Origin of the sequence: Streptomyces sp. NPDC050509 (assembly GCF_044457965.1) — a bacterium.
In the GTDB taxonomy this organism is placed as follows: Bacteria; Actinomycetota; Actinomycetes; order Streptomycetales; family Streptomycetaceae; genus Streptomyces.
In genome coordinates this window covers 229516-286538 of sequence record NZ_JBITHL010000010.1, presented here as the reverse complement: position 1 = coordinate 286538, position 57023 = coordinate 229516, and the positions used below count along the sequence as shown (strand labels likewise).

Genomic DNA, 57023 nt, shown 5'->3' with positions numbered 1-57023 from the left:
CTCTGGACTTGCTCAAGTCGGCTTTGGGCGGTGGACGCCCGGGGGACAACCGATGCACGCACGTCAGTGCGGGGCCCGCCGCCCGAGGTGGTGCGGCCTCGCTTCGGGGGAACAGCCGGGGGAACAGTAAGGACGGTGAGGCCCATGTTCGGCATGGGAGTGGTGGTGGTTCTGGTCGCGGTCGCGGTGGTCGGGGTCGTGTCGAGTGTGAGCAGCCGGGACAAGCGGCGGCGGGGGCAGGCTCGTAGCGCGGCGAAGGCGCGGAGCGCGGCGCGGAACCGTCGTACGGGGAGGCCCTCGGCTTCGCCGTCGCTGTCGAAGAAGGGTGCGAGGGGTTCGAAGGGCTCGAAGCGTCGTTCGTCCGACGGAAGTTGGTGGGCCGGGGGCGCCGGTGGCGGTGCGGCCGGCGGGTCGGCGTCGTGCGGCACCGGCGGCGGGCACTCGTCGTGCGGGGGCGGCAGCCACTCGTCCTGCGGCGGAGGCGGGTCCTCCTGCGGGGGCGGCGGTGGCGGTGGTGGCGGGGGATGCGGCGGAGGTAGCTGACACGGGGCAGCTAGTTCGTCGCTGAAAGACAGGTCCCGCGGAGGGTTCGCCTCCGCGGGACCTTTTGCGTTCGGCCCGGCGGGGGCGGTGGTGCCGGGATTGGTTGAACAGTTGAACCCCTGGGCCCCCTAGGGGATGGAAACCCCGTCAAGTTGGGTAAAAACGCTGTGAGCGTCGCGTACTTCGTGATTCCCTCCCTCTTGAGAGCTTCCAGCCCTCGGACCTGATATGGCGCCGAGCGGGCGATCTCCTCCACGAGTTCCGTAGCTCTCCGTCCGGGACATCCCCGGTCCACCCGTCAAGCGTGTTTGCGGAGCCGACCCATGCTCACCACCCTCAATACCGCCTACACCGACACCCGCGCGGCCGATCTGGCCTGGGAGTTGGGCCGGGAGCCGGTTCCCGCCCTGGCCGTCCTGGATCTCGATCTCGCCGGTGCCGGGCTCCAGTTGAGGCTGCTCGGCGCCTCCCACCAAGTGATTCTCGAAGAGCGGGGCGGTGCCTGCTCCGAGACCGTCGCCTGTATGCCGGGCAGCAGCACACCGCTGCCGCTCGGTGTGTCCAAGCGCCTCGGGGATTGGGAGTACGAATTCGCCGCGCGCGTCGAGACCCTGTCGCGCAATTCGTTCTCCGGCCGCGCGCAGGAACTGCTCGCCCTGGTCTCCGATCATCCGAACGGCCTAGCGGGGACGTTCCCCGGGGCCCCGAACGCCTTCACCGCGATGCTCGCGCAGCGCGACGAGAGCCATGTCCGGTGGCGCACCTGGCACGCGTACCCCCAAGAGGGGCGCCTGGTGGTAACCCGGACACGTATCAGGGTCCGTATGCCTGCGGTGCGGGAAATTCAGCCGTGTGGGTGACAAACCGCAATGAATTCGTGACGTAGCGTTACGGACATGATCGAGCAGTCCGTGTCCTCGCCGCCCCAGGGTGAGACACGGCTGCCCGTGCGCGCGGGGGCGGGGCGGTTCATGATCCTCGCCGTCGTCTTCGTCTGCGCCGCGTGCGGACTGGTGTACGAGCTGGAGCTGGTGGCGCTGGCCTCGTATCTCATCGGGGACTCCGTCACCCAGGCGTCCGTCGTCCTCTCGGTGATGGTCTTCGCGATGGGCGTCGGCTCGCTCCTCGCGAAGCGGCTGCGCTGCCGGGCGGCCTTCGGCTTCGGGCTGCTGGAGGCGGCGCTGGCGCTGCTGGGCGGCTGTTCGGCGCTGGTGCTGTACATGAGCTTCGTGTGGGTGGGCGAGTCGCGGTACGCGCTGGTGGGCTTCTCGCTGGCCATCGGCGTGCTCATCGGCGCCGAGATCCCGCTGCTGATGACGCTCATCCAGCGGTTCTCCCGGCAGGACGCGGAGGGGACGGTCGCGGATCTGTTCGCCGCGGATTACGTGGGGGCGCTCGTCGGCGGTCTCGCCTTCCCGTTCCTGCTGCTGCCCTGGCTCGGACAGCTCACGGGCGCGCTGGTCACGGGCGCGGTCAACGCGGTGGCGGGCGCCGCGCTCGTCCTGTGGCTCTTCGGGCGCGATCTGACGCGGCGGTCGCGCCGGCTGCTGCTGGCGGTCAATGTGCTGGTGCTCGCCGTGCTGGCCACGGCGGCCGTCGAGGTCGACGACTTCGAACGGGCGGCGCGGCGCGCGCTCTACGGCGACGGGGTGCGGGTCGCCCTGCACACCGACATCCAGGAAGTGGTGCTCACGGGAGAGGGGGAGGGCGCGGGAGGGGACGGGGCGGGCGAGCCGCTGGAGCTGTATCTGGACGGGCGGCTGCGGGTCAGCGGGCGCGACGAGTTTCGTTACCACGAGGCGCTGGTGCACCCCGCGATGCGCGGGCCCCATGCGCGCGTGCTGATCCTCGGCGGGGGCGACGGGCTGGCCGCGCGCGAGGTCCTGCGCTACCAGGACGTGCACACGGTCACCCTGGTCGAGCTGGACCCGGGCGTCGTCCGCCTCGCGCGTACGGACCCGGCGCTGGCGGAGCTGAACGGGCACGCGTACGAGGATCCGCGGCTGCGGGAGGTGTCGGCGGACGCGTTCACCTGGCTGCGGGGGGCGGATCGGGCCGGGGCGGGCGGGTACGACGTGGTCATCTCGGACCTTCCCAACCCCGGCATCACCGCCAGTACGAAGCTCTACTCCGAGGAGTTCTACGGGCTGGCCTCGCGCGTCCTCGCGAAGGGCGGGCGGCTGGCGGTGCACGCCGGGTCGCCCGCGACCGACCCGCGTACGTACTGGACGGTGGACGCGACGCTGCGCGCCGCCGGGTTCGGTACGACGCCCTACCGCGCCACGGGAGGCCCCTCCGGCTTCGCGGCGGGGCCCGACCGGGTGAAGGACGGCAGACCGGAGGTGAGCGACTGGGGGTTCGAGCTGGCGGGGCTGGGTGCGCGGCCCGCGCTCGGGCTGGCGGAGGACGCGCCGAGGCTGCGGTCGCCGACACCGGCTCTGCTGGCGGCGGGCCGGCGGGGCGTGGAGCGTACGAGGGTGCCGGGGCTGCCGCCGTCGACACTGGTGCATCCCCGGTACGGCGGGTAGGGGGAAAGGGAGGAGAGAGGGAGGGAAGAGGGTGCTGGGGAGAGTGTGAGGGAAGGGGTGGGTGCTGTGGTGTGGGGGCGTTGTGCGTGGTGTGGGGCAAAGGGGCTGCCTCGGCGGCGACCTCTGAGTAGGCTCGGCTTCCATGGAGCATGAGGTGTTCGTTCCGGTTTCGGCAGAGACCCTTCGGCAGACGCTGCGGGACCCCGCCCGGGTCGCGCGGTGCGTTCCAGGGCTTCAGCAGGACGCCGACGCGTCGGCCGGGCCGCTCTCCGGGCGGCTCAAGGTCCGTATCGGCGGCCACACGATCACCTACCGCGGCGCGCTGACGCTCGCCGAACGGGACGGGCGGTTCGAGATCGAGGCGGTGGGCACGGAGGTCCGGGGCACCGGCTCCGCCAAGCTCACGCTCATGATCGGGCTGACGGACGCCCCCGGCGGTACGACCGTCACGTTCACCGGCGGCGCGCGCGCGGACGGCCGGCTGGCCGAGCTGGACGCCGGGGCGGTGACGGCGGCGGGCCAGCGGCTGCTGGACCGGTTCGTCGCGCGGCTGGGGGACGAGTCGGCTCCGGAGGAGCCCGCCCCCGGGGAAGGCCCCGACGCGGATGCCGACTCGGAGGCCGTATTGGACGCGGAGGCCGGTTCGGACCCGGAGGCCGGTTCGGAACCGGACGCGGGCTCGGACGCGGATGCCGTATCCGACGCGGACGCGGCATCGACCCCGGATGCCGATGACGCCGCCTCCGTCTTCGACGTCGAGGTGGAGCCGCCCTCGCTCGACGGTGCGACCACCTCCGGTGAGGGTGACTTCCGTATCCCCGACGTCCCCTTCGAGGAGCCGCCCGCCGAGGCCGCGCACGCCAGGCGGACGATGATCGGGCGCAGCGCCGAGGAGGTCGACCACGCGCCGCCGCGCGGCCGGTACGCGCCGGTGCCCGCGCCCGACGCCGCCGAGGGCGGTGGCGCGCTCCGCTGGATCGCGCCCGCCGCCGCACTCGCGCTCGCCTCCGCCGTGGTGGTCGGCCGCGCGCTGCGGCGGCGCAAGTAGTGTCGGCGTGTGAGTAGCAGCGAAGAGAGCATCCGACTGGCGGCGGGCGACGCCGAGTTGACCATCACTCCGGCGAACGGCTGCCGGATCAGCAGTCTGCGCATCGGCGGGACGGAACTGCTGCGCCAAGGGGAGCGGTACGGCTGCTTCCCGATGGTGCCGTGGTGCGGCCGGATCGAGCACGGACAGTTCCGCAACGGCGGCGTGATTCACCAGATGCCCCTGAACTCCCCGCCGCACGCCATCCACGGCACCGGCAGGGACACGGCCTGGCGTACCGCGCGGGCGGGCGAGAGCGAGGCGGCGTTCACCTACGACCTGGCCGAGCCGTGGCCGTACAGCGGGCTGGTGACGCAGGTCGTGGAACTGGCCCCGGACTCGCTGACCCTCCGGCTCGGGGTGGAGACGTACGAGACGTCCTTCCCCGCGCAGGCGGGCTGGCACCCGTGGTTCCTCCGCACCCTCGGGGACGGGGACGGGGACGGAGACAGGGACGGGGACGGCGGACCGGGTGACGGCACGGCGGCGGCGGAGGGCGGCGTGCGGCTCGACTTCGCCGCCGACTGGCAGGAGGAGCGCGGCCAGGACCACCTCCCCACCGGCCACCGGATCCCGCCGCGCCCCGGCCCCTGGGACGACTGCTTCGGGATGCCGGACGGGGTCGCCGCCACGCTGACCTGGCCCGGTCAGCTCGAACTCAAGGTCACGAGCCCCGCCGAGTGGGCCGTGATCTACGACGAGCAGGCCGAGGCGGTCTGTGTCGAGCCGCAGTCGGGACCGCCGAACGGGCTGAATTCCGCGCCCCGGCTGGTCACCCCCCTGGAGCCGCTGGAGATCGTCACCACCTGGCAGTGGCGACGCCTCTGAGGACCGGGCGGAGGACGGCTTAAGCTCATGGGCATGACTGACGTACGGGCTGAGCTGCTCCAACTGATCAAGGACAAGGCCGTGGTCCACGGCAAGGTGACCCTCTCCTCGGGGATCGAGGCCGACTGGTACATCGACCTGCGCCGGATCACGCTGGACGGGCACGCCGCACCGCTGGTCGGTCAGGTCATGCTGGACGCCACCGCCGAGCTGGACTTCGACTGCGTGGGCGGGCTGACGCTGGGTGCCGACCCGGTGGCGACATCGATGCTGCACGCCTCCGCAGCGCGCGGGCAGCGGCTCGACGCCTTCGTCGTCCGCAAGGCGCAGAAGGCGCACGGCCTCCAGCGCCGTATCGAGGGCACGGACGTCAAGGGCCGGCGCTGCCTGGTGGTCGAGGACACCTCGACCACCGGCGGCTCCCCGCTGACGGCCGTCGAGGCGGTACGGGAGGCGGGCGGCGAGGTCGTCGCCGTCGCCGTCATCGTGGAGCGCGGTGCGGCCCCGGCCGTCGCGGCGGCCGGGCTGCCCTACCTCAACGTCTACGCACTCGACGAGCTGGGGCTCTGACCTGGAGTTTCCCGTCGACTCCGGTGGCTGTCGGCCGTTTCACGTGAAACGGCCGACAGAGGCCCGTGCCGTACTCGCCGCCGTACCCACCGCGGTACCCACCGCGGTACTCACCGTGGACCTCACGGGAGAGTCTGGAAAGATGGGGCCGACGACGATGTCGCCCCCAGGTCAGGGACAAGCACCTCACACCCGCACATCACAAGGAGCGGCCCGATGCCCATCGCAACCCCCGAGGTCTACGCCGAGATGCTGGACCGGGCGAAGGCAGGCAAGTTCGCCTACCCGGCCATCAATGTGACCTCGTCCCAGACCCTGCACGCCGCGCTGCGCGGCTTCGCGGAGGCCGAGAGCGACGGCATCATCCAGATGTCGACCGGTGGCGCTGAGTTCCTGGGCGGCCAGTACAACAAGGACATGGTGACCGGTGCGGTCGCCCTCGCCGAGTTCGCGCACATCGTCGCCGCCAAGTACGACATCACCGTCGCGCTCCACACCGACCACTGTCCCAAGGACAAGCTCGACGCCTATGTCCGTCCGCTGCTCGACGTCTCCGCCGAGCGCGTGAAGGCCGGTCGTAACCCGCTCTTCCAGTCGCACATGTGGGACGGTTCCGCCGAGACGCTGGCGGACAACCTGGCCATCGGTGAGGAACTGCTCGCCCAGGCCGCCGCCGCCAAGATCATCCTTGAGGTCGAGATCACCCCGACCGGCGGCGAGGAGGACGGCGTCACCCACGAGATCAACGACGAGCTGTACACGACCGTCGACGACGCGCTGCGTACGGCCGAGGCCCTGGGCCTGGGCGAGAAGGGCCGCTACCTGCTGGCCGCGTCCTTCGGCAACGTCCACGGCGTCTACAAGCCGGGCAACGTCGTGCTCCGTCCCGAGCTGCTCAAGGACCTCCAGGACGGCGTCGGCGCCAAGTACGGCAAGGCCGCCGGCAGCCAGCCGTTCGACTTCGTCTTCCACGGCGGCTCCGGCTCCACGGCCGAGGAGATCGCCACGGCGCTGGAGAACGGCGTCGTGAAGATGAACCTCGACACCGACACGCAGTACGCCTTCACGCGGCCGGTCGCGGACCACGTGCTGCGCAACTACGACGGCGTGCTGAAGGTCGACGGCGAGGTCGGCTCGAAGAAGACGTACGACCCGCGCACCTGGGGCAAGCTGGCCGAGGCCGGCATGGCCAAGCGCGTCACCGAGGCGTGCGCCGCGCTGCGCTCCACGGGCACCAAGCTCAAGTAACTTCCTGTGGGTCGGGCCCGGCACCGTTCCTACGGTGCCGGGCCCGACGCGTGTACGGAACGCGGCGCAGCCGCCGTCGCCGGGTCGCTTTCCGGGGGCGGTGCGGGGATGATCCCCGTATGGACATCAGGCTGTCCTCGACCCGGGGACGCTGGGTCATTCTGACGACGGTGCTCGGTTCGAGCATGGCTCTGCTCGACTCCACCGTCGTCAATGTCGCGCTGCCGCACATCGGGGACTCGCTCGACGCGGACCTCGCGGCGCTCCAGTGGACCGTCAACGCCTACATGGTCACGCTGGCCGGGCTGATCCTGCTCGGCGGCTCGCTCGGCGACCGGTACGGGCGGCGGCGCGTCTTCGTCATCGGGGTGGTGTGGTTCGCGCTCGGGTCGCTGCTGTGCGGGATCGCGCCGAACGTGGCCATCCTGATCATGGCGCGCGCCCTCCAGGGCGTGGGCGGCGCGCTGCTCGTACCCGGCTCGCTCGCGATCATCCAGGCGAGTTTCCACCCGGACGACCGGGCGCGGGCCGTCGGCCTGTGGTCGGGGCTCGGCGGCGTGGGGGCGGCGATCGGGCCGTTCCTGGGCGGCTGGCTGGTGGACGGGCCCGGCTGGCGCTGGGTGTTCCTGATCAATGTGCCGCTGGCCGCCGTGTGCGTACCGGTGGCCCTGCGCCACGTACCGGAGACCCGCGACCCGGCGGCGCACGGGAAGTTCGACGTGCTGGGCGCGGTGCTCGGCGCGGCGGCGCTGGCGCTGGTCACGTACGCGCTCATCGCCAGGACGGTCTGGCCGGGGGTGGCGGGGGTGCTGGTCGCGGTGGCCTTCGTACGGGTCGAGCGGCGCCGGGCCGAGCCGATGCTGCCGCTGTCGATCTTCCGGTCCCGGCTGTTCACCTCGGTGAACGTGGTGACGCTGTGCGTGTACGCGGCGTTCGGCGGCTTCTTCTTCCTCGCCGCGCTCCAGCTCCAGGTCGTCTCCGGGTACTCGGCGCTGCGCGCGGGCGCGGCCCTGCTGCCGACGACGGTGCTGATGCTGCTGCTCTCCGCGCGCTCCGGCGCGCTGGCGCAGCGGATCGGGCCCCGGCTGCCGCTCACGGTGGGGCCGCTGCTGTGCGCGGCGGGCATGGGGCTGATGCTGCGCGTGGGCCCGCACGCCGACTATCTGACGGATGTGCTGCCGGCCCTGGTGGTGCTGGGGATGGGCATGGTGACGCTGGTCGCGCCGCTGACGTCGACGGTCCTCGCCTCGGTCGACATCGCGCGGGCCGGGCTGGCCAGCGGCATCAACAACGCGGCGGCCCGCGCGGCGGGCCTGATCGCGGTGGCGGCGCTGCCGCTGCTGGCGGGCATGGGGCCGGAGGTGTACCGCTCGGCGACGCAGTTCGACGCCTCGTTCCGGCGGGCGATGCCGATGCTCGCGGGGGTGCTGGTGGTGGGCGCGCTGATCGCCTGGGCGACGGTACGGTCGCCGGGGCGCGAGGCGGCCGGGCGACCGGAGCCCGAGTGCCGGGTCAACTGCGGGCTGACCCCGCCGGTGGAGACGGACCGGCCCGGGGAGAGGGGCGGGGTGGGTTGAGCGGGGTGGGTTGAGCGGGACGGGTTGAGCGGGGTCGGCTGAGCGGGACGGGCCGAGGGGGACAGGCCCCGATGGGGATGGGGCGAGGGGCCCGGTTCCGGTGGCCGGAGGCCGGGTGCGGCAAGGCAGACTGTAGGCATGGGTATCCACGAAAACCTTCTGGGGGGACCGCCCCCCACCGAACTGCCCGACGATCCCGAGCCGCGTGAGCTGCTCGCGAACGGCACGCCGCCCGCCGACGTCGCCGCGAAGTACCCGACCTCGTCGCTGGCCTGGGCGCAGCTCGCCGACGGTGCGTACGAGAACGGGCGGGTCGTCGAGTCGTACGCGTACGCCAGGACCGGCTACCACCGCGGGCTCGACGCCCTGCGGCGCAGCGGCTGGAAGGGCCACGGCCCGGTGCCGTGGGAGCACGAGCCGAACCGCGGCTTCCTGCGCGCCCTGCACGCGCTCGCGCGCGCCGCGCAGTCGATCGGCGAGGAGGCGGAGTACGAGCGCTGCGCGACGTTCCTGCGCGACTCCTCACCGCTCGCCGCGGACACCCTCGGCTGAAAACGTACGGGGTCCGGCCGCTCCTGGAGCGGGTCGGAGGCTCCCGGACTGAGTCGGAGCAGGTCGTGGTGCGTATCTCAGGGTGTCTCAGGGTGCCGGTCTCACCCTGATGGTGCCTTTTGAGCCACCTCGTGTCCTGAACCCCGCGATGAGTGTCTTGTGAAGGAACCCTTCGAAGGCCCCGCCCGTCTCTCAGGGCGTGGCCTTCGCATAGGTGAGCGAATGTCGCTACCGGTATCAACTGCGACCGGGTTCGATCAGGGAGACATTCGTTTTGGGCAAGCGCGCCGCCATCCGTCCGGGACGCCATAGGACGTCCGCCTCCGGTGGCGGTGGCGGTGACGGCGGGGGCACGGGCCGTTACGGTCGCGTGCGCCGGCCGATCCGCCCGCTGGTGGCGGCGGGGATCGCCCTCGCCGCCGTGATCATCGGTGCCGCCGCCGTCGCCTCCTGGCCGGGCACCGAGGCGGAGGCGGACGCGCAGGGGGACGGCGCCAAGGGCGGCGCCTCGCAAGCGGCCTCCCCGGCGACCGGGACGGAGCCGGAACCGCAGACGACGCGGAGCCCCGAGGCACCGGAGACGAAGCCCACCCCCAAGCCCACGCCGACGCCCACGACCTCGGCCGACGTCCCGGTCTCCGGCCCCGGCACCTTCACCACCGCCCAGTCGCAGGGCGACCCCGTCGGCTCGGGACCGCTGCGCCGCTACAGCGTGCAGGTCGAGAACGGGGTCGACGTCTCCGCCGCGGGCGCCGCCGGCGAGATCGAGAAGATCCTCGCCCACCCGCAGGGCTGGGCCGCGCACGGCCGGGGCAGTTTCCAGCTGGTCTCCTCGGGCGCCGACTTCGTCATCCGTATCGCCACCCCGGCCACCGCCGACAAGCTCTGCCTCGCCCAGGGGCTGAACACGCGCGGCGAACTGAACTGCGAGACCGTCGACGGTGTCGTGGTCAACCTGCGCCGCTGGGTGCTGGGCTCGCCGCAGTTCGACGGGGAGCCGTCCGAGTACCGGCATCTCATCATCAACCACGAGGTCGGCCATGAGATCGGCCTCCAGCAGCACCTCGGCTGCGGCGGGCCCGGCAAGCTCGCCCCGGTGATGATGCAGCAGATCAAGGGGCTCGACGGCTGCCGTTCCAACGCCTGGCCGTACGACAAGGACGGAACGTACGTCGACGGCCCCGGCCTCTGACCGCGAGGGCCCTGGCCTCCGAAAGAGAGGGGCCGGGGCCCCGGCGGGCGGGGCATGCGGGGCGGGCGCGGTGGCGGGGGCCCGGATTATGATGCCGGGAGGGGACCGGAGCTCCGTAGCCACAGACGGAAAGGGGCGGACCGCTACCCGGCACATGTCGAGGAGACAGAGATGTCGTACACCCCCGATGTCCCCGGAGCCGGTTCGGACGCCCCGAATCTGGATTTCGCCGGGACGACCCCGTACGAGGACTACGTCCAGGCGGACGTTCTCACCCACTTGCAGCATCCGCGCTCCGACGACCCCGGCGAGATGGTCTTCCTCGTCACCACCCAGGTCATGGAGTTGTGGTTCACCGTCATCGTCCACGAGTGGGAGACGGCCTCCCGCGCGCTGCGCGAGGACCGTCCGCAGGTCGCGATCGACGCGCTCCGGCGCTCCGCGCGCGAGCTGGAGGCGCTCAACGCCTCCTGGCAGCCGCTCGCCCGCCTGACACCCGCGCAGTTCAACGCGTACCGGAGCGCGCTCGGCGAGGGCTCCGGCTTCCAGTCCGCGATGTACCGGCGCATGGAGTTCCTGCTCGGCGAGAAGTCCGCGTCGATGCTCGTCCCGCACCGGGGCGCGCCGCGTGTCCACGCCGAGCTGGAGAAGGCGCTCCAGGAGCCGAGCCTGTACGACGAGGTGCTGCGGCTGCTCGCCCGGCGCGGGCTGCCGGTGCCGGACGCGGTGCTCGGCCGTGACCTCGCGCGGCGGTACGAGCCGGTGCCCGAGGTCGAGGAGGCGTGGACCGGGATCTACGGTGACCCGGACGGGAACGCCGAACTCGTCGTCCTCGGCGAGGCGTTGACCGATGTCGCCGAGCTGGTGTGGCGCTGGCGCAACGACCATCTGGTGGCGACCCGGCGCGCGATGGGCTCCAAGACCGGTACGGGCGGTTCCGCGGGCGTCGCCTGGCTGGAGAAGCGGGCCGCCAAGAACGTGTTCCCCGAGCTGTGGACAGCGCGCAGCCATGTCTGAGCCCGTGCGGATGTCCGAGCCGGCCGAGCAGGCCGGACCGGCGGACCCGGCCGGACCGGTGGCGCGGGCCGCGGCGCTGGACGCCGCCGATGAACTCGCCCCGCTGCGCGACCTGTTCGCCCTCAACGAGGGATCCGTCTATCTCGACGGGAACTCGCTGGGCGCGCTGCCGCGCCATGTCCCGGAGCGGATGCGGGAGGTGATGACCCGTCAGTGGGGCGAGCTGGGTATCCGCTCCTGGACCGAGGAGGGTTGGTGGACCGCGCCCGAGCGCACAGGCGACCGGATCGCCCCGCTCGTGGGTGCCGGCCCCGGGCAGATCGTGGTCGGGGACTCGACCAGTGTGAATGTCTTCAAGGCGGTGGTGGCCGCCGTACGCCTCGCCGACCAGGACCGTACGACTGACGAGAACCGTACGTCCGACCAGGACCGTACGGCTGACGAGAACCGTACGGACGTGCTGGTCGACGCCACGACCTTCCCCACGGACGGCTACATCGCGCGGTCCGCCGCCCGGATGACCGGCAGGCGAATCGTTCCTCTCGACCCGGCCGAGCTGCCCGCAGCGCTGGGCCCGCGCACCGCCGCCGTACTCGTCAACCACGTCGACTTCCGTACGGGACGCCTCCACGACCTCCCCGGGATCACCGCCGCCGCGCACGCGGTCGGGGCGCTCGCCGTCTGGGACCTGTGCCACAGCGCGGGCGCGCTGCCGGTCGGCCTGGACGCGCACGGGGTGGACCTCGCGGTGGGCTGCACGTACAAGTACCTGAACGGCGGGCCCGGTTCGCCCGCCTTCCTGTACGTCGCCGAGCGCCATCAGGCCCGCTTCGACTCCCCGCTGCCGGGGTGGAACGGGCACGCCGACCCGTTCGCGATGGCCCCCGGCTTCGCGGCGGCGGACGGCGCGGTACGCGGCCGGGTCGGCACCCCCGACATCCTCTCCATGCTGGCGCTGGACGCCGCGCTCGATGTCTGGGCGGACGTGCGGATGGCGGACGTACGGGCGAAGAGCCTGGCGCTGACCGACTTCTTCCTGGAGTGCGTGGCGGCGTACGCCCCACCGGGCCGGGTGAGTTCGCTGACCCCCGCCGCGCACGCCGAGCGCGGCAGCCAGGTCGCCCTGCGGTGTGCGGAGGCGCCCGCGGTGATGGCGGAGCTGATCGCCCGCGGGGTGGTCGGGGACCTGCGCAGGCCGGACGTGCTGCGCTTCGGTTTCACGCCGCTGTACGTGGGCTTCGCGGACGCGGAGCGGGCGGCGCGGGTGCTCGGCGAGGTGCTGGCCGAGGTGCCGGGGGAGGCGCCTGGGGCGGGGTGGGCGGAGGGGTAGGCGGGTGTGGCCGCCGGGGCCGAGGGCGGGCGCCGTCCGGCCAGCGGTGACAGCGACGCCCGCCGGGCTGATAGCGTCCCCGCTGATCAGGTCAATTCGGCCCCCGTACCGAAAGGTTGGAGCAAGATGCCGGACCCCGCCGCGCACGACGCCATCGCTCGTGACGCCGCAGAGACCGAATCGGTCCTCGCCCGTCCGGTCGTCCGGCCCGATGCCACCGCCGCGTACGGCGAACACCCTGATCAGGTGATCGACTTCTACGCTCCCCGGGGCAATCAGGAGCGGGTGCCGCTCGTCGTCGTCCTGCACGGCGGCGCGTGGCGCGCGCCGTACGACCGGTGGCACCTCACCCCGTTCGCGGACTTCCTGGCCCGGCGCGGCTTCGCCGTCGCCAACGTCGAGTACCGGCGCGGGCCCGGCTCTCCCGAGGACGGCGGCGACCCGGTGGCGGGGCGCTGGCCCGAGACGTTCGACGACGTGGCCGCCGCCCTGGACGCCCTGCCCGCGCTCGCCGCCGCCGCGCTGCCGCAGGCCGACGTACGGCGCACGGTGGTGACGGGGCACTCCGCGGGCGGCCACCTCGCCCTCTGGGCGGCGGCCCGCCATGTGCTGCCCGAGGGCTCGCCCTGGCGGCTGCCGCAGCCGCCGCCGCTGCGCGGGGTCGTCGCACTGGCGCCGATCGCGGACCTCGCACGCGCCGTCGAGCTGGCGGTGTGCGGCGGGGCGGTGCTCCAACTCCTCGGCGGTGAGGCCGAGTTCAAGCAGCGCAGGGAGAGCGCTGACCCGGCCGCGCTGCTGCCGACGGGGATCGCCACGGCGGTGGTGCAGGGGCGTAAGGACCTCACCGTGCCGTACGAGGTCTCCGAGGCGTTCGTGGAGGCGGCGGGCCTGGCGGGCGAGCTGGTCGGGCTGACGCTGCTGGAGGACGTCGGGCACTTCCCGCTCGTGGACCCGTCGGCGGACGCGTGCGCGGTGGTGGCGGAGGAGATCGCCCAGCTCGCGTGGTGAGCGCGCGGCGGTGCCCGGCGGCCTGGGGGGCGTGTGGCGGCCCGGTGCCGTAACGACCACATCGAGCCGCCGGCCCCGGGCAGTTCGGGCGACTGGTGGGCAAGGCGGGAGGCATCTGCGGCCCGGGGTGGCACCCAGGGCTCCGGGCTCTGACCGGAAAAACATGGTGGAAGGCAGTGCTGCCCGGGACGCTGAAGGTTCCGGGCAGCATGCGTGAGCAGCAGTGGCGAAGCTGGTGGGAATACCGCAGGCCCCAGCCGCCTCAGGACGCGGCTGTTGGATTCGCCGATTCGGCGGGGCGGTGGTGTTCGGCGTTGATGCGCTGGGCTTCCTCAAGCTGGTCTTCGAGGATGATGATGCGGCACGCGGCCTCGATGGGGGTGCCCTGGTCGACGAGCTCCCGGGCCCGGGCAGCGATGCGCAACTGGTAGCGGGAGTAGCGGCGGTGGCCGCCCTCGGAGCGCAGCGGGGTGATCAGGCGGGCTTCGCCAAGGGCGCGGAGGAAGCCCTGGGTGGTGCCGAGCGTCTCGGCGGCCCGGCCCATCGTGTAGGCGGGGTAGTCGTCGTCATCAATGCGGTTGAACGAGTCGTCTGCGGTCATTGCACCTCTCTGTGAACCATGCTGGAGGGGCCCTGGTGCCGTACGGCACCAGGGCCCCGAAGGAACTGCTACACCATCTGCCGGCCCTGTTCCTGCGCCGGCCTTCTGTGTCCGCACGACCGTCCGGGAGAGGACGGGGAATGCGGGGATCGCGGTTGCTTGACCGGAGACCACCTCACTATCGATGTCCTGCGGTACCCGGGCTCGATTCGTCCGCCCGGGCGATCCTGATGGCGCTCGGCTCCTCCGTTCTTCCCTCTTGATCAACTACTTACCAAACGGGGAACTGCACACTGCTTTGTACTGCTGGTGAAGCGAACTGCTGGTGATGCGAACTGCTGGTGACCTGAGTAAGCGCCACTCTTCGGCAGCCAGCCCCGTCGCCCGTCCTGCGTCTGCTCTGGCTTGGAACCCCACTGCCGAACCTCCCGGCACGCGCGCCCGCAGCCGACGCCTTTACCGAGGAACCACTGACAATCACACTGCTGGTACTGCGAACTGCACTTGCGTGTACTGACACCGCGTCAACCGCGGTTGTGCTGTCGGCGGCCCCTGATCACTGCGGGCCACCCGGTCCGGTCGTCAGTCCCGTCGCCGTCCTGCAACAAACCTGGCTTCGGAACTCCACCACCGCACCGTCCTGCGCACTGCGACTGCGTGTACTGCTGCCCGCCAGTTCGTTTCTGCCGGGCCGTGTTGATCTCGGCTACGAGAGAAACCATAACCACACCACCGCCCAATGTCTACTCCGGCCGCCACAGATTTCCGGGTGTTCGACAGAGAGGTAATCGGGCCCGTCCGGATGAGGGGGTCTCGGGGCGGGGCACGAGGGGCGGGTAGGCAGGAGCGGGCATTGGCGAGCCGGAGACCAGGGCGAACCTGATGGACACGATGTGCGTCGACGCCACGACCATCCGTTCCGCGACCGCCGTCGCCGATGCGCGCGAAACCGCCCGGGCCTTCGAGGGCATCCGGCCCGACCTCCTCACCCCCACCGGCCGCCGCAAGGGACCCAGCCCCAGCCTCTCCAGCATCTACCGGGCGCTCGCCGAGCGCGTGAAGACCCAGACATGTCCGCTCGCCGTAGCTAGTACGAGAACAGGGCCTCTAGTACCTGGGACGGACGGCGAAGGATCCGCTTTGCTGGTGACGCCCGGGCCCGGTCCGCCCCCCTACCTTGGGGAAGTGACCGAAACCGAATCCGGGAAGCCCCAGGACAACGAGCTCCGCATGGCCAAGGGTGCCTACGGCAGCCTTCGCCTGGACCTCTTCGACAGCGCGTTCGACTACCGCCCGCTGCCGCCCATGCGGCTGGACGGCCGCTTCACCCGCCGGGTGCCCGCGCGGATACGTGAGTTCGCGGGGTGGGCCCCGCACGCCTTCATCGTCGCCGTGGCGCTGATGATGTTCACCATCTCCATCGACGGCGGCGGCGCCGGTGCGCTCGGACTCCTGCCGGTGTTCCCCCTCCTGCTGACCCTGATCAGGCCCGTTCTCGCCTGGTGGGCCGCGCTGGGGGTCAGCCTGGTCACCAATGTCCTCAGCAATCACGACTGGCCCTGGACGCCCACCTCCTTCGTCGGCTACCTCCTCGTGATCACGGTGGTGGCCCTCCGCACCACCCCGCGCACCGCCGCCTGGATGTGGGCGATGACCGCCGCGTACGCCGCGTTCTCCGAGGTCTTCTTCAACCGCGGGTACAGCTACGGCGGCTCCACCTCCGCCATGATGCTCTTCACCTCCGCGCTCGTCCTGCTGGCCGTGAGCATGCTCCAGGTCCGTCGCAAGGCGGACCAGGAGGTCGCCGCGCAGCAGAGCGTCACGGCCGTCGAGCGGGGCCGGCGCACGCTGCTGGAGGAGCGCACCACCATCGCCCGCGAGCTGCACGACGTGGTCGCCCACCACATGTCGGTGGTCGCCATCCAGGCCGAGGCCGCCCCGTACCGCGTGGAGAACCCGCCGCCCGAGCTGGAGCAGGCGTTCCTCACCATCCGCGAGAACGCGGTCGCCGCCCTGACCGAGCTGCGCCGCATCCTCGGTGTCGTACGGGCGGACGACTACGAGGCGCCCGACGCCCCGCAGCCCACGCTCGCCGACCTCGACGGCCTGATCGACAACGTCCGTGACGCCGGGCTCACCGTGGAGAAGACGATCACCGGCGCGGTACGGGAGCTGCCGCAGGGCGTGGAGCTGTCGGCGTACCGCATCGTCCAGGAGGGGCTGAGCAACGCGCTGCGCCACGCGCCCGGGTCGACGGCGCGCGTCGAGGTGGCGTACGTACTCGGCGGTCTGGGCCTGCGCATCGTCAACACGCCGCCGCGCGGCCTGGTCAAGCCGTCGCCGGGGGCGGGGCACGGGGTCACGGGCATGCGGGAGCGTGTCACGATGCTGAACGGCGAGATGACCGCGGACCTCACGGAGGACGGCGGCTACGAGGTCGCGGCCTTCATTCCGGTGGCCGCCGTGCGGGACGGGGACGCGTCATGAGCATCAGGGTGCTGATCGTCGACGATCAGGTGATGGTCCGCGAGGGCTTCTCGGTGCTGCTGAACGCGATGCCGGACATCGAGGTGATCGGCGAGGCGGTGAACGGCCGCGAGGCGGTCCGGCAGGTCGCGGTGCTCCACCCCGACGTCGTCCTGATGGACATCCGGATGCCCGAGATGAACGGCATCGAGGCGACCCGCGAGATCGTCGCGGCCGACTCCGCCGCGAAGGTGCTGGTCCTGACCACGTTCGACCTGGACGAGTACGTCTACCAGGCGCTGCGCGCCGGCGCCTCCGGCTTCCTCCTGAAGGACGCCTCGGCACGGCAGCTCGCGGACGGCGTACGGGTGGTGGCCTCCGGCGAGGCCCTGCTGGCCCCGACGGTCACCCGCCGCCTGATCACGGAGTTCTCCAAACTCTCGGACGCCCCGCGCGGCCCGGCGCTGGCCCGGATAGGGGATCTCACGGAGCGCGAGACGGAGGTCCTGGTGCTGATCGCACAGGGCCTGTCGAACGCGGAGATCGCCGAACACCTGGTGGTCGCGGAGTCCACGATCAAGACACATGTGAGCCGGATCCTGGTGAAGCTGGGGCTGCGCGACCGGACACAGGCGGCGGTGTTCGCGTACGAGGCGCGGCTGGTGACGCCGGGGTAACGGGGTGACGGGGTGACGGGGCGAGGTGAGGCCGGGGGCTCGGAGCGGCCTTGGAGGTCGTGCGGGGTGGCGAGTACTCGTCATGTGATCACTCGCACGGGTGATCGTATCGGGGAGGACCGTTTCGGCTGAGCGTCGGCCGGTCACGCTGGTGTCCGCCTGACAGGAGGTGCACCATGACAGTTATGGCAGAGCGCGCGGTCCAGATGTCCGTCGAGGAGTTCGAAAGGATTGCCAAGCTCGTCGAGCGGGAGTCCGACGCCGTCAGGTTGGAGTTCATCAACGGACGGATCGGAATCAAGGGCATGACGGACGGCGATCACGCCGAGATCATCCGGTGGCTGCAGAAACGCTGTATCCAGGCCCGACCGGACCTGTGGCTGTACGCGGGTGGTGAGATCGGGCTTCTGGTCGAGGCATACCGCCAGGGGCGGGCCAAACCGGACGCGGTTCTCGCGCCGGAGAAGACGTTCGTGGGGCAGGGGGACTGGGCGGATCCGGCACGCGTACTGATGGTGGTCGAGGTGACTTCGTACGACTGGGACACCCATCGACGGGACCGCAAGGAGAAACCGGCCGCGTACGCGGCCAAGGGGATCCCGATCTACTTGCTGGTCGATCGCGACCGCTGCACGGTCACGGTGCACAGCGATCCGGCAGCGGAAGGCTATGGCTACCGCCAGGTGGCGGACTTCGGTAAGAAGATCGTGATTCCCGGTCCCGTCTCCATCGAGCTGGACACCGAGGAGCTGACGGAGTTCGTCCGCTGATGCGCCACGACTGATGCGCCACGACGGCATGTGACACGGCGGCCCGCTTCATCCCCAGCCTGTGGACGAAGCGGGCCGTTCGCATGGCTGCGCATCGGGTTCAGCTCAGCACATCCCGGCGCCGCAGTCCCGCCAGTCCCGCCGCCACCAGCGCCGCCGCCAGCCCCGTCAGGACGAGCACCGGCGTCCATGCCATCTCCGCGCCCGGCAGTTTCGGGAGGTGGCCGAAGGGCGACAGGTCCATCAGCGCCTGGGGGAGGCCGAGGGCCGGGCCGAGCCAGCCGAGGGCCAGGGCCAGTCCGCTCGCCGCCCACGCCGCCACGGCCGCCCTCGGGAACGCCCCGTACAGCAGGACCGCCACCGCGCCCAGCAGCCAGATCGCGGGCAGGTGGACGAGTGCGGCGCCGAGGATTCCGGGCAGGTCGTGGCCGTAGCCCAGGAAGAGGCCCACCGCGCCCAGCAGCATGATCAGTACGGCGCCGCCGAAGGCGATCAGCAGATGGCCGGCGGCCCAGCGCAGCCGGCCGACCGCGCCCGCGAGGACCGGTTCGGCCCGGCCGCCGGTCTCCTCGCCGTACAGTCGCAGGACGGAGGCGACCACGTACAGCGCGGCCACCATGCCGAGCAGGCTCACCATCGTGGCGAGGAACGCGTCCGTCAGCCCCTGTTCGCCGCCCATCCGCTGGATGATCTCGCGGGTCCGCTCGTTGTCGCCGACCAGCTCGGCCGCGCCGTCCGTGATCCCGCCGAACATGATCCCGCTGAGCAGGAACCCGGCCCCCCAGCCGAACACGCTGCCCCGCTGGAGCCGCCACGCCAGCCCGCCCGCCGTGGTGAGTCGGCCCACCGCGGGGCCCGGCCGCGCCGGCAGGAAGCTCATGCCGACGTCGCGCCGGCCGGCGAGGGCGTACGCGAGGACCGCCTGGACGACGACCGCGGCCACCACCAGGAGCAGCACCCACCGGCGTTCGTCGGCGAAGGCCCGTACGTTCTGGGCCCAGCCCAGCGGGGAGAGCCAGGTCAGGACGGAGGAGCCGTCGGTGGTCGCGGCGTCGCCCGCCGCCTTGAGGACGAACGCGACGCCGATGACCGCCGCCGTGAGCCCCTTCGCGAGCCGCGCGTTCTCGGTGATCTGCGCGGCGATCGCGGCGGTGCACGCGAAGAGCATGCCGACCCCGCCCACCGCGAGGCCGAGCGCCGCCGAACCCGCGGTGTCGCCGGTCGCCCCGGCGATCCCGGCCGTGATCACCAGCGCCAGCGCGGCCTGCGCGATCAGGGCCGTGAGCAGCGCGGCGGTCAGCGGCGCCCGGCGCCCGACCATCGCGGCGGAGAGCATGTCCTGACGCCCGGTCTCCTCTTCCTCCCGCGTGTGCCGTACGACGAGGGTGAGGCTGAGCACGGCGGCGAGCGCCGTGCCGAACGCCGTCATCCGTACGGCGGTGAGCCCGCCGATCGAGTCGCTGAAGACGGGTCCGTACAGGGAGCGCAGCGATCCGTTGGAGGCGAGGGAGCGCGCGAGTTCGGCGCGTTCGGCGGCCGTTCCCGCGATCGAGGTGAGGGAGCGGGCGACGGAGAGGAAGGAGCCGCCGAGGACCAGCACCCAGACCGGGAGCATGATCCGGTCGCGGCGCAGCGCGAGGCGCAGCAGCGGGCCGGTGCCGGCGAACGGGCGGGAGCCGCCGGTACGGGCCACGGGTGGGACGCGTGCGGGGCTGGTGTCGGTGGCGGTGTCGGCGGTCATGACGCCACCCGCTCCTCGATCGTCCCGTCAGTTCCGTCGGTTCCGCCGGACGGGACGGCTCCGTCCGCCGCGTAATGGCGGAGGAACAGCTCCTCCAGCGTCGGCGGCGTACTGCTCAGCGAGCGGACCCCCGCCCCGGACAGGCACCGCAGCACGCCGTCCAGCTTGTCGGTGTCGACCTGGAGCCGTACCCGGGGCCCCTGGACGTCGAGGTCGTGCACCCCGGGCAGCCGGTCGAGGCCGGCGGGCGGCCCCGCCAGCTCCGCGCTCACGCTCGTCCGGGTGAGGTGGCGCAGTTCGGCCAGCGAACCCGACTCGACGGTCGCGCCCTTGCGGATGATGCTCACGCGGTCGCAGAGCGCCTCGACCTCGCTCAGCACATGGCTGGAGAGGAGGACGGTCCTGCCCCGGTCGCGCTCCTCGGTGACACAGCTCTGGAAGACCTCCTCCATCAGCGGGTCGAGCCCGGAGGTCGGTTCGTCGAGGATCAGCACGTCCACGTCCGAGGCGAACGCCGCGACCAGGGCGACCTTCTGGCGGTTGCCCTTGGAGTACGTACGGCCCTTCTTGGTCGGGTCGAGTTCGAACCGCTCGATCAGCGAGGCCCGCCGCGCCGCGTCCATCCGGCCGCGCAGCCGCCCGTACAGGTCGATGACCTCACCGCCGGAGAGGTTGCGCCACAGCGTCACGTCACCGGGTACGTACGCCACACGCCGGTGCAGTTCGACGGCGTCCCGCCACGGGTTCCGGCCGAGGAGCTGGGCCGCGCCGGAGTCGGCGCGCAGGAGTCCGAGGAGGACCCGGATGGTGGTGGACTTCCCGGCTCCGTTGGGGCCGAGGAAGCCGTGGACCTCACCGGTCTCGACGGTGAGATCGAGGCCGTCCAGCGCGTGCGTCCGGCCGAACGACTTGTGCAGTCCTGCGACGCTGATTGCCTTCGTCATGCTTCGGAACGTACGCTACGTTCACAAAGTTGTGAAGTTAAGGAAGCGTAAAAAGCGTCCGTTAAGATCGGGACGTGGGGCCCGGGACCCGGGGCGCCGACGTGGGACGTCGCGCGGGAGCAGCGGGAGCAGCAGAGGGCCGGCAGGGAGACGATCAGGCGATGGGTGATCAGGCGACGAACGAGAATGCTCCGTCGCGGAATCCGGCGGCGGTGAGCCGCTTCGTCGAGCGGTTCGCGGCCGTGATGACCGAGGCCGGCATGCAGCGGACGGCCTCCCGGGTCTTCGCCGCCCTCATCGCCTCGGACGACGCGTCCCTGACCTCGGCGGAGCTGAGCGAACAGCTCGGCATCAGCCCCGCCGCCGTATCGGGCGCGATCCGCTACCTCACCCAGGTCGGGATGGCCGGCCGGGAGCGCGACCCGGGCTCCCGGCGGGACCGTTACCGGATACACAACGAGGTCTGGTACACGACGTTCGCGCACCGTGACACCGTGCTCACCCGCTGGGAGAGCGCGCTGCGCGAGGGCACGGAGTCGCTGGGCCGGGACACCCCGGCGGGGGCGCGGATCGCGGAGACGGCCGAGTTCTTCGAGTTCCTGCAGGAGGAGCTGATGGCGATGATGGAACGCTGGCAGGCGCTCCAGGAGAAGCGCAGGGCGGAGGCGACCGAGGGGCCTCGGACCCCCTAGGTCTCCTGAGCCGTCGAGGCGGCCGGCGCGCTCGCGTTCGGCGCCAGCAGCTCCAGATAGGCGCGGGTCCCGGCGTCGTTCGGGTTGATCTCCTCGTACGGGTGCCGGGGCCACAGCGCCCGGCCCTCGATCCAGGGCACGACGGCCGGGGACGGGTCCAGCCAGCCGCGCAGCTCCACCTCCCCCGTGGGGGCGGGCATCCCGAGCCACGGCCGGCGCCCCGTGCCGGGCGGCAGTACGCCGAGCAGCGCCTCCGGCAGGTCGTCGTCCCGGCCGTGGGCGGGGAAGAACAGCAGCACGGGCCCGGCGCCGTACGGATCGTTCAGCAGGACGTACCGCTTGGGTACGGGTACGGGGGCGAGCGCCGCCCGTACGAGCGTGCGCACCGTGGGCACGCCCCGCCGGACCAGCCGGCTCAGCGCCGTCAGCCCCGTAGCCGTGCAGATGCCGCCCATCAGCAGGGTCAGCCACGGCGTCTCGTCGCCCGGGATCAGCCACAGCACCCCGATCCCGGCCGCCACGCCGAGGCTCTGGAACACGGCGGTCAGCGAGGTCAGCTCGCGCAGCGTCCGCACCCGCCACCAGGGCACCGCGCGGATGTCGAGGTCGGGACGGTACCGGTACGGGTACCGCCGGCGCCCGGTCCTGGGGGCGTGCGCGTGGTGCGCCTCGGCGGCGAGGACCGCGTACGTGAAGGTGAGCGGGGCGTGGCGGCCCGTACGGGCCGGGCGATCGGTGGCCTTGGCGAGACTGACGGGCCGGCGGGCGGAGGCGGTGGGCGAAAGAACGGCCGAATCCGTGAGGGGCGATGCGAGTGTGACAGGCGGTGCGGAAGGGCCGGATGTGGCCATGACGGAGGCAGAGGCGGAGGCAGAGGCAGAGACGCAGGCCGATGCAGACGCGGAGGCCGACGCAGTCGCGGACGCGGCCGTCGCCTGGGGCTGGGACTGGTCCTGGGGCTGGGGCTGGCGCGGTGCCGGCCGTTCCAGCAGCCCGCGCTCCACGGCCTCCCGTACGTTCCGCTGCCGCGCCCGTTCCCCCCGTACCGCACGCGTCCAGACGAGCTCCGCACCGCCCGGCGGCGCGATCACCCCGCCGGTCCTGGGGTCGCCGCACCACCACAGCACCCCGCCGGGGCCCGGTTCGACGAGCTGGTAGCGCTGCTGTACGGCGACCACGGCCAGCGGCCACAGATCACCGGTGACCGGGTCGCGCAGGACCACCGTCCCGCCGCGCAGCCCGCGCGGTACGGAGACGGCGGCGCAGGCCCGCCACGGCGCCTCCGCCAGGCGGTCCCTCATCCGGCGGGCGAGCCGCCGGGCGCCCAGGCCGAGCCCGAGCGCGAAGAGGGCCAGTCCGCACAGGGACGGCAGCAGCTCCTCGGGCCAGGTCAGTCCACGGCCCCGGGCGGCCAGCGCGATGACCGCGGCGCCGGCCAGCAGCGCCGCCCCGCCGCGCGCCCAGGTCCCGGCGCGGGTCCGGTAGCGGGTCAGGGCCTCCGCCGTGTCGGGGAGGTCGAGGGCGACGTCCGCCCCCACCGCACCGTCCGGGCCCCCGCCGCCGCCCGGTCTGGACCCGTCTCCCGGTCCGGGCCCCTTCGCCGGTCTGGATCCGTCTCCCGATCCGGGTCTCTCTCCCGGTCCGGGCCCCTCTGCCGCCGTGTCGTGCGTGCCGTGCATGTGTTCCGGTCCCCCCGGGCGTTGTTCGGACGCTGAGGGTAACCGGCCCGCTGACCAGGGAGAAGCCGTACGACCCGGCGGAGACCCGGCGGGGAAGGGTGTCAGCCGCCGGACCGGCCGCCACCCGGGCCGCCGCCCGGCCCCGCGTACGCCCCGGCCACCGCCGTCCCGTTCCCCGTACCGAGGGGCAGGGTCAGCCCCCAGGCGCCCGGCCGCAGTGTCCAGGTCCTGGTACGGACGGGACCGGCGACCCGGGCATCCGCGCGGTAGCGGAAGTCCGCGCCCGAGACGGTGACGGAGAGGGCGCTTGCCCTGACCGGTTCGGCCGCGCCGCGCGTCCGGATCACCACCTCCGCCCGGCCGCCCCGCGACCGTACCGTCACGGCCTCGACCGGTTCGTCCAGATCGCTCAGCACGACGCCGTCCGCCTCCACCCGCAGCCGGTGCGTGTGGACCGCGAGGGCGTGCGGGACGGGGCGTACGAGCGTACGGACCAGGGAACGGCAGGTGTGCCAGACCGAGGCCACCGCGGGCGCGACCCCGGTACCGCCGCCCGGATCCTGGGCCGCGCCCCCGGCTCCCGCATGCCCGGGGAGGGAGGGGAGGGCCGGGATACGGAGATCGCCCAGCACCACCCCGTCGCTGTCGTCGACCAGCAGGTCCAGTCTGCGCACCGCGCCGTCCAGCACCGCCCGCGCCGCCGCCACCGCGCCCGTGGGCACGCCCAGCGAGCGGGCCAGCTCCACGGAGGCGCCCACCGGCACCACCGAGAGCGCACCCGCGGTCAGCCCGCGCTCCCGGTGGAGCAGCGAGACCATCCGCAGCAGCGCCCGGTCGTCGCCCACCAGCACGGGGCGCCGGCTGCCGCGCCGGGCCAGCGCCCGCGCCAGCTCGTCGGGCCCTTCGGGGAAGCAGATTTTCACCGCCGCGCCCCCGCTGAGCACGTCTCTCGCGATCCGCACCGATTCGCCGTCGGTCCGGCCGGAGACCGGGTCGATGACCACCAGAAGCTGCTGCGCGCCGTTCTCGGCGGGCTCCGGAGCCGACACCTCGGTCCTTCCTCGGGTAGCATCTTTGTGCAAGAGCCCCTTGCGCTATTGCGCCAGGGGCTTCGTCTATTCCGGGGCATCCGGTTCGACGGTCAGGTCTGTGTCGTACAACGCTGTGCGATGTCGCAGGCACGGATAACGCATGGTTACGGCGTACTCACGCTGTATGAACGGCGTTTGTGCGCTCCCTGACCTTGGACATGCCCCGCCCGGAAGGGGTGTACGCCTGTGCCCGCACTTGTGCTGCTCGGTGCTCAGTGGGGTGACGAAGGCAAGGGAAAGGCCACCGACCTGCTCGGTGGTTCCGTGGACTATGTCGTGCGTTACCAGGGCGGCAACAACGCCGGCCACACGGTCGTCGTGGGCGACCAGAAGTACGCACTGCATCTCCTCCCTTCCGGAATCCTCTCCCCGGGGTGCACCCCGGTGATCGGTAACGGCGTGGTGGTCGACCCGGCTGTCCTGTTCTCCGAGCTGAACGGTCTTGGCGAGCGCGGTGTCGACACGTCGAAGCTGCTGATCAGTGGCAACGCGCACTTGATCACGCCGTACAACGTCACGGTCGACAAGGTGACGGAACGGTTCCTCGGGAAGCGGAAGATCGGTACGACCGGGCGCGGCATCGGCCCGACGTACGCGGACAAGATCAACCGCACCGGCATCCGCGTCCAGGACCTCTACGACGAGTCGATCCTGGCGCAGAAGGTCGACGCGGCGCTGGAGTCCAAGAACCAGCTCCTCGCCAAGGTCTTCAACCGGCGGGCCATAGAGGCCGGCAAGGTCGTCGAGGAGCTGCTGACCTTCGCGGACCGGCTCAAGCCGTACGTGGCGGACACGACGCTGATCCTCAACAACGCGATCGACGAGGGCAAGGTCGTCCTCTTCGAGGGCGGCCAGGGCACCCTGCTCGACGTCGACCACGGCACATACCCCTTCGTCACCTCGTCCAACCCGACGGCGGGCGGCGCCTGCACCGGCTCCGGTGTGGGGCCGACGAAGATCAACCGTGTCATCGGCATCCTCAAGGCCTATACGACGCGCGTCGGCGCCGGACCGTTCCCCACGGAACTCTTCGACGAGGACGGCGAGGCCCTGCGCCGCATCGGCGGCGAGCGGGGCGTCACCACGGGCCGCGACCGCCGCTGCGGCTGGTTCGACGCGGTGATCGCGCGCTACGCGACCCGGGTCAACGGCCTGACGGACTTCTTCCTCACCAAGCTGGACGTGCTGACCGGCTGGGAGCAGATCCCGGTGTGCGTGGCGTACGAGATCGACGGCAGGCGCGTCGAGGAACTCCCGTACAGCCAGACGGACTTCCACCACGCGAAGCCGGTGTACGAGTACCTGCCGGGCTGGTCGGAGGACATCACGAAGGCGAAGACGTTCGCCGACCTGCCGAAGAACGCGCAGGCGTACGTGAAGGCCCTGGAGGAGATGTCGGGAGCCCCGATCTCGGCGATCGGCGTGGGTCCGGGCCGCACGGAGACGATCGAGATCAACTCGTTCCTGTAGGTCCCTGGTTCCTGGTTCCTGTAGTTCTTTTCGAAGCTCCATCACACCGCCCCGGCGCCGGAAACGGCGCCGGGGCGGTCGTGTTTGCGCGCGCGGGCCGACCGGATTGTCAGTGGCGGGCCGTACGGTCCTGTCATGGCAGCACGCATCGATCTGACCCTTGACTGCACGAACGCGCGGCTCCTCGCCGCGTTCTGGAAGACGGCGCTCGGCTACGTCGACGAGCCGCCGCCCACGCCCTTCGCCACCCGCGCCGAGTGGCTGGCGAGTCTCGACCTGGAGGAGGACTCCTCCGCCGAGGACGGGGCCTGGCTGTGCGATCCGGAGGGGATCGGTCCACGGTTGTCGATCCTCAAGGTCCCCGAGCCGCGCACGGCGAAGAACCGCCTCCATATGGACATCCGGCTGCCTGTGCACGGCGGCGCCGAGGCGCGTTGGGCGCGGATCCGGGCCGAGGCCGAGCGGCTGGTGGCGGCGGGCGGGACGATCGTGGCGGAGGTCGACGAACACCACATCGTGATGGCGGACCCGGAGGGCAACGTCTACTGCGTCGCGGCAGCGGCCCCGGCGTCGGACCTGGCCTCGGCCCCGGCTTCCTGAGCGCTACGAACGGGCGTCGCACCGGGGGTGCGGCGCCCGTTGTCCTTCGGTGGGGGGCGGGGGACTGCGCCGGGGTGGGGCCGGCTCAGGAGATGGTCACGTCACTGCACATGAAGAACGTCTGGTCCATGTGCGAGGCCTGCCAGATCGTGTAGACGACATGGCGTCCCGTGTACCCCGACGTGGTGACGTCGATGGGGTAGTACTCGGCCGGGGCGTAGGCGGCGGTCCGTTTGACCAACTGCATGTCGCTCCAGTTCAGCGGCTGGGTCGTGGGGTCGAGACCCTGCCTGCTGACGTAGACGAGGATGTAGTCGGCGCCGTGCCGGGCCTGGTCGTACAGGTTGATCTTGAAGTTGCTCTTGATGCTGGTCGTCTTCCACGCGCCGGGGACGTCCATCGAGTTGTAGCGCCCGCCCTCGGTGCGGCCCGCGCTGCAGAGCTGGCCGTTCGGGACGACGGCCTGGAAGTTACCGGCGGCACCGTTGCGGTAGAGGCCGTTCCAGTTCCACATGGCGTTCGTGTTGTCCTGCCACGCCTGCCAGCACATGGGGTCCTGCGTGGCCATCGCCGGGTTCTGGAAGTCGCTGCCCCAGCGCAGCCAGCAGCCGTAGTTGCGGGAGGCGGGGTCGATGACCGATCCGTGGGCGGAGGCGGTGCCGACCGTACCGATCAGGCAGAGCATGACGGTGGAGAGCAGCCCCAGGACGCGCAGGATCCAGCGCTTGGTGTGCCGGGGGCGGGTGACGCGGGTGACGCGGTTGTTCCTTAAGTGCTCATGACAATCCATGATGCGGTCTCCATCTTCCGGGTTGGGGGGATGTGGGGGATCCGGTTATGGGAGCGCTCCCAACGTACTGCGGGACGACGTGGCGTCATAGGGCTGAAACAAACGGAATTACGGGCGTCCGTCGCCGGTGTCCGGCGTGGTCCTCCCGGAGTGGTCCCGACCCGGGGGCGTCACTCCGATGGGTGAACTCCGGCTGTTGCGGCGGGGGTTCGGCGGCGTTGGCAGAACCATTCTGCGGTGGCGGATATCCGCAGGTCAGAGCTGGTTCGGCAGGCGATCCGCAACGAATCGAACGCCGGTCCCGGGCGGTGCTGTTGACACTTGCGCTCGTCACAGTGCGTGGCGTTACAGTCGCGGCAGACCCGCGGATCTGCGATCAGATCCGAGCTTTGGGCAGGAAATACCCCCGCGGTGACCCAATCACCCGGGGGCCCGACACCAGGAGTAGCACCTCCGGATGCGCATTTACCGTACAACGCCCACCCGTTCGTTCTCCACCTTCGCCAACGCGCTGCTGCGCGATCGCTCCATCTCGTGGTGCGCGGCAGGCGTACTCATGTACTTACTCAGCCTGCCGCCCGGCGCCCGCGCCTCGATCCGGTCTCTCGCCGATCAGCGCAAGGAAGGCCGCACGCGGATCGCCGAATCCCTGCGTGAGCTGGAGGAATCCCGCTATCTGCGCCGGTCGGTCGTGAAGGACCGCGAATCGGGGCAACTCTCCACGGTGTGCGAGGTGTTCGATCACCCCTACACGAACGAGGGATCGGGAGCCGTCGGCAACGGTGGCACCGAAGACACCGGAAATGGCCGAAACCTGGCCTCCGGTGAGGAGGCCGCCGGCGTGTCGGGCCCGCTCCCTACGGGAGAAAGGACTGGGGAACAAGAACCTCCCTCCCCGCACCACCGCTCGGTGGTTCGGTCAGCCCGTCTTCGTGTACGTCAGGGACTCCCCGGTCGTCGTCACGCGGCGGAGGCCCCCGTCCGGGAGGATCGTCAGCTCCGTCGCCGCCCCGGGGGTGCAGGAGGACATCGGTTCCCCGGTGGTCACCTCGGACGGGCCGATGCGCAGCGGGCCGTCGGCCGCGGGGGCGGTGGCCAGGGGGGCTTCGAAGACGCAGTGGTACGTGGCGCCGTTCGCCGGGCCTTTCACCGTCAGGGTCAGGACGTCGTCGCCCGGGCCGCCCTGCCGTATGACCAGGGTCCGGGAGCTGTCCTCGGAGCCGCTGTCCGCGCTGCCGTTCCAGGTGCCGAGGTACTGCGCCGGGATTTTTCCGGCGGTCCCCGAGGGGGAGGAGGGGGACCCGGCGCCGGTGCTGGAATCCGGGGTGGGGGCCTGGGGGTTCACGTCCGAGCCCGGGGACGCGGTGTCGGTGACCGGTGCCGTGTCGTTCTTCTTCATCCCGTCGCCGCGCATGACGGCGTACACCGAGCCGCCCGCGCCGATCGCGACGACCACCGCGACGGCGATCAGGGCGATCGTGCCGCGGACACTGCGCGCCGCCGGTTCCTGCGCGGGGGCCGGGCTGCCGTACCCGGTGTGCGGGTAGCCGTAGCCCGCCCGCGGGGGAAGGCCCGGGTGGCCGTACGGGGACGCGGGCGGGGGTGTCGGCGCGAGCGGTGGCTGCGTCGCGCGGTGGTCGTTCGTCGTCGGCGTCCTGTGCGTCCCCGGAGCGGGAGGGGCGGGGTGAGCCGCGGGGGCGTGGGGGCTCTCCGGGCTGCCCGGCGTAGCCCGCGTCGTCGGCGTTGCCGGCGTTGCCGGCGAGGACTGCGAGGACTGCGAGGACTGCGAGGACGGTGAGGATGATCCGGACGATGCGGACGGTCCGGACCGCACGGACGGACCGGGCTCCGTGCTTGCCGTCGGCGTTCGTACCGTCCCCGTCGGGTCCTCGTGTTCCAGCAACCGCACCGCGTGCTGCCCCAATTGCGCCAGCAGCCCGCCCGGCAGCCATGGTTCCCCGCCGGGGCCCGCCCCCGAGTCCTCCGCCTCGCCCACCCGGGCCAGGATGTCCCGCGTGGTCGGCCGCTGCGCCGGGTCCTTGCGCAGGCAGTCGCGTACCAGCTCGGAGAGGCCCTCGGGCAGTCCCGACAGGTCCGGTTCCTCCTGCGCGATGCGGAACATCAGGACGTGCACCGCGGTGTCCGCCCCGCCGAACGGCAGCCGTCCCGTCGTCGCGTACGCCAGGACCGAGCCGAGGCAGAAGACGTCGCACGCCGCCGTCACCCGGTCCCCGCGCACCTGCTCGGGCGCCATGAAGCCGGGCGAGCCCACCAGCGCGCCGGTGCGGGTCAGGCTCTCTTCCGCGACCGTCTCCAGTGCGCGGGCTATTCCGAAGTCGATGACGCGCGGCCCCTCGATCGTCACCAGCACGTTGGACGGCTTGAGGTCGCGGTGGATCAGCCCGGCCGCGTGGATGTCCTGGAGGGCGTGGGCGAGGCCGGACGCGAGGATACGGACGGAACGCTCCGGCAGCGGCCCGTGCCGCCCCGACACCACCGTCTGGAGCGAGGGCCCGGCGACATAGCCCGTGGCCAGCCACGGCACGTCCGCCTCCGTGTCGGCGTCGAGGACCGGCGCCGTCCACATCCCGCCGACGCGCCGCGCCGCCGCCACCTCCTGCCGGAACCGGCCGCGGAACTGTTCCTGCTCGGCCAGTTCCGGCCGGACGAGCTTGACCGCGACCGTACGGCCCCGGTCGGAGCGCGCCAGATAGACCTGGCCCATCCCGCCCGCGCCGAGGCGGGCGAGCAGCCGGTAGGCGCCGATGTGTGTGGGATCTCCTGCTACCAGTCTCTCCATGGCCGCGCGGCCCCTCCCCATACCCCGTGCCCATACCCGGTTGGCACCCATTGTCGGGTGCCACCCATTGTCGGTGTCGCGCCCGGATCATCTCGCATCGAGGGAAACGGATCGAGAGAGGGGAGTGAAGGGGGAAGAGGCGGAGGGAAGGGAAGGGATGCATCGAGAGGAGGGGAAGAGGAGGAGAAGAGGAGGGGAAGAGGAGGAGAAGGGGAGGGGAAGAGGAGGGGAGAGGAGGGGAGGAGGAGAAGGGGAGAGGAAGAGGAGGAGGGAGGGGATCGGGGGCGCGCGGCAGGAACCCGCCGCCGTGCCGATCGGCGGCGATCCCGTCCGTACACCCGGGCCTTGTCCGTTCCTTCCCGTACGTCCCTACGCTGGTGCCATGACCGCACACGCCGCCCCGCACCCCACCTCGTACGAAGACCCGCACGCCGCGGCCCCGCACATCGGCGCCGCCGTGAAGGCCGCCGACCGCGCGCACGTGTTCCACTCCTGGTCCGCGCAGGACCTGATCGACCCCCTCGCCGTCGCCGGGGCCGAGGGGTCCTACTTCTGGGACTACGACGGCAACCGTTACCTCGACTTCACCAGCGGTCTCGTCTTCACCAACATCGGCTATCAGCACCCCACCGTCGTCGCCGCGATCCAGGAGCAGGCCGGCCGCCTCACCACCTTCGCGCCAGCCTTCGCCGTGGACGTACGCTCCGAGGCCGCGCGCCTCATCGCCGAGCGCACACCCGGCGACCTCGACAAGATCTTCTTCACGAACGGCGGCGCCGAGGCCGTCGAGAACGCCATCCGGATGGCCCGCCTCCACACCGGCCGCCCCAAGGTGCTCTCCGCGTACCGCTCGTACCACGGTGGCACCTCCACCGCGATCAACCTGACCGGCGACCCGCGCCGCTGGGCCTCCGACAGCGGCACGGCAGGCGTCGTCCACTTCCACGGTCCTTTCCTCTACCGCTCCGCCTTCTACTCCTCCGACGAGGCCGAGGAGTGCGCCCGCGCGCTGGAGCACCTGGAGGCGACCCTCGCCTTCGAGGGCCCGGCGACGATCGCGGCGATCATCCTGGAGACCGTCCCGGGCACGGCGGGCGTCATGACGCCGCCGCCCGGCTATCTCGCGGGCGTACGGGAGATCTGCGACCGGCACGGGATCGTGTTCGTGCTGGACGAGGTGATGGCCGGATTCGGCCGTACGGGCAAGTGGTTCGCCGCCGAGCACCATGACGTCGTCCCCGACCTGCTGACCTTCGCCAAGGGCGTCAACTCGGGGTACGTACCGCTTGGCGGCGTCGCCATCTCCGCCGCCGTCGCGGAGACCTTCGCCACCCGCCCCTACCCCGGCGGGCTCACCTACTCCGGCCATCCGCTGGCCTGCGCCGCCGCCGTCGCGACGATCCAGGTCATGGCGGAGGAGAAGATCGTGGAGCACGCGGCGCACATCGGCGAGACGGTCCTCGGCCCCGGCCTGCGCGACCTGGCGGCGCGCCACCCCTCGGTGGGCGAGGTGCGGGGGACGGGTGTCTTCTGGGCGCTCGACCTCGTACGGGACCGGGAGACGCGCGAGCCGCTGGTGCCGTACAACGCGTCGGGCGAGGCGAACGCGCCGATGGCCGCCTTCGCCGCCGCGTGCAAGAAGGGCGGCCTGTGGCCCTTCGTGAACATGAACCGTACGCACGCGGTGCCGGCCTGCAACGTCTCCGAGGCGGAGGCGAAGGAGGGGCTGGCCATTCTGGACGCGGCGCTGTCCGTGGCGGACGAGCACACGGCGGCGTAGCGCGGGACCTGGGCGTAGCGCGGGACCTGCGCGTTGTACGGGACCCGCGCGCTCGTGGGCTCACGGGCTTCCGGAGTCGTGGGCCCCCGGAGTCGCGGAATCCGGACAGGGGCCGGGGCCGAATCCGGCCGCGGGCCTGGTCAGGCCCGCCCCCGCGACGCCGCCCCCCGATTGCCGGTCGGTCTAAGGTGTCGGAAGCCGGATGAGGGGACGGAAAACCATGCCCGCCAGCGGAGCTGTCACCCGCAATACCTTGCGGCAGCAGATCGCGGACGCGCTGCGTGACGAGGTGCTCGCGGGGCGTTTACTGCCGGGGCAGGAATTCACTGTCAAGCAGATCGCCGAGCAGTACGGGGTCTCCGCGACCCCGGTCAGAGAGGCGCTGGTCGACCTCTCCGCGCAGGATCTGCTCGACTCCGACCAGCACCGGGGCTTCCGGGTCCACCAGTTCTCCGTGGCGGACTTCCGCGGCATGGCCGAGGCACGCGCGCTGATCGCCGACGCGGTCTTCCGAGAGCTGGGCGATGGGCATCTCGCCGCCAGGGCGCAGGGCACCGCGCTCGTCTCCGTACGGCGCCGGGCCGAGGAGGCCGCGCGCGCGGCCGGCGCCGGTGACCTGAACATCCTCATCGGCTACGACCTGCGGTTCTGGCGCGAGCTGTGTGCCCTGGTCGCCAACCGTTACGTCGCGGAGTTCCTGCACCGGCTGCGTGTGCAGGCGTGGGTGTTCTCCGTACCCTTCCTGCGGGCGGAAGGCGGGGCGAAGGCCTGCGCCCTGTGGCTCTGGAACGGCTACGAGCCGCTGGTCGACGCCCTGACCCTCGGCGACGCGGTGGCGGTGCGGACCGTCATCGGTGACTACGACGCCCACTCCCTGAAGTGGGCGGACCGGCTGGAGCGCCCGCAGAAATGACGACGGAAGAAACCCCCGGAACGGACGCGGACACGGACGCGAGCGCGGATACGGACGCGAGCGCGAGCACAGACGCGAGCGCGGACATCACGGGTATCGCGGGTATCGCGGGTATCGCCGACGTAGGCGCGGGTGCGGGCGGCCTCGTGGACCTGACCGTCGTCGTCCCCGCGTACAACGAGGAGCGCCGTCTGCGCCCCACCCTCGACGCCATCCGCGACCACCTGCGCGCGGACCCCGACCGCTGGGGCGAGTGGGAGCTGATCGTCGTGGACGACGGCTCCACCGACCGTACGGCCGAGGTCGCCGCCGAGGCCGCCGCCGGTGAGCCGCGCATCCAACTCGTCAGGAGCGACGGCAACCACGGCAAGGGCCACGCCCTGCGGCAGGGTGTGCTCGCCTCGTACGGCCGGCGCGTCCTCGTGACCGACGCGGACCTCGCGACCCCGATCTCCGAACTCGACCAGCTCGACGAGCAGCTCTCGGCGGACGGGGGCGGCGGCGCGGCGATCGGCTCGCGCGCCCATCCCGACGCGCGCATAGAGGTACGGCAGCTCGCGGTGCGCGAGTGGCTGGGCCGGCTCGGCAACCGGCTCATACAGCGCGTCGCGGTCGACGGCATCAGCGACACCCAGTGCGGCTTCAAGCTCTTCGACGGCGAGCGGGCGCGCGCCGCCTTCGCCGCCTCGCGGCTGGACGGCTGGGGCATAGACGTCGAGATACTGCGCTTCTTCCGGCGCTCCGGGTGGCCGGTGACGGAGGTGCCGGTGCGCTGGTCGCACCAGCCGGGCTCGAAGGTACGGCCGCTGGACTACGGCAGGGTGCTGCTGGAGCTGACCCGGCTGCGGACCTCCCGCCCGAAGGATGAAGGCGGCGATCCGGGCGGCATCCAGGGCGCCGTCCGCCGCTGGGGGCGCAGGCACCGTACGGACCTGGCCGTCGCCGGACTCTTCGTCCTCGCCTCCTTCTTCCTCTACAAGGGGCTGTGGGCGGACCTCGACCGCGGGTACCTCGCCGACGCGGGGTCCGACCAGAACCAGTGGGAGTGGTTCTTCGCGGTCACCGCGGACAACGTCGTGCATCTGCGCAATCCGCTCTTCACCACGATCCAGAACTTCCCCGACGGCGTGAACCTGATGGCGAACACCGTCATGCTCGGGCTCTCCGTACCGCTCACGCCCGTCACGCTCACCCTCGGCCCGGTCGTCACCTGGGCGCTCGTCCTGACGCTCGGGCTGGCCGGCACGGCGTTCGCCTGGTACTGGCTGTTCGCGCGGTGGCTCACCGCGAACCGTCGGGCGGCGGCGCTCGGCGGTTCGCTCGCCGCCTTCGGGCCGCCGATGATCTCGCACGCCAACGCGCACCCGAACTTCCTCGTGCTGTTCATGATCCCGGTGATCATCGACCGGGCGCTGCGCCTGTGCGCACCGGCCGGGAAGGACGGTAACGGGAAGGACGGTAACGGGAAGGACGCCAGACCGAGGACCGTACGGGACGGGGTCCTGCTGGGCCTCTTCGCGACGTACCAGATCTTCCTGGGCGAGGAGCCGCTGCTGCTCGCCGTGATGGGCACGCTGCTCTTCGCGCTCTCGTACGCCGTCGTACGCCGCGATGTCGCGCGGGCGGCCCTGGGCCCCCTGCTGCGCGGGGTCGGAGTGGCGCTGGGCGTCTGTCTGCCGCTGGTGGCGTTCCCGCTGTACTGGCAGTTCCTCGGCCCGCAGAGCTACCACAGCGTGCTGCACGGCGACAGCGCGGGCAACAGCCCGCTCTCCTTCCTGGAGTTCTCCGGGCGGGCGCTCTTCGGCGACGAGGCGACGGCCGACGCCCTGGCGATGAACCGCACCGAGCAGAACGCCTTCTACGGCTGGCCGCTGATCTCCCTCACGCTGGGGATCGTGGTGTGGCTGTGGCGGCTCTCGGTGGTCAGGGCGCTGGCGTTCACGGCGGTGGCGGCGGCGGTGCTGTCGCTGGGGCAGAAGATCCGTATCCCCTACACCGATGTGGTGCTGCCGGGCCCGTGGCGGGCGCTGGCGCACCAGCCGCTCTTCGAGTCGGTCATCGAGTCACGGGTGGCGATGATCTGCGCGCCGGCGCTGGGCGCGCTGGTGGCCCTGGCGGTGGCGAACCTGGCGGACGCCCGGGACGTACGGGACGCAGGAGTCGTACGGAACGTGCGGCAGGAGCGGGTCCACCGTCTCATCGGCTTGGCGGTGGTGGCGGTGGCCCTGCTCCCGATCGTGCCGACGCCGCTGCCGGTACGGGAGCGCCCCGACATCCCGGAGTTCTTCACGGAGAAGATGTACCGCGCGTACGTCACCGAGGGGGAGTCCGTGGTCCCCGTACCGGTCCCGGACCCGGGCAACGCCGAGGCGCTGCGCTGGCAGTCCGCGACCAGGTTCGGATTCTCCGTGCCGGGCGGCTACTTCAACGGGCCCTGGGGCGAGAACCGTATGGGCATCTACGGCGCCCCCGCCCGCTACACCTCCTCCATGCTGCGTGACGTCCGCTACAGCGGCCAGGCCCAGGAGATCGACGACCGGTGGCGCGCGCAGGCCCGCTTCGATCTGGACTTCTGGAAGGGCGGCGTGGTGGTGCTGACGCCGCAGCCCAACGACGCGGCGCTCTACGAGACGCTGGAGAAGCTGTTCCAGCGGCCGGGGAAGCGGATCGGCGGGGTCTGGATCTGGGACCTTCCGGCCAGAAGGTGACCGGCCCCGGTTCCTGGGTACCGATCGATACCGGATGATCGATACCGGATGATGGGGACGCGATGATGCGGGGCCGACGGGCCCTGGAGGTACGGGAGGAGGCCGCCGGGCCGCCGGTGGCTATCGGCCCGGCGACGGCTCGCCGGGCCGATGGGGGCCGCCGGGCCCCTTCGCCCGACGTGCCCGCCGCATTACGCTGTCCCGACCATCGCGCGCACGCGTACGAACCCGTTGGAGAGCGAGCCTCCCTTGGCCTGTGACCTGTGGTTGGTCCCCCTCGTCGATGTGCTGTGCCACAGCCCCGACAATCCCTTCGCCGAAGAGATCGCCGTGTACGACAAGGCGCTCGGCGAGGCCGGGCTGCCGTCCGTTCCCGTCTTCGCCTACATGCCGGGCCTCGCGGGCGATGTCGCCCCGGTCGCCGGTTTCGACTACGACGCGCTGCATTTCCTGCGGCGCGTGTACCTGCTCCAGCTCTGCGGCCTCGCGGTGACGCCGGTCGGTGAACTGGGCGGTGACTACGAGCAGTTGCTGGAGATGTTCGAGTCGACGGCTCAGCAGTCGCATCTCGTCTGGCACTACGACCACGCGGGCGCGTACGTCCCGGTGGACTTCGACCTCCCCCTCTCGAACGAGGAACTCCTCGCGGGCGGCGGCCCGTTGGGCTCGACGCAGGGTCTGTTGCGCGAGCTGGAGATCGTCGGCCCGGCGATCGGCATCGACCCGGCCAACCCCCCGTCGGCCCCGACCCCGCCGGACCGCCCCACGTCGCTGGAGGAACCGGCGGCCTCGATCCCGTACGACGACAGCCCGTTCGCCCGGGAGCGCCATGTGTGGCTGGGGCTGCACGCGGCGGCCACCAGGAGCCTGGGGCAAGGCTCCATGATCATCTTTAGCTGACGGTCGGACCGGTCCGACCGGGCTGACGGAGCGGATCCAGGAACCGATTCAGGGGCCGGCAAACCAGCCGGCCCCTGAATTGTCCCTTCTGTCGAGTTCTCGACATCCGGCGGACAGAAGTCGCAAGGGCACCTGCCCCCGGGCATGCTCGGAAGATGGAGCCGAAAGAGGAAGACACGTCGGCCGTGACCGGAGTGACGGTCCGGGTCAGGGTCAAGCGGGTGTACGAGGAGTGGGCCCCCGAGGACGGCACCCGCGTGCTGGTGGACCGGCTCTGGCCGCGCGGCCTCAGCAAGGAGGACGTACGGCTCGACGAATGGGCCAAGTCGGCCACCCCCTCGGCCGAACTGCGCGCCTGGTACCACGAGCGGATGGAGGAGCGGTACGAGGAGTTCCGCGCCCGCTACGAGGCCGAACTGACCGCGCCCGAGCCCGCGCAGGCCCTGCGGCGCCTCCGGGAGCTGGCCCGCTCCGGCCGCCCGCTCACCCTCCTGACGGCGGCGAAGAACCTGGGCCACACGCACGCGGACCTGCTGGCCGGCCTGGTGGCGGCCCCGTAACGCAGGGGCGGGCGCGGTGTCCCGGCGACCTTGAGGCGGGCGCGGCCCCGTAACCGCGAAGCGGGAGCGACCCCGTGCCCCATCGGGCCTACCAGGGCCTACCGGGGCCTACCGGGTCTCGGGCGGGCGCTGTCTGGGCATGTTCGGCCGGGCGCCCGGGGGCAGCGGGAAGCGGCCCAGGGGCGGGACGGGGCCCTCGCCGCGGGCTCCGCCCATCGGCATCGACTGCATCACCAGCGGCGCGGGCCCGGAGCGGAACTCGACCATCCAGTCCGCCGTCTCCGCCCGTACCAGCTCCGTCACGTCCTCCGTGAACCGCCGCAGCACCCCGAGGCATCGTTCCGCCGCCTCGCTGGCCGTGCCCTCCGTGGGGCCCAGCACCTCCCGCACGCACTCCGACGCCCAGTCGAACTGGAGCGTCTGCAACCGGCGCTGCACCGCCTGCGCCGTGGCCACCGCCCGCATCCACCCGGACGTCAGCCCGAAGTACCGGTCGCACCCCACGCACGCCGCGCCCAGCAGCAGCGAGAAGTACCCCCATCCCGCCGCCCCCGCCAGCGCGCCCGTCAGATCCACCAGCGGCAGCGTCGCGCCCGCCGTCACCCCGAGCGCGGTGGCGGCGCGCAGGACGCGGGCGAAGCGGCGCTTGCGCACCCGGTCGGAGAGGTACCAGTCGACCGTACGCAGCGCGCCCGTCTCGACCCAGCGGTACAGCTCGTCGAGGCGTTCGGCCGGCTCGCCCCAGTCGCCCTGGGGGAAGGGCCCGCTGATCAGATCGCCGTACGGCGGGCCGCTTCCGGTGTCGGTGTCGGCGAGGGACTCCGCGGGGCCCGGACCCGTACCCCCGCCGGTGCTCGCGTCCGCACCGGGTGAGGCGCCCTCCTCCCGGGCGGGGCCTCCGGGCTGCATCTCCGGCTGGCTCACCGAGGCACTCCTCTACGGTCTGCTGTGACACTGGGTGACGCGCATCACTCGCGGCGATGGGACCGCGCACGTAGGTGCACGCCCGTACGCGCCCGTATGCGCACGTGTGTGCGAGGTGAATACGAGGCGAACAGGACGATCCGCGCATGATGATGTGCTCGCAATTCCTACCGCCAAATGGTGGGCGCCGCGGCCGAAATCCCGGCTTTTTCACCCGCGTCAGGGGTGTGAACAGGTAGAGGAGCCGAAGGTACTCACTCGAAAGAGTTGGTCCCGGTGGGGTGGGGCGCGGTACGCGGGGACCACGTAGGCTCGGCTTACAGGTACATCGTCGTCGAAATGCCAGGAGTGACCGTGATTCCCGGTGGTGGTCAGCCCAACATGCAAGAGCTGCTCCAGCAGGCCCAGAAGATGCAGCAGGACCTCGCGCGTGCGCAGGAGGAGCTGGCGGCGACCCTGGTCGAAGGCCAGGCGGGCGGGGGCCTGGTGAAGGCCACCGTCAACGGCTCCGGTGAGCTGCGCGGCCTCGTCATCGACCCGAAGGCGGTGGACCCGGAGGACACCGAGACGCTGGCGGATCTGGTCGTCGCGGCGGTCCACGCGGCGAACGACAACGCGCAGCAGCTCCAGCAGGACAAGCTGGGCCCGCTGGCCCAGGGCCTCGGCGGTATGCCGGGCCTGCCCTTCTAAGACTCGCCGGTACCAACTAGCGTACGTAGTCGACGTACCCAACGTACTCACGTGGACACGTACGCGTTTGTGGCAGGAAAGGCAATCCGTTGTACGAAGGCGTGGTTCAGGAGCTCATCGACGAACTGGGCAGGCTGCCCGGCGTCGGTCCCAAGAGCGCGCAGCGGATCGCCTTCCATGTCCTCCAGGCGGAGCCGACGGACGTCCGCCGCCTCGCGCACGCGCTGCTGGAAGTCAAGGACAAGGTGCGGTTCTGCGCGGTGTGCGGCAACGTCGCCCAGGAGGAGCGCTGCGGGATCTGCCGCGACGCCCGCCGGGACGTGACGGTGATCTGCGTGGTGGAGGAGCCGAAGGACGTCGTCGCGATCGAGCGCACCCGCGAGTTCCGCGGGAAGTACCACGTGCTCGGTGGCGCGATCAGCCCCATCGAGGGGGTCGGCCCCGACGATCTGCGCATCCGTGAACTGCTGACCCGCCTCGCCGACGGGACGGTCACCGAGCTGATCCTGGCGACCGACCCCAACCTGGAGGGTGAGGCCACGGCGACGTACCTCGCCCGCATGATCAAGCCGATGGGCCTCAGGGTCACACGTCTGGCCAGCGGTCTGCCCGTCGGGGGCGACCTGGAATATGCCGACGAGGTCACGCTCGGGCGTGCCTTCGAGGGGAGACGACTTCTCGATGTCTGACGCAACGCTGCACGCCGTCAACCAGGATCCGGACGACTTCGCGGTCCAGATCGCCGACCAGATCGAGAGCTTCATCGTCGCCGTCACGGAAGTGGCGAAGGGCGACGAGCCGGACAGCGCCGTACCCTTCCTGCTGCTGGAGTTCTCGCAGCTCATGCTGGCCGGCGGCCGGCTGGGTGCGCACGAGGACATCCTCCCCGACGAGCGGTACGAACCGGATCTGGGCCCCGAGCCGGACGTGGACGACCTGCGCGAGCGCTTCGCCGTGATCCTGGAGCCGATCGACGTCTACTCCGAGGTCTTCGACCCGTACGAGCCGCGCAAGGCGCCGGTGGCGCACCGGATCTCCGACGACATCGCCGACGTGGTCACCGACCTCCGCCACGGACTGGCCCACTACCGCGCGGGCCGCACGACCGAGGCCCTCTGGTGGTGGCAGTTCTCGTACTTCTCCAACTGGGGCTCCACCGCCTCCGCCACCCTCCGCGCCCTCCAGTCCCTGGTCGCCCACGTCCGCCTGGACCAGCCGCTCCCGGCCCTGGACGGCCTCGACACGGACCAGGAACTCACGGAAGCCGCGGAGGAAGCCCTCGCGGAAGAGGCGGGCCGCGTCATGGTGGAGGAGATCGCGGGCCCGCTGGGACTCCGTACGGTCAGGTGACCGCGTTTGCACCCCGCCCCGCGATGCACCTAACGTCACCGTGACGTAACGCGGCGCGTTCATGGTCCGTGGGAGCGGGGAGCGGGGGCGGTCCTGTGCCGTACGCACAGAAGTGGCAGGAACTCTTCGAGCTGGCGGAACGCCCGCCGGTGCCGCCGCGCGCCGACGCACACCTGAAGCACACCACCGGCCCCTGGACAGCGGCCTCCGGCGCCGCCGCCACGCTCCGGACGAGCACGGAGAAGAGCCGCCGCCGTCTGCGTTCCGCGCACGCGGGCGTGGCACCCGGTGCCGTGGGCCTGGCCGCGGTGGCGGAGCTGGCGGGCGTCCTGGAGTCGTGGGAGGAGCGCCTGGCGGCGGTACGCGGCGAATGCGACCACCTGGCCGGGGCGCTGCTGGGGGTCGCCAGGGACATGGGCGGGACGGACGACGCGGTGCGGGCGTCCTTCGGTTCGGGGGATCGTGAGGGAATCGCCGCAGGTCGTCCCCTCCTGCGATGCGACCTCGGGATGCTCCCGGAGTTGGTCAAGGGCAGGCGGAATCAGCGATGATGCGTCGGCAGGCACGGTCTTCCACTCGAATCACGGGGCGTAGAGAACTCCATGATCTTGGAAACCGTGCCTGCACTGCTTCCCGCCCCCACAGAGCCGACAGGCCATCACGAACCGGGCGTTACACGACTACGCCGAAGCCCTGGGCGTCACGCGACTACGCCGAAGCCCTGATGGCAAGCCCAGAAGCATTCGCTGCCTGACGGGGTGTGGAATAGCCCTGTGGGCGGGGATCTGACGACTTGGCCAGGGCTGCCCTATGCGTTGCTCTTCCTGGAGTGGGAGGCGAGGTACCCGCTGGAGTGGACGCAGCATGCGAAGGTGTGGGGTACGAAGGAGACCCTGATCCGTAAGGTGGCCCGTGCTTGCCAGGAGGAGGCGATTAAGGCGAAGCATCTGACCAGGGACAACGCAGCGGCACCACGATCTATGGCTGCCGTATCAGTGGAAGAACAGGGCCACCCCGTTGACGTAGAACTGGATAGCGTCATCCCCATTTGCGTCGCTGAGACGGATCCCGCAAACCATAAAATTGGGGGGCGCAAATGAGAGTTCAGCCTTCATCTGACCCAGCGGGCGGTTGGTCAAATTCGCGCCGCTGATGAATGCGCCACTGAATGCCATCAGCGCAAAAACGACGCTATCACCGGGTTGAAGATCTATGGGCTTACGTTGAGACTGGGGGCCCCCGGGAAGGAGGTGGTCCGGGCCGCCGGGTGCGTCAAAGAAGAAATTGACGACTTGGAATCCCGTGAAGCCTGCATTGAGGCGACCCGTCGGGTCGCCCTCGCCGGGGATAAAGAGTCCCGGGGCGAGATGCTCGATAACTTTGGCGTCTGTCAATTTCTGAGTAGTCACTTCTCGCTCCGTTCACGTAATTTGCCGCATTAAGCGCATTCCCCAGTTCAGGATGCACTCCGAGGAGTTCCATGGATCGACCTTTGGTGGGGTGCTACTCACCTTGGAGCCCCGCACCCGCGCTGGCCAAGATGCGTCCATATTCGCCTGAATGAATCGGACAGCGGCTACACTCTCACTCCTCATCTGCCTCTCTCCACATTCGCACCGAAGTGGCATGTTCGCAAATTTTGAAGCGAGCTCGAATTGTTTGAACCTGAAATATTTGAGGGCTCTCGCGCTTGACGAATAAACTACTCGGGCTTTCCAGATATGGACGCGACCCGGTCTTTCGCAGGACCGGAGGATCCGAGGGCTCCGGGTAGGGCGGTACCGAGGTTGAACGCGTGAAAGCGGCCGATCATGACGATTCACGATCCCAGCGGTACGTCAACGACGGCGAGGGCGCGGCAGCCGTATACGGAGTTAGCCAAAGGCAGGCGGGATCAAAGATGCGGCGTCACCAAGCACAGTCTGCTAGTCGGATCGCGGGATGCCTCCATGATCTTGGAAGTCGCGCCTCTGGAAAGGCACGACAGTTACGGCAGCCGTAGATCTGGTGTTCTCGCAGGTCAGGACGACCGCGGGGCCCGGCTGTGGGGATGGGTGCGGCCACCGTGATCATGAAGCTTTGTGACGAGACATCAAGAGACGGTGGCCGCGGCGGCGAGGATAGCCGGGCAGGAGTGGGCGGGCGTCTTCGGGGCTGCGATGGGAGCCATCGCGGGCTGCTTCAAGCGGCGTGAACCCCGCCAGGCCGCAGCCGAGCTGACGTCGGGCCTGCTGATGGAGCTGGAGACCCGCAACTGCTGGACACTGGCCGAAGCCGCGGGTCACCGGAGTCCGGACCGGTTCCAGCACCTGCTGGCGCGGGCGAAGTTCGATCACGAGGCGGCCCGCAGGAAGATCGCCGAGCAGGTCGCCGTGCACCTTGCCGGAGAGGAGATCGTGCTGGTCGCGGACGAGACCGGCGACGAGAAGGCGTCCGAGTACGCGGTCGGGGCGGCCCACCAGTACTCCGGGGCGATCGGCGGCACGGCGAAGTACCAGGTCGCGGTGCACCTCGTAGCGGTGACCGCGAGGATGCGGGTGATGATCGACCGGAAGCTCTACCTGCCCCAGGGGTGGGCGGCCGACGACGAGCGCCGTGAACTCGCGCGTGTCCCTGACGAGTTGGAGTTCTCGACGAAGCCGGACCAGGCCGTCGCCATGGTGCGCGACGCCCTCGACGCCGGCGTCGGGGTCGACTGGTTCGCCGCGATCTACGGCTGCCGTAACAGTCCTCGCCCGAATAGTTGTTCGTCAAGCGCGTGAGCATTCGACTATTCCAGGTTCAAATAATTCGGGCTCGCTTCAAAATTTGCGAACATGCCACCTCGGTGCGAGTGTGGAGAGAGGCAGATGAGGAGTGAGAGCGTAGCCGCTGTCCGATTCATTCAGGCGATATACGAGCCGCTTAGGCAGCGTGGGAGCGGGACCCCAAGGTGCGCCGCGTCCTACCAAAGGTCGAACCCTGGAACTCCTCGAAGTGCATGCTGAACTGACGGATGCACTTAATTCCGCAAATTACGCGAACGGAGTCGGAAATGACTACTCAGAAATTGACAGACGCCAAAGTTATCGAGCCTCTCGCCCCGGGACTCTTTATCCCCGGCGAGGGCGACCCGACGGGTCGCCTCAATGCAGGCCTCAGGGGATTCCAAGTCGTCAATTTCGCCTTCGAAGGGCCCGCCCCAGGCGAGCGTCCGGGGGACGTCCGCTCTCAACGTAAGCCCATAGATCTTCAACCCGGCGATAGCGTCGTTTTTGCGCTGATGGCATTCAGTGGCGCATTCATCAGCGGCGCGAATTTGACCGAACGCCAGCTGGGTCAGATGATGGCTGTACTCTCATTTGCGCCCCCCAATCTGATGGTTTGCAGCATCCGTCTAACCGACATAAATTCGGATGACCCTATCCAGTTCTACGTCAACGGGGTGGCCCTGTTCTTCCACTGAAGCTGACAAGACCGCATGCCCACATTCCCCTGAGCATTCACCGGTCGTACAACCGCTCCGAAATCCTTGCCGCCATGAACGTTGCCCGCCTCGGCGGCCAAATGCTGGGCTTCTGATGTCCCACCCCCAACCAACAAGCACTACTGAACTTGATTGGGTGATGTCGGGTTGTTCGCCTGACAGCGGCTGGGTCGGGTCGGTAGCTGTGTGGTGTGAGATACGCGCAGGGCGGCGGTTTGACCGATGCCAAGAGGGCGGCGAGGGAACGGATCCGGCTGGAGGCGGTCGGCCGCTTCGAGGATGGTGCGAAGAACAGGGAGATCGCGGCCGCGCTGCGTGTGAGTGAGGGGGCTTGAGCCTCGGGTTCCGGGCCCCGGGCTTCGAGCCCCTACCCAGGGTTTGGGTGGTTGAGGGAAACCCCCACCTCCCTCCCCTGACCCTCCGCTGACGAGCGAATATGACTATCTGTGTTCGGGTTGCGTCAGAGCGTGTTGAGCGTTTAGGTTCGCGACGTAAAGCGGCTCCGGCGGTGCACCAACACCAATCCGGAGCCTGACCAGCGCATCGAAAGAGACTCGATCGTGGCTTACGCCCACTCTAGTGCTGCCCTGCCCGCGCCCGGGCACCCCTTCGCCAACCCCGGTTACGGCAAGCGCTCCGCGCCCGACCAACGCCCGCGTGGCGAGGCCGACTTCGCACATCTGCGCACGAGGGAAGCGGCGGTTGCCGCATACATCGATCGTCTGCCCGAGGGTTCAGCCATCGGCTACAAGGCGCTCGCCGCGAACGTCGCCGACTACGGCCAGCAGGCCTGCGGCAAGGCGCTGCGCTTCCTCTCCGACGCCGGTCATCTGCGCCGGGTCAAGGAGCACTTGGCGCTGGAGGACAACAGCTTCCGCTGGGTGACACACACGTACTTCTCCCGTACGGCCAGGGACGACGAGTGGTGGCAGGCGTACGTCGCCGGTCTGCGCGGGATCGATCTCACCGAGCTGGAACGGCGGTTGAGGGAGGGGACGGGGAGCGATCGCGCGCCGGTCCCCGAACGGGAACCGGCATCGGCCGTGTGCCAGGAGTCCCGTACGGCGGAAGCACCGGTACACGGCACAGGACCGGCCCCCGCTCCGGCTCCCGGTTCGGCGCCCGAATCCACTACCGTCCCCGCCTCCGTCGCGTACCGCACCCTCGCGCGCCTGGGCCGTACCGAGCCCCGTATGACACTGTCCGCCGCCGACTGCGCCGCGCTCGAAGCGCTCGCCGCCGAGTGGCTGGCGCGCGGCGCCACACCGGACCACATCACCCGATCCCTGACCGCCGGGCTGCCGCAGCCCCTGCACAGCCCGGTCGCGATCGCCCGTACCCGACTGGAGAGCAAAATGCCGCCCGAGCCGAGCAGCGCGAGCGCACCGGCCTACGTCACCCGTGCGCTCATGACCTGCATCACCTGCGAGAACGACGAGTCGATGACGCTGCTGGTCGGGGGCGTCTGCGTCGAGTGCCGGGAGGAGATGACGGCGTACGACGCGGCCGAGGAGACCGGCCTGGTCATCGACGCGATCCCCGACACCTTCCGGGCGGTTCCCGCCCAGGTGGACGTGGCCCGCCGCGCCGACGAACTGCGTGCCGCCGCCGGCCTGAAGGCCCGGCCGATCCCCGAGCCGGTACACAGCGAACACGTCCGCGCGCAGGCGGTCGCGCGCGGAACGCGGCAACCTATCGTGGAGGTGGTCCGGTGATTGCTCGTATGGAAAGGCGGCCCTTCATGGCCCTCATCACTGTCGAGATCGACGGGGAATTCCTCGAAGACATCCGCGAGGCGTTCGGCGCGGAGACTGACGAGGACGCAGTGAAGGCCGCGGTCGTGGACGCGGCGAAGCGTCAGAGGCGCCGCGAGTTCAGTGACGCCATCAAGTCGGGAGAGATCGACCTCACGTACGACGCCCGCAATGATCATGGGCAGGAGTCGTCCGCGGCATGAGCGAGAGGTACCTGATCGACAAGTCCGCGTTCGCCCGATGGCACCGGCCGGCCGTGGCGAAGGTGCTCGACCCCCTCCGTGATCAAGGGCTGCTCTGCGTCTCGGGAGCGGTGCGTATGGAGATCATGTACTCGGTGCGCAGTGCCACCGAAGCGAAGCGGTGGGAGCGCTGGTTAGCAGGCTTCGAGTACCTGCCGTCTCCGGACGAGGTGTGGGACACCGCGATGGACATTCAGCGGCAGGCGGTACTGAAGGGCAATCACCGGGCGCTGTCCCTCGCGGATCTGCTGATCGCTTCCACTGCCCAGCGGCACAGGGTTACCGTCCTGCACTACGACCAGGATTACGACCAGATCGAGGAGATCACGGGTCACCCGAGCCGCTGGGTCGTCGAACCGGGAATGGCGGAGAGCCCTGGCGAGGCGTGAGCGCTGGGCCGTACAAGGAGACGCGCATACGCGTGACGTGGGCCACGTTCTGCGTGCCTCGCCCGATCCCGGGCATGTTTCCTCATCGAGCGGCCGTGGACGTCTCGGGGTGATCACGGAGTGAGCGGGACATCTCACGATGTGGTATAGACGGGTCGTCCTGCGGCCGCTCGTTAAACTGAGCCGACAGCAGCGATGTGCCGCGACGCGCGGTGCTGTAGCGATGGACTGAGCGAGGAGCGCACGTGGGCCTTGTCGTGCAGAAGTACGGAGGCTCCTCCGTAGCCGATGCCGAGGGCATCAAGCGGGTCGCCAAGAGGATCGTCGACGCCAAGAAGAACGGCCACCAAGTGGTCGTCGTGGTGTCGGCGATGGGTGACACGACGGACGAGTTGATCGATCTCGCCGGGCAGGTATCCCCGATCCCTGCCGGGCGTGAGTTCGACATGCTGCTGACCGCCGGAGAGCGGATCTCCATGGCCCTGCTGGCGATGGCGATCAAAAACCTGGGCCACGAGGCCCAGTCGTTCACCGGCAGCCAGGCAGGCGTCATCACCGACTCGGTCCACAACAAAGCGCGCATCATCGATGTCACGCCGGGCCGGATCCGCACCGCCGTCGACGAGGGCAACATCGCCATCGTCGCCGGTTTCCAGGGGGTGTCCCAGGACAAGAAGGACATCACGACCCTGGGGCGGGGCGGCTCGGACACCACGGCCGTCGCGCTCGCCGCGGCGCTGGACGCCGAGGTGTGTGAGATCTACACCGATGTGGACGGTGTCTTCACCGCCGACCCCCGGGTCGTCTCGAAGGCCCGGAAGATCGACTGGATCTCCTTCGAGGACATGCTGGAGCTGGCCAGCTCCGGTTCCAAGGTGCTGCTGCACCGCTGCGTCGAGTACGCGCGCCGATACAACATCCCGATCCATGTCCGCTCCTCCTTCTCGGGGCTTCAGGGCACATGGGTCAGCAACGAACCGCAAGGGGACCGCAAGGTGGAGCAGGCCATCATCTCCGGTGTCGCCCATGACACCTCCGAGGCGAAGATCACGGTCGTCGGTGTCCCCGACAAGCCCGGCGAGGCGGCGACGATCTTCCGTGTCATCGCGGACAACGAGATCAACCTCGACATGGTGGTGCAGAACGTCTCCGCCGCGTCGACCGGTCTGACCGACATCTCGTTCACGCTGCCGAAGACCGAGGGCCGCAAGGCCATCGACGCGCTGGAGAAGACGAAGGAGAAGATCGGCTTCGAGTCGCTGCGCTACGACGACCAGATCGGCAAGGTCTCCCTCGTCGGCGCCGGGATGAAGACCAACCCGGGCGTCACCGCCGGGTTCTTCGAAGCGCTCTCCAACGTGGGCGTCAACATCGAGCTGATCTCGACATCCGAGATCCGGATCTCGGTGGTCATGCGGGAGGAGTCGGTCGTCGAGGCCGTACGGGCCGTGCACACCGCCTTCGGTCTCGACAGCGACTCCGACGAGGCCGTCGTCTACGGCGGCACCGGGCGATGACCCCGTCCGGCGGGGCGCCGAGCGCCGCGCTCCGGGGCGGGATGTTCCGGAGCGCGATGCTCCGGAACGCGACGCCCTGGCGCACGCTGTTCCGGGGCGCCGCGCGATGAACGGGCGGCCGACGCTCGCGGTCGTGGGTGCGACCGGGGCCGTCGGCGCCGTCATGCTCCAGATCCTGTCGCAGCACGCCGACATCTGGGGCGACATCCGGCTGCTCGCCTCGCCTCGTACGAACGGCCGCAAGCTGTCCGTACGAGGCGGGACGACCGAGGTCGTCCCGCTCTCCGAGGAGGCGCTGGACGGCGTCGACGTCGCGGTGTTCCTCGTACCGGACGAGGTGTCCGCCACCTGGGCGCCCGTCGCCGCGGCCAAGGGCGCCGTCGTCGTGGACCACTCCGCCGCCTTCCGGATGGACCCCGACGTCCCCCTGGTCGTCCCCGAGGTGAACCCCCACGGCGTACGGACCCGGCCGCGCTCCATCATCGCCGGGCCCGGCTGCGCCACGCTCACGATGATCGTCGCGGTGGGCGCGCTGCACGCCGAGTTCGGCCTGCGCGAACTGGTCGTCTCCTCGTACCAGGCGGTCAGCGCCGCAGGTCAGGGCGGCGTGGACGCCCTGCGCGACCAGCTCTCCCTGGTCGCCGGTACGGAACTGGGCACGCACCCGGGCGACGTACGGCGCGCGGTCGGCGACGCCACCGGCCCGTTCCCCGCGCCGCTGGCCCTCAACGTCGTGCCCTGGGCCGGCTCCCCGGCCGCCACCGGCGACGGCTGGTCCTCGGAGGAGACGGCGATCCGGGACGAGACCCGGAAGATCCTCGACCTGCCCGCGCTGCGGGTCGCTGCGACCTGCGTCCGCGTACCCGTGATCACCGGCCACTCCCTCTCCGTGCACGCGCGCTTCGAGAAGGAGGTCACGGTCGACCGGGCGCACGAGATCCTGGCGACCTCGCCCGGCGTGGTGCTCTTCGACAACCCGGAGGCGGGCGATTTCCCCACACCCGCCGATGTGGTGGGGACGGATCCGACCTGGGTGGGGCGCGTACGGCGCTCGCTGGACGACCCCAGGGCGCTGGAGCTGTTCGTCTGCGGCGACAACCTGCGCAAGGGCGCCGCCCTGAACACCGCGCAGATCGCCGAGGCCGTCGCCGTCGAACTGGCGAAGCCGTAACCGGTCGAAGCCCTAACCGATCGATGCCCTAACCGATCGATGCCGTAACCGGCCGAAGGGGTAGCCGCCCGGTCGCTTGCCGACAACTGCCTGGTAGTCGGCGCAAATCAGTACGCCGTGACGACTCAAAAGTTTGTAGGATCTGTGAACGCCCCATGGGCAGGCTGACCGGCTATGCCTCTTGAACTGGGGCGTTGCCATGTCGGACGCTACTCCTCCCACCCTTCCGCGAGTCTCCGCGCGAGTGCCGCGCGAGTACTGCAACCGCCGGATGGCTGGGAAGCGTCTCTGTGGTCGCCCCCGTGTGGTGCCGCGGAATTGGGGCATAGGGGGAGATCGGGTACGCATGAGGGTATTCAGTGCAGCGTCAGATGGGGCGGCGTGCGCGTACAACCCTGACGGGGGGAAGCGTGTCCAACAGGCGTGGCAGCAGAGGTTCTCGACATCACAGCGGTTGTCCCGGTACGAGGCGCGGCAGTGCGTCCGCTCCGGCGGCCCCGCATGCCCGGCGGCATGCCGGTGATCGCCCCCATGCCGGCCGCGCGGCCCGCCCGTATCCCGTCCCAGCGCGAGGGTGCTGAGGAGGCGATGGCGGCGGGCACCACCGTCGACCACCTCACCGAGACCTACCGTGCCCACTACCGGTCGCTGCTCGGTCTCGCCGCTCTCCTGCTGGACGACACGGCCTCCTGCGAGGACGTCGTCCAGGAGGCGTTCATCCGCGTGCACTCCGCGCGCAACCGGGTCCGGGAGCCGGAGAAGACGCTCGCCTATCTGCGGCAGACGGTCGTGAACCTGTCCCGTTCCGCGCTGCGCCGCCGCATCCTCGGCCTGAAGCTTCTCTCGAAGCCGATGCCCGACATGGCGAGCGCCGAGGAGGGCGCGTACGACCTGCTGGAGCGGGACGCGCTGATCAAGGCGATGCGCGGGTTGCAGCGCAGGCAGCGCGAGGTGCTCTCCCTGCGGTACTTCGCCGACATGACCGAGGCGCAGGTCGCCGAGACGCTGGGGATATCCCTGGGCTCGGTGAAGGCGTACGGCTCGCGCGGGATCGCGGCGCTGCGGGTCGCCATGGAGGCTTCGGCATGAGTGCGTGGCGCAAGGACCGGCACGGCCCCGGCCATGAGCGGGAACAGGACCACGGACGAGAGCGGGAGCGCGCACAGGGGCGAGAGAAGGACGGGCGGGAAGCCCCGGACGTGCCGTTGAACGACCTGACTGGAAACGGAACTGTGAGCAACGGGCCGGAGAACGAGCTGAGCGGCCGCACCGACGGAGAGGCCGCCGAGGTCACCGCGGAGACCGAGCAGGCCGAGGAGCCTGATGAGTCCGGTGAGCCCGACGAGTCCGAGGAGCCCGATGACGCGGGCACGGATCTGAGCGGCGATCCGGCCGGGGCCCTGGACGGCGACGAGTTGGCGCTGCGCCGGCTCATGCACGGTGCCGTGGGTGAGCTCCGGCCGTCCGACGGCGCGCTGGACCACCTGCGCAAGGCGGTCCCGACCCGGCGGGCCAGAAAGCGGCAGGCCGTCGTGGGGGTGGCCGCCGCCGCGCTGCTCGTCGGTACGGCGGTGCCCGCCTTCGTGCACGTCGCGAAAACCGGCACCACGTCCGACGACAGCTCCGTCGCCGCCGGGCACGGTGAGAAGTCGCGGAGCGGCGAGGACAAGGACCGGACCGACAAGGACCGGACGACGAACCCGGACGGCCCCTCGGACAAGGTGTCCGCCGACGAGGACGAGCCCGACAAGCAGGAGAAGCCCGACCCCGACGCGTCGGACGCGGCCGACGGCGGCAAGGGCGGCACGTCCGACGAGTCCGGCGGCTCCAGCAGCGTCACCTCCTCGCAGGTCTGTACGGCGGGCCAACTCCGCCAGCCCACCGCGGAGGTGGGCGTCGCCGATGCCGCGGGCAAGGTGTACGGCACGTTCCGCCTCGCCAATGTCTCCTCCTCCGCCTGTACGGTCACCGGCCGCGGCTCGATCGGCTTCGGCACCATCGGCGCGGCCGACGGCTCGAAGATCAGCACGTCGACGCACTTCGCGGGCGATGCGGCGACCGGGCTGCCCGACCCCTCCCAGGAGATGTCGACGCTGACGCTGCCGCCGAACGGCACGTATCAGGTGAAGTTCGCCTGGGTGCCGTCGGAGACCTGCCCGACCTCGGGCGGCCCCTCGCCCGACCCCTCGCCCACGGACGACGGCTCGGCCGGCACGACCGCCGGCTCCACGGCCGGCAACGGCGAAACCGGCTCGGGCGACGGCACGACCGGTGCGGAGCCCCAGCTCCTCAACGATGGGGGCGTCGAGGACGGCAGCGTCTCCGTCTCCTACACCGCGGCGGCGGGCACGACCGTATCGGCGACGATCCCCAACGCCTGTGCGGGCACGGTCTACTGGACCGGACTCCTCAGCGGCTTCTAGGCCCCGTCTGGCCTAGGCCATGACCAGGGCGTGATCACCTCGTGGTGCCTGATCGCTCCGCGGGGCGGTCAGGCCGCGGTGCCCAGCCCCAGCGCCTCGTCCTTGGCGGTCTCCACCTCGCGCCGGGCCAGCCGGAACCACATGAAGACCACGAACCCGGCGAACACGAACCACTCGCCGGTGTACCCCAGGTTCTGGAACGCCTTCAGGTCGAGCCCGGTGTTCTGCGGCGCGGCGGCGGGCACGGGCAGCAGCCCGTCCGACGCCTGACCCACGGTGACCCAGGCGTCGTACACCCCGTACGGCACGAGGTTGACCAGCGAGGCCGCGCTGATCATGCCGAGCTGTCCCTGCGGCAGGCCGCCCGACCGCACCCCGTCGGACCCGACCGCCTCGGACGCCTGGAGCGACCCGGTCACGGTCACCTCGCCCTTCGGCGGCGCGGGCGTCTTCTCGCCGCCGGCCAGCCAGCCGCGGACGACGGGCAGCGCCTTGCCGTCGTCGGTACGGAGCATGGTCAGGACGTACGAACCGGTCCTGCCGTCCAGCTTCCGGTCCGGCACCACGAACTGGTCCGCGTACCGTCCGGTCGCCGTGACATGGCGTCCCGACGTCTCCTGGTCGACCGGCAGCAGGGACGCCACCGCCACGGCGGGCCGCTTCCCGGGATCGGGCCTGGCCTCGGCCGCCCGGTGGGTGTCCACCCGGTCCTCGAAGCGCCCGAGCTGCCACATTCCCATGAAGATACAAAAGGGGATCGCCAGTACGACGAAGACGTTGATCCCCCACCATCGCGGAGTCACCAGGAACCGGTACACCCCTCCACGGTACGGAACGCCGCCCCGCCCCCGGGTCCCGGGGCCCGGTTTCCCCGGTGCCCCGGCCCGGTCCGTCCGCTCTATCCGATGCCCAGGTGCCTCCTCGCGAAGTCCAGTTCCAGCCGCACCTGCTTGATCCGCTCCTCCACCACCAGCGAACCGTGCCCCGCGTCGTACCGGTACACCTCGTGGACCGCGTCGCGCGCCGCCAGCCGGTCCACGTAGTTCTCCACCTGACGGATCGGGCAGCGTGGATCGTTCACCCCCGCCGAGATGTAGACCGGGGCCCGGACCGCGTCGACGTACGTCAGCGGGGACGACGCCTCGAACCGCTCCGGCACCTCCTCCGGCGTACCACCCAGCAGGGTGCGGTCCATCGCCTTCAGGGCCTCCATCTCGTCGTGATACGCCGTCACGTAATCCGCGACCGGTACGGCCGCGAGGCCCACGGCCCAGACGTCCGGCTGGGTGCCGAGGCCGAGCAGGGTCAGATAGCCGCCCCACGAGCCGCCCGCCAGGACCAGCCGCGCCGGGTCGGCCAGCCCCGAGGTGACCGCCCACTGGCGTACCGCCGCGATGTCCTCCAGCTCGATCAGCCCGACCCGGTGCTTGAGCGCGTCCGTCCACTCCCGCCCGTACCCCGTCGATCCGCGGTAGTTGACCCGTACGACCGCGAAGCCGTGGTCGACCCAGGCGGCCGGGCCCGCGGCGAACGCGTCGCTGTCGTGCCACGTCGGGCCGCCGTGGATCTCGAAGACCGTGGGGAAGGGGCCCTCGCCCGACGGCCGCTGCACCAGCGCGTGGACCCGGCCGCCGGGGCCTTCGACCCACGCGTCCTCCACCGGCACCGAGGCGGGCGCCGCCATGCCCGGCGCGTCCAGCACCACTCCGCCCGCGGTGGACCGCACCACCGGCGGTCTGGCGGCCGACGACCACAGGTACTCCACACTGCCGTCCGGCCGCGCCGTCGCCCCCGAGACCGTCCCGGCCGGGGTCTCCACCTGGATCAGCGCGCTCTTGGCGAAGTCGTAACGCCACAGCTCGTCGCGCGCCTCGAAGCTGTGTGCGATGAGCAGCCCCGAGCCGTCCGGATACCACTCGGCGTGGACATCGCCGGGCAGCTCGATCGCGAGATCCGTCTCCTCGCCCGTCAGCGGATCCCAGACGATCGGCTCCCAGCGGCTCCGCCGCTGATGGCCGACGAGCAGCCGGCTGTCCCCGGCCACCGGAGCGAAGCCCAGCACATCGAGGCCCAGCTCGCGCGTGCCCCTCTCGGTGTCGTCCAGCTCGGCGACCAGCGAGCCGTCCAGCCGCAGCACCCGCACCGCCGAGTGCATCGCGTCCCCGTGCTCGGTGTGCTCGATCGCGAGCAGTGTGCCGTCGTGCGACAGATCCCCGACCCCGGCCGACTCCCGGTGGCGGTAGATCTCGGCCGGCGCCTCGCCCGGCCGTACGACATGGACCGTCGATCCGTCCTCGTCGGTCGACCGCCCGACGACCGCCGTCCCGTCCCGTCCCAGCGCCAGACCGGCGGGATAGGAGGGATCGAGCCCCGGCGCCGCCGGCTCGTCGGCCCCGGCCCCGGCCCCTGTTCCCGCACCCGAAGCGGCCTCGGCCCCCGCGCCGTTCTCCCGCGCGCCGGAGAACGGCTGGCGCATCCAGACCCCGAACTCGTCCCCGTCCGTGTCCGAGAACCACCAGATCCACTCGCCGTCGAGCGAGAGCACCCCGTCCGTCGTCCCGTTCGGCCGGTCCGTCACCTGACGCTGCGCGCCGGTCGAGCGATCCCACGCGTACAGCTCATACGTCCCTGTCGCGTTGGACACGAACAGCGCCCGCTCAGGGGCGTCCTCCGCCCAGTCGGGCAGGGAGACCCGAGGGGCCCGGAAGCGCTTCTCCCACTCCGGCATGGCGTCCCGCGTCGCGTCCGGCTTCGAACCGTTGATCTCAGTCATGACCCCATTCTGCGCTTGGCCGCTGACATCCCGTCGAGATCCCCCTCAGCCTGTGGATAACTTTCGGATGAGCGAAAGGTGAGGCGAAAGGTGAGGGGAAAATTATGCGAAACGGGAGGAAGCGGAAGGAATAGTAAGGAAGGCGTATAGATGGGGTCGGGTGAGGGGGGTGTGAGGTGTGAGGGGCCCGTGGGACGGGCATCTCCTCAGGGAGAGGTGCTCTCGTCCCGGAGCGCCTCAGCAGGTGTGCCCGTGGACCGGCGGATCGAGCCGCCCCGGGCGCCCGCGGTGAAGAAGGGGGACGGACGGAAGATGGCTGTTTCACCCGCGCTCCGCGCTGAACGCACACGCATCCACGACGAACTCCTCGCCGAGCACACCCTCATGCGCCGGGGTGCGACGCTCGTCACCGCGTCGCTCTCGGCCCTCGCGGACGGCCGGCCCGTCGATGTGCGCACGCTGGTCGGCACGGCCCGGTGGCTGATCGAGTTCGTCCACGGCCAGCGTGCGAGCGAGTCCGAGCTGCTCTGGCCGGTGCTGCGCGAACTCTTCCCCGGACCCGTCGCGGAGCTGGAAGGCACGGCCGTCGAACGCGAGGCGCTCGACGCCGAGCTGTACACCCTCGCCCGCGCGGTCGACGCGATCGCCGCCCGCGAGGTGACCGGCGGGCGCGGCGAGGTCCTGGTGGTCGTCGGTGAGGCGGCGATGACGGGGCTGCCGTCCGCGATCCGCGTCCTGTCCATCCTGAACAGGAACCTCGACGAGGAGGAGCCGGTCCTGCTGGAGCTGTTCCCCCGGGTGCCGGACCGCGAGGTGCCCCGGCTGCGGAGCGCGATCGTCCACGGCGGCCCGCGTACGGGGCCGCATCTCGTGTTCGGCCTGCTGGAGGACCCCGACCGGGTCCCGGGGCGCACGGCGCTGCTGGGCAGTTTCCCGGCGTCGGTGCGCTGGCTGCGCCCGGTGTTCCTGGCGCGTTACCGCTCCACCAAGCGGGCGCTCGGGGTGCCTCTGTGACCACCTGCACAGACGGTGCCACTGACGTCCCCACAGGAGTCCGTGCGAGGGTGGCCCTGGCCTTGTTGCGCGTGTGGTTGATGCGGGATACTTCTACAGCGCTGTAGATGTTGCGGCGACACGGCGGCAGGACGGCCGCGGACGTTCCCGGGAGAGAGCAGACCTGATGTTCGGCTTGAGCGAACTGGCCGTGATCCTCATCATCATCGCCGTGGTTGTCGGGGTGAAGAAACTCCCTGAGCTGGCCCGCTCCGCGGGCAAGGCGGCCCGCATCCTCAAGAGCGAGACGAAAGCGCTCAAGGAGGAGGGGAAGGCGGACAGTGCCGCCCCGGGCGCGGCGGACAGCGCCGCCCCGGGCACCGCGCCCCAGGACGAAGCCCGGAGCGGCCCCCAGGGCGGCTCCCCGGGCGGTGCGCAGGACGACGCGCAGGGTGGGCGCCGTATCGTCACCGGCACCATCGTCGAGCCGAACGAACCCCCGAAGCGTCCCTGACGCGAGCCTCCTTTTGCCTGCGACCCCTCCGTAGGGGGAGCCCCTAGACTGAGCCGTTGGGTTCCGGCAGGGGATTCGGGCGGGGGATCGGGCACGGGTACGCGGGTGGACGGCCCGCGTGGGACAGGAGAGCGATCGTGACGGCAGGTGTCGGCGGCTTCGGGGATCCTTCCGCCGAGGTGCTGGCGGACGCCGCCGCCGCGTTCGGGCTGCTGGCGTCATCGGCGCGGTTGCACATCGTCTGGGTGCTGGCACAGGGCGAGAGCGATGTGACGGGGCTCGCGGAGCGGGTCGGCGGCGCGCTGCCCGCCGTGAGCCAGCACCTCACCAAGCTGAAGCTCGCCGGTCTCGTACGGTCCCGCCGGGAGGGCCGGCGACAGGTCTACTTCGTCGACGACCCCGATGTCGTGACCGTCGTACGGCTGATGGTCGGCCAGCTCACCGACCGGGCGGCGCTCGCGCCGGGGCCACGGCGTATCAGCGACGTCGGCGCCTGAGACCGCCATGTCCGAGTCCGTGGTGCCGGGGCCCGCAGCCTGGGGCGCCCCGGCGGACACAGACGCGGACACCGACGCGGAAACGGGCACGGCCGGGCGCCGGGATCCGCAGGGCCGGGAATCCCCGCTCACCTCCCTCCAAGTACTGCGCCGGCTCGACAGCGGACCGCGCGGGCTGACCGACGCGCAGGCCGAGGAGCGTCTGCTCCGGTACGGCGAGAACGCCGTGCCCGAGTGGAGTACGGCCTCCTGGCCACGCCTTTTCGTACGGAGCCTGCGGGATCCGTTCACGGCCGTACTGCTCTGCCTCGGTCTGGTGTCCGCGACCGTCGCCGCCTGGGGCACCGCGTGCGTGATCCTCTCGCTCGTCGCCGTGAGCTGTCTGCTGCGCTCGTCGGGGGAGCACCGCGCCGACCGCTCCATGGCCGCGCTGCGGGACCTGGTGGCCACGACCGCCACCGTACTGCGACGTACCGACAGCGGGACGGACGGCCGGACGGACGACCGGACCGGCGGCGAGAGCGATCAGCCGCAGCCCCGGGAGATCCCCGTCGACCAGCTCGTGCCCGGCGACGTGATCCGCCTGGGCCCCGGCGACCTGGTGCCCGCCGACGTACGGCTGCTGCGCGCCAGCGGTCTGACCGTCCATCAGGCGCCGCTGACGGGAGAGTCGGCCCCGGTCACCAAGTACGCGGTGGACGCGCCCGGCGAGGGGCCCGGGGGCGAAGCGGCCGGGGGGCCGGGGGTGTTCGGGCAGCCGCACCTCTGCTTCCAGGGCAGCAGCGTGGCCTCCGGGAGCGGGACGGCGGTCGTCGTCGCGACCGGGACCCGTACGCTGTGGGGCGCGGCGCGCAGCCGCCCGGGACGGCGCCCCGCCAGCGCCTTCGACCGCTCGGTGCACGGGATCTCCTGGGTCCTGATCCGGTTCATGCTGCTGACGCCACCGCTGGTCCTGATGGCCAACGCTGCGCTGCGCGGCCGGGGTCTGGAGACGCTGCCGTTCGCCGTCGCGGTGGCGGTCGGGCTGACGCCGGAGATGCTGCCGGTCATCGTCACCACGGCGCTCGCCCGGGGCGCGTCGCTCCTCGCGCGCCACCACAGCGTCATCGTCAAACGGCTGCCCGCGCTGCACGACCTGGGCGCCGTCGACGTACTGTTCCTGGACAAGACGGGCACCCTCACCCAGGACCGGCCGGTGCTGGACCGGGCGACGGACGCGCACGGCGCCCCCGACCCGGACGTACTGCACTGGGCCGCCGTCAACGCCTGGTGGACGTTGCAACTGGCCGATCTACCCGCTCCCGACGCGCTCGACGAGGCGATCCTCGACGCGGCGGAGGGGACGGAAGGCGAGGACATCGGAGGGCGAGGGTACGAAGGCGTCGCCGCCCTGCCGTTCGATCCCGTGCGCCGTCTCTCCACCGCCGTCGTACGGCGGCCGGGACGCCTGGGCGCCCACACCCTCGTCGTCAAGGGCGCCGTCGCCGACGTCCTCCAGCGGTGCGCGCTCGACGACGGCGAACGCGCCCGGCTCACCGCCCTCGCCGCCCGCGAGGCGGACAGCGGACTGCGGCTGCTCGCCGTCGCCACCGCCGAGCGGCCGGCCCGGCGCCGTGACTACACCCCCGCCGACGAACGCGGCCTCGACTTCCGGGGGT

At 71.0% G+C, this 57023-nt stretch carries 52 protein-coding genes (1 of these 52 running past the window's edge); 41 read left to right on the top strand and 11 right to left on the bottom strand.

The genetic code is table 11. The annotated features are described in order from the left end of the window. Positions 1-866: 866 nt before the first annotated feature. The 12 genes from ACIBJC_RS28505 (at position 867) to ACIBJC_RS28450 (ending at position 13480) form a co-directional block, all read left to right on the top strand. Positions 867-1403, top strand: coding sequence for a DUF2617 family protein (locus ACIBJC_RS28505; RefSeq protein ID WP_399297231.1), 537 nt, complete (start codon positions 867-869; stop codon positions 1401-1403). A 36-nt stretch (positions 1404-1439) separates the two neighbouring features. Further along, on the top strand, positions 1440-3071 hold the full coding sequence (locus tag ACIBJC_RS28500) for a polyamine aminopropyltransferase (RefSeq protein WP_399297229.1): 1632 nt from the start codon (positions 1440-1442) through the stop codon (positions 3069-3071). A 142-nt stretch (positions 3072-3213) separates the two neighbouring features. Beyond that, entirely contained in the window at positions 3214-4119 is a 906-nt protein-coding gene (locus tag ACIBJC_RS28495; protein ID WP_399297227.1) for an SRPBCC family protein, read from the top strand. 9 nt (positions 4120-4128) lie between these two features. Further along, positions 4129-4986: an aldose 1-epimerase gene (locus tag ACIBJC_RS28490; RefSeq protein ID WP_399297225.1), complete on the top strand. Its 858-nt coding sequence runs from the start codon at positions 4129-4131 to the stop codon at positions 4984-4986. Positions 4987-5019: 33 nt separating this feature from the next. Then, entirely contained in the window at positions 5020-5556 is a 537-nt protein-coding gene (gene pyrE / locus ACIBJC_RS28485; RefSeq protein ID WP_329824187.1) for an orotate phosphoribosyltransferase, read from the top strand. Positions 5557-5772: 216 nt separating this feature from the next. Continuing rightward, entirely contained in the window at positions 5773-6804 is a 1032-nt protein-coding gene (gene fbaA, locus ACIBJC_RS28480; protein WP_329824186.1) for a class II fructose-bisphosphate aldolase, read from the top strand. Positions 6805-6923: 119 nt separating this feature from the next. Then, a complete protein-coding gene (locus tag ACIBJC_RS28475) occupies positions 6924-8381 on the top strand; it encodes an MFS transporter (protein WP_399297222.1) in 1458 nt (485 codons plus the stop codon). A gap of 138 nt (positions 8382-8519) precedes the next feature. Beyond that, on the top strand, positions 8520-8933 hold the full coding sequence (locus tag ACIBJC_RS28470; RefSeq protein ID WP_399297220.1) for a DUF3151 domain-containing protein: 414 nt from the start codon (positions 8520-8522) through the stop codon (positions 8931-8933). A gap of 370 nt (positions 8934-9303) precedes the next feature. Beyond that, complete coding sequence (locus tag ACIBJC_RS28465; RefSeq protein WP_399297218.1) at positions 9304-10125, top strand: DUF3152 domain-containing protein; 822 nt, start codon at positions 9304-9306, stop codon at positions 10123-10125. A 171-nt stretch (positions 10126-10296) separates the two neighbouring features. Further along, entirely contained in the window at positions 10297-11142 is an 846-nt protein-coding gene (locus tag ACIBJC_RS28460) for a tryptophan 2,3-dioxygenase family protein (protein WP_399297216.1), read from the top strand. A 10-nt stretch (positions 11143-11152) separates the two neighbouring features. Beyond that, the gene (gene kynU / locus ACIBJC_RS28455) at positions 11153-12472 is read left to right on the top strand and encodes a kynureninase (RefSeq protein ID WP_399297343.1); all 1320 of its coding nucleotides are present in this window, start codon (positions 11153-11155) and stop codon (positions 12470-12472) included. Positions 12473-12598: 126 nt separating this feature from the next. Next, the gene (locus tag ACIBJC_RS28450; protein WP_399297214.1) at positions 12599-13480 is read left to right on the top strand and encodes an alpha/beta hydrolase family protein; all 882 of its coding nucleotides are present in this window, start codon (positions 12599-12601) and stop codon (positions 13478-13480) included. 262 nt (positions 13481-13742) lie between these two features. On the opposite strand, the gene ACIBJC_RS28445 is transcribed toward ACIBJC_RS28450, so the two are convergent. Then, the gene (locus ACIBJC_RS28445; RefSeq protein WP_399297212.1) at positions 13743-14081 is read right to left on the bottom strand and encodes a MerR family transcriptional regulator; all 339 of its coding nucleotides are present in this window, start codon (positions 14079-14081) and stop codon (positions 13743-13745) included. Between the two features lie 1230 nt (positions 14082-15311). On the opposite strand from ACIBJC_RS28445, the gene ACIBJC_RS28440 reads away from it, so the two are divergent. The 3 genes from ACIBJC_RS28440 (at position 15312) to ACIBJC_RS28430 (ending at position 17994) form a co-directional block, all read left to right on the top strand. Then, on the top strand, positions 15312-16568 hold the full coding sequence (locus ACIBJC_RS28440) for a sensor histidine kinase (RefSeq protein ID WP_399297341.1): 1257 nt from the start codon (positions 15312-15314) through the stop codon (positions 16566-16568). Next, complete coding sequence (locus ACIBJC_RS28435) at positions 16565-17224, top strand: response regulator (protein ID WP_399297210.1); 660 nt, start codon at positions 16565-16567, stop codon at positions 17222-17224. The genes ACIBJC_RS28440 and ACIBJC_RS28435 overlap by 4 nt, the downstream gene beginning before the upstream one ends. Before the next feature lie 176 nt (positions 17225-17400). Continuing rightward, positions 17401-17994, top strand: coding sequence for a Uma2 family endonuclease (locus ACIBJC_RS28430; protein ID WP_399297208.1), 594 nt, complete (start codon positions 17401-17403; stop codon positions 17992-17994). 100 nt (positions 17995-18094) lie between these two features. On the opposite strand, the gene ACIBJC_RS28425 is transcribed toward ACIBJC_RS28430, so the two are convergent. Together ACIBJC_RS28425 and ACIBJC_RS28420 are read right to left on the bottom strand one after the other, a co-directional pair. Beyond that, positions 18095-19735, bottom strand: a complete 1641-nt coding sequence (locus tag ACIBJC_RS28425) for an ABC transporter permease (RefSeq protein WP_399297206.1) — start codon at positions 19733-19735, stop codon at positions 18095-18097. Further along, positions 19732-20679 carry an ATP-binding cassette domain-containing protein gene (locus ACIBJC_RS28420; protein ID WP_399297204.1) on the bottom strand — a complete coding sequence of 316 codons (948 nt, stop codon included), beginning with the start codon at positions 20677-20679 and terminating at the stop codon, positions 19732-19734. Before ACIBJC_RS28420 ends, ACIBJC_RS28425 begins: the two co-directional genes overlap by 4 nt. A 161-nt stretch (positions 20680-20840) precedes the next feature. Here ACIBJC_RS28420 and ACIBJC_RS28415 point away from each other — a divergent pair, with 161 nt between their 5' ends. Then, a complete protein-coding gene (locus ACIBJC_RS28415; protein ID WP_399297202.1) occupies positions 20841-21371 on the top strand; it encodes a GbsR/MarR family transcriptional regulator in 531 nt (176 codons plus the stop codon). On the opposite strand, the gene ACIBJC_RS28410 is transcribed toward ACIBJC_RS28415, so the two are convergent. Together ACIBJC_RS28410 and ACIBJC_RS28405 are read right to left on the bottom strand one after the other, a co-directional pair. Further along, complete coding sequence (locus tag ACIBJC_RS28410; RefSeq protein WP_399297200.1) at positions 21368-22909, bottom strand: hypothetical protein; 1542 nt, start codon at positions 22907-22909, stop codon at positions 21368-21370. The genes ACIBJC_RS28415 and ACIBJC_RS28410 overlap by 4 nt on opposite strands. Positions 22910-23151: 242 nt before the next feature. Then, positions 23152-24099 (bottom strand): diacylglycerol kinase family protein, encoded by a 948-nt coding sequence (locus ACIBJC_RS28405; RefSeq protein WP_399297198.1) that lies wholly within the window; start codon positions 24097-24099, stop codon positions 23152-23154. Positions 24100-24327: 228 nt separating this feature from the next. On the opposite strand from ACIBJC_RS28405, the gene ACIBJC_RS28400 reads away from it, so the two are divergent. Beyond that, positions 24328-25611 carry an adenylosuccinate synthase gene (locus tag ACIBJC_RS28400; protein ID WP_399297196.1) on the top strand — a complete coding sequence of 428 codons (1284 nt, stop codon included), beginning with the start codon at positions 24328-24330 and terminating at the stop codon, positions 25609-25611. A gap of 135 nt (positions 25612-25746) precedes the next feature. Then, positions 25747-26211: a VOC family protein gene (locus ACIBJC_RS28395; protein ID WP_399297194.1), complete on the top strand. Its 465-nt coding sequence runs from the start codon at positions 25747-25749 to the stop codon at positions 26209-26211. An 85-nt stretch (positions 26212-26296) separates the two neighbouring features. Here ACIBJC_RS28395 and ACIBJC_RS28390 read toward each other — a convergent pair whose 3' ends face one another. Both ACIBJC_RS28390 and ACIBJC_RS28385 read right to left on the bottom strand, forming a co-directional pair. Beyond that, positions 26297-27001, bottom strand: a complete 705-nt coding sequence (locus ACIBJC_RS28390) for a lytic polysaccharide monooxygenase (RefSeq protein WP_399297192.1) — start codon at positions 26999-27001, stop codon at positions 26297-26299. Between the two features lie 919 nt (positions 27002-27920). Further along, positions 27921-29801 (bottom strand): serine/threonine-protein kinase, encoded by a 1881-nt coding sequence (locus ACIBJC_RS28385; RefSeq protein ID WP_399297190.1) that lies wholly within the window; start codon positions 29799-29801, stop codon positions 27921-27923. Positions 29802-30183: 382 nt separating this feature from the next. Between ACIBJC_RS28385 and ACIBJC_RS28380 the strand changes: the two genes are divergently transcribed. The 5 genes from ACIBJC_RS28380 to ACIBJC_RS28360 all read left to right on the top strand — a co-directional run bounded on the left by ACIBJC_RS28380 (position 30184) and on the right by ACIBJC_RS28360 (position 36662). Beyond that, on the top strand, positions 30184-31581 hold the full coding sequence (locus ACIBJC_RS28380) for an aspartate aminotransferase family protein (RefSeq protein ID WP_399297188.1): 1398 nt from the start codon (positions 30184-30186) through the stop codon (positions 31579-31581). 220 nt (positions 31582-31801) lie between these two features. After that, positions 31802-32494: a GntR family transcriptional regulator gene (locus ACIBJC_RS28375; protein WP_399297186.1), complete on the top strand. Its 693-nt coding sequence runs from the start codon at positions 31802-31804 to the stop codon at positions 32492-32494. Beyond that, complete coding sequence (locus ACIBJC_RS28370; RefSeq protein ID WP_399297184.1) at positions 32491-35202, top strand: dolichyl-phosphate beta-glucosyltransferase; 2712 nt, start codon at positions 32491-32493, stop codon at positions 35200-35202. The genes ACIBJC_RS28375 and ACIBJC_RS28370 overlap by 4 nt, the downstream gene beginning before the upstream one ends. 249 nt (positions 35203-35451) lie before the next feature. After that, entirely contained in the window at positions 35452-36102 is a 651-nt protein-coding gene (locus tag ACIBJC_RS28365; protein ID WP_384915734.1) for a hypothetical protein, read from the top strand. Between the two features lie 155 nt (positions 36103-36257). Then, positions 36258-36662, top strand: a complete 405-nt coding sequence (locus ACIBJC_RS28360; protein WP_399297182.1) for a DUF488 domain-containing protein — start codon at positions 36258-36260, stop codon at positions 36660-36662. 108 nt (positions 36663-36770) lie between these two features. Here ACIBJC_RS28360 and ACIBJC_RS28355 read toward each other — a convergent pair whose 3' ends face one another. Continuing rightward, entirely contained in the window at positions 36771-37586 is an 816-nt protein-coding gene (locus ACIBJC_RS28355) for an SLATT domain-containing protein (protein ID WP_329824156.1), read from the bottom strand. Between the two features lie 354 nt (positions 37587-37940). Here ACIBJC_RS28355 and ACIBJC_RS28350 point away from each other — a divergent pair, with 354 nt between their 5' ends. The 4 genes from ACIBJC_RS28350 to ACIBJC_RS28335 all read left to right on the top strand — a co-directional run bounded on the left by ACIBJC_RS28350 (position 37941) and on the right by ACIBJC_RS28335 (position 40177). Beyond that, a complete protein-coding gene (locus tag ACIBJC_RS28350) occupies positions 37941-38276 on the top strand; it encodes a YbaB/EbfC family nucleoid-associated protein (protein ID WP_329824387.1) in 336 nt (111 codons plus the stop codon). An 89-nt stretch (positions 38277-38365) separates the two neighbouring features. After that, positions 38366-38965, top strand: a complete 600-nt coding sequence (gene recR / locus ACIBJC_RS28345; protein ID WP_399297179.1) for a recombination mediator RecR — start codon at positions 38366-38368, stop codon at positions 38963-38965. Continuing rightward, positions 38958-39626, top strand: a complete 669-nt coding sequence (locus ACIBJC_RS28340; protein WP_399297177.1) for a DUF5063 domain-containing protein — start codon at positions 38958-38960, stop codon at positions 39624-39626. Before recR ends, ACIBJC_RS28340 begins: the two co-directional genes overlap by 8 nt. A gap of 95 nt (positions 39627-39721) precedes the next feature. Beyond that, entirely contained in the window at positions 39722-40177 is a 456-nt protein-coding gene (locus tag ACIBJC_RS28335) for a hypothetical protein (protein WP_399297175.1), read from the top strand. Positions 40178-40618: 441 nt separating this feature from the next. Here the strand turns inward: ACIBJC_RS28335 and ACIBJC_RS28330 are convergent, their stop codons facing one another. After that, complete coding sequence (locus ACIBJC_RS28330; protein WP_399297173.1) at positions 40619-41035, bottom strand: hypothetical protein; 417 nt, start codon at positions 41033-41035, stop codon at positions 40619-40621. A gap of 672 nt (positions 41036-41707) precedes the next feature. Here ACIBJC_RS28330 and ACIBJC_RS28325 point away from each other — a divergent pair. From ACIBJC_RS28325 to ACIBJC_RS28280, 10 genes are all read left to right on the top strand, one after another. Beyond that, positions 41708-42388, top strand: coding sequence for a transposase (locus ACIBJC_RS28325; RefSeq protein ID WP_399297171.1), 681 nt, complete (start codon positions 41708-41710; stop codon positions 42386-42388). Positions 42389-42660: 272 nt separating this feature from the next. Beyond that, on the top strand, positions 42661-43071 hold the full coding sequence (locus ACIBJC_RS28320; protein WP_399297169.1) for a hypothetical protein: 411 nt from the start codon (positions 42661-42663) through the stop codon (positions 43069-43071). A gap of 212 nt (positions 43072-43283) precedes the next feature. After that, complete coding sequence (locus ACIBJC_RS28315; protein ID WP_399297167.1) at positions 43284-43427, top strand: helix-turn-helix domain-containing protein; 144 nt, start codon at positions 43284-43286, stop codon at positions 43425-43427. A gap of 225 nt (positions 43428-43652) precedes the next feature. After that, entirely contained in the window at positions 43653-44807 is a 1155-nt protein-coding gene (locus ACIBJC_RS28310; protein WP_399297165.1) for a hypothetical protein, read from the top strand. 26 nt (positions 44808-44833) lie between these two features. After that, a complete protein-coding gene (locus ACIBJC_RS28305) occupies positions 44834-45049 on the top strand; it encodes a type II toxin-antitoxin system VapB family antitoxin (RefSeq protein WP_399297163.1) in 216 nt (71 codons plus the stop codon). Beyond that, positions 45046-45477: a PIN domain nuclease gene (locus ACIBJC_RS28300; protein ID WP_399297161.1), complete on the top strand. Its 432-nt coding sequence runs from the start codon at positions 45046-45048 to the stop codon at positions 45475-45477. The genes ACIBJC_RS28305 and ACIBJC_RS28300 overlap by 4 nt, the downstream gene beginning before the upstream one ends. Before the next feature lie 245 nt (positions 45478-45722). Next, complete coding sequence (locus tag ACIBJC_RS28295) at positions 45723-46994, top strand: aspartate kinase (RefSeq protein ID WP_399297159.1); 1272 nt, start codon at positions 45723-45725, stop codon at positions 46992-46994. Between the two features lie 106 nt (positions 46995-47100). After that, entirely contained in the window at positions 47101-48165 is a 1065-nt protein-coding gene (locus ACIBJC_RS28290) for an aspartate-semialdehyde dehydrogenase (protein WP_399297157.1), read from the top strand. Between the two features lie 513 nt (positions 48166-48678). Next, the gene (locus ACIBJC_RS28285) at positions 48679-49254 is read left to right on the top strand and encodes a SigE family RNA polymerase sigma factor (RefSeq protein ID WP_399297154.1); all 576 of its coding nucleotides are present in this window, start codon (positions 48679-48681) and stop codon (positions 49252-49254) included. Next, positions 49251-50588: a hypothetical protein gene (locus ACIBJC_RS28280; RefSeq protein WP_399297152.1), complete on the top strand. Its 1338-nt coding sequence runs from the start codon at positions 49251-49253 to the stop codon at positions 50586-50588. The genes ACIBJC_RS28285 and ACIBJC_RS28280 overlap by 4 nt, the downstream gene beginning before the upstream one ends. Before the next feature lie 68 nt (positions 50589-50656). Here the strand turns inward: ACIBJC_RS28280 and ACIBJC_RS28275 are convergent, their stop codons facing one another. Then, entirely contained in the window at positions 50657-51406 is a 750-nt protein-coding gene (locus ACIBJC_RS28275; protein WP_399297150.1) for an SURF1 family protein, read from the bottom strand. Between the two features lie 80 nt (positions 51407-51486). Then, the gene (locus tag ACIBJC_RS28270; RefSeq protein WP_399297148.1) at positions 51487-53361 is read right to left on the bottom strand and encodes a S9 family peptidase; all 1875 of its coding nucleotides are present in this window, start codon (positions 53359-53361) and stop codon (positions 51487-51489) included. A gap of 312 nt (positions 53362-53673) precedes the next feature. Between ACIBJC_RS28270 and ACIBJC_RS28265 the strand changes: the two genes are divergently transcribed. The 4 genes from ACIBJC_RS28265 to mgtA form a co-directional block, all read left to right on the top strand. Further along, positions 53674-54375 carry a hemerythrin domain-containing protein gene (locus tag ACIBJC_RS28265; RefSeq protein ID WP_399297146.1) on the top strand — a complete coding sequence of 234 codons (702 nt, stop codon included), beginning with the start codon at positions 53674-53676 and terminating at the stop codon, positions 54373-54375. A 166-nt stretch (positions 54376-54541) separates the two neighbouring features. Next, entirely contained in the window at positions 54542-54868 is a 327-nt protein-coding gene (locus tag ACIBJC_RS28260) for a twin-arginine translocase TatA/TatE family subunit (RefSeq protein WP_399297144.1), read from the top strand. A gap of 137 nt (positions 54869-55005) precedes the next feature. Continuing rightward, a complete protein-coding gene (locus ACIBJC_RS28255) occupies positions 55006-55365 on the top strand; it encodes a metalloregulator ArsR/SmtB family transcription factor (protein WP_329824143.1) in 360 nt (119 codons plus the stop codon). A gap of 7 nt (positions 55366-55372) precedes the next feature. Next, positions 55373-57023 carry the 5' portion of a magnesium-translocating P-type ATPase gene (gene mgtA / locus ACIBJC_RS28250; RefSeq protein ID WP_399297141.1) on the top strand. The gene runs 1103 nt beyond the window's last position, so only the first 1651 of its 2754 coding nucleotides appear in the window; the start codon lies at positions 55373-55375; the stop codon falls past the right edge of the window.

What these genes read in the sequence shown, in the direction of transcription:
- ACIBJC_RS28505 (WP_399297231.1), top strand. Translation starts at nt 867, where the DNA reads ATGCTCACCACCCTCAATACCGCCTACACCGACACCCGCGCGGCCGAT.
- ACIBJC_RS28500 (WP_399297229.1), top strand. Translation starts at nt 1,440, where the DNA reads ATGATCGAGCAGTCCGTGTCCTCGCCGCCCCAGGGTGAGACACGGCTG.
- ACIBJC_RS28495 (WP_399297227.1), top strand. Translation starts at nt 3,214, where the DNA reads ATGGAGCATGAGGTGTTCGTTCCGGTTTCGGCAGAGACCCTTCGGCAG.
- pyrE (WP_329824187.1), top strand. Translation starts at nt 5,020, where the DNA reads ATGACTGACGTACGGGCTGAGCTGCTCCAACTGATCAAGGACAAGGCC.
- fbaA (WP_329824186.1), top strand. Translation starts at nt 5,773, where the DNA reads ATGCCCATCGCAACCCCCGAGGTCTACGCCGAGATGCTGGACCGGGCG.
- ACIBJC_RS28475 (WP_399297222.1), top strand. Translation starts at nt 6,924, where the DNA reads ATGGACATCAGGCTGTCCTCGACCCGGGGACGCTGGGTCATTCTGACG.
- ACIBJC_RS28470 (WP_399297220.1), top strand. Translation starts at nt 8,520, where the DNA reads ATGGGTATCCACGAAAACCTTCTGGGGGGACCGCCCCCCACCGAACTG.
- ACIBJC_RS28460 (WP_399297216.1), top strand. Translation starts at nt 10,297, where the DNA reads ATGTCGTACACCCCCGATGTCCCCGGAGCCGGTTCGGACGCCCCGAAT.
- kynU (WP_399297343.1), top strand. Translation starts at nt 11,153, where the DNA reads ATGTCCGAGCCGGCCGAGCAGGCCGGACCGGCGGACCCGGCCGGACCG.
- ACIBJC_RS28450 (WP_399297214.1), top strand. Translation starts at nt 12,599, where the DNA reads ATGCCGGACCCCGCCGCGCACGACGCCATCGCTCGTGACGCCGCAGAG.
- ACIBJC_RS28445 (WP_399297212.1), bottom strand. Translation starts at nt 14,081, where the DNA reads ATGACCGCAGACGACTCGTTCAACCGCATTGATGACGACGACTACCCC.
- ACIBJC_RS28440 (WP_399297341.1), top strand. Translation starts at nt 15,312, where the DNA reads ATGGCCAAGGGTGCCTACGGCAGCCTTCGCCTGGACCTCTTCGACAGC.
- ACIBJC_RS28435 (WP_399297210.1), top strand. Translation starts at nt 16,565, where the DNA reads ATGAGCATCAGGGTGCTGATCGTCGACGATCAGGTGATGGTCCGCGAG.
- ACIBJC_RS28430 (WP_399297208.1), top strand. Translation starts at nt 17,401, where the DNA reads ATGACAGTTATGGCAGAGCGCGCGGTCCAGATGTCCGTCGAGGAGTTC.
- ACIBJC_RS28425 (WP_399297206.1), bottom strand. Translation starts at nt 19,735, where the DNA reads ATGACCGCCGACACCGCCACCGACACCAGCCCCGCACGCGTCCCACCC.
- ACIBJC_RS28420 (WP_399297204.1), bottom strand. Translation starts at nt 20,679, where the DNA reads ATGACGAAGGCAATCAGCGTCGCAGGACTGCACAAGTCGTTCGGCCGG.
- ACIBJC_RS28415 (WP_399297202.1), top strand. Translation starts at nt 20,841, where the DNA reads ATGGGTGATCAGGCGACGAACGAGAATGCTCCGTCGCGGAATCCGGCG.
- ACIBJC_RS28395 (WP_399297194.1), top strand. Translation starts at nt 25,747, where the DNA reads ATGGCAGCACGCATCGATCTGACCCTTGACTGCACGAACGCGCGGCTC.
- ACIBJC_RS28390 (WP_399297192.1), bottom strand. Translation starts at nt 27,001, where the DNA reads ATGGATTGTCATGAGCACTTAAGGAACAACCGCGTCACCCGCGTCACC.
- ACIBJC_RS28385 (WP_399297190.1), bottom strand. Translation starts at nt 29,801, where the DNA reads ATGGAGAGACTGGTAGCAGGAGATCCCACACACATCGGCGCCTACCGG.
- ACIBJC_RS28380 (WP_399297188.1), top strand. Translation starts at nt 30,184, where the DNA reads ATGACCGCACACGCCGCCCCGCACCCCACCTCGTACGAAGACCCGCAC.
- ACIBJC_RS28375 (WP_399297186.1), top strand. Translation starts at nt 31,802, where the DNA reads ATGCCCGCCAGCGGAGCTGTCACCCGCAATACCTTGCGGCAGCAGATC.
- ACIBJC_RS28370 (WP_399297184.1), top strand. Translation starts at nt 32,491, where the DNA reads ATGACGACGGAAGAAACCCCCGGAACGGACGCGGACACGGACGCGAGC.
- ACIBJC_RS28360 (WP_399297182.1), top strand. Translation starts at nt 36,258, where the DNA reads ATGGAGCCGAAAGAGGAAGACACGTCGGCCGTGACCGGAGTGACGGTC.
- ACIBJC_RS28340 (WP_399297177.1), top strand. Translation starts at nt 38,958, where the DNA reads ATGTCTGACGCAACGCTGCACGCCGTCAACCAGGATCCGGACGACTTC.
- ACIBJC_RS28320 (WP_399297169.1), top strand. Translation starts at nt 42,661, where the DNA reads ATGACTACTCAGAAATTGACAGACGCCAAAGTTATCGAGCCTCTCGCC.
- ACIBJC_RS28305 (WP_399297163.1), top strand. Translation starts at nt 44,834, where the DNA reads ATGGCCCTCATCACTGTCGAGATCGACGGGGAATTCCTCGAAGACATC.
- ACIBJC_RS28300 (WP_399297161.1), top strand. Translation starts at nt 45,046, where the DNA reads ATGAGCGAGAGGTACCTGATCGACAAGTCCGCGTTCGCCCGATGGCAC.
- ACIBJC_RS28290 (WP_399297157.1), top strand. Translation starts at nt 47,101, where the DNA reads ATGAACGGGCGGCCGACGCTCGCGGTCGTGGGTGCGACCGGGGCCGTC.
- ACIBJC_RS28285 (WP_399297154.1), top strand. Translation starts at nt 48,679, where the DNA reads ATGCCGGTGATCGCCCCCATGCCGGCCGCGCGGCCCGCCCGTATCCCG.
- ACIBJC_RS28280 (WP_399297152.1), top strand. Translation starts at nt 49,251, where the DNA reads ATGAGTGCGTGGCGCAAGGACCGGCACGGCCCCGGCCATGAGCGGGAA.
- ACIBJC_RS28270 (WP_399297148.1), bottom strand. Translation starts at nt 53,361, where the DNA reads ATGACTGAGATCAACGGTTCGAAGCCGGACGCGACGCGGGACGCCATG.
- ACIBJC_RS28265 (WP_399297146.1), top strand. Translation starts at nt 53,674, where the DNA reads ATGGCTGTTTCACCCGCGCTCCGCGCTGAACGCACACGCATCCACGAC.
- ACIBJC_RS28260 (WP_399297144.1), top strand. Translation starts at nt 54,542, where the DNA reads ATGTTCGGCTTGAGCGAACTGGCCGTGATCCTCATCATCATCGCCGTG.